Origin of the sequence: Brumimicrobium aurantiacum, assembly GCF_003402975.1 — a bacterium.
GTDB lineage: Bacteria > Bacteroidota > Bacteroidia > Flavobacteriales_D > Crocinitomicaceae > Brumimicrobium > Brumimicrobium aurantiacum.
On record NZ_QURB01000010.1, the window covers coordinates 1 to 57671 of the forward strand.

43 protein-coding genes and 1 riboswitch (1 of these 44 running past the window's edge) are annotated in these 57671 nt (G+C 33.7%); of the genes, 24 read left to right on the forward strand and 19 right to left on the reverse strand.

Annotation, left to right across the window (positions count from 1 at the left end; translation table 11 throughout):
• Window positions 1-629 precede the first annotated feature (629 nt).
• Window positions 630-724, forward strand: a riboswitch (TPP riboswitch).
• 61 nt (window positions 725-785) lie between these two features.
• From DXU93_RS13690 to DXU93_RS13705, 4 genes are read left to right on the forward strand one after another with little or no spacing between them, the layout of a single operon-like run.
• Complete coding sequence (locus tag DXU93_RS13690; RefSeq protein WP_116881871.1) at window positions 786-1511, forward strand: class I SAM-dependent methyltransferase; 726 nt, start codon at window positions 786-788, stop codon at window positions 1509-1511.
• Between the two features lie 2 nt (window positions 1512-1513).
• On the forward strand, window positions 1514-2578 hold the full coding sequence (locus tag DXU93_RS13695) for an AIR synthase family protein (RefSeq protein WP_116881872.1): 1065 nt from the start codon (window positions 1514-1516) through the stop codon (window positions 2576-2578).
• On the forward strand, window positions 2565-3221 hold the full coding sequence (locus DXU93_RS13700; RefSeq protein ID WP_116881873.1) for a thiamine phosphate synthase: 657 nt from the start codon (window positions 2565-2567) through the stop codon (window positions 3219-3221). Before DXU93_RS13695 ends, DXU93_RS13700 begins: the two co-directional genes overlap by 14 nt.
• On the forward strand, window positions 3218-3487 hold the full coding sequence (locus tag DXU93_RS13705; RefSeq protein ID WP_116881874.1) for a Trm112 family protein: 270 nt from the start codon (window positions 3218-3220) through the stop codon (window positions 3485-3487). Before DXU93_RS13700 ends, DXU93_RS13705 begins: the two co-directional genes overlap by 4 nt.
• 313 nt (window positions 3488-3800) lie before the next feature.
• Here DXU93_RS13705 and DXU93_RS13710 read toward each other — a convergent pair whose 3' ends face one another.
• The 4 genes from DXU93_RS13710 to DXU93_RS13725 all read right to left on the reverse strand — a co-directional run bounded on the left by DXU93_RS13710 (window position 3801) and on the right by DXU93_RS13725 (window position 8725).
• Complete coding sequence (locus DXU93_RS13710; RefSeq protein ID WP_116881875.1) at window positions 3801-5966, reverse strand: FG-GAP-like repeat-containing protein; 2166 nt, start codon at window positions 5964-5966, stop codon at window positions 3801-3803.
• A gap of 106 nt (window positions 5967-6072) precedes the next feature.
• Entirely contained in the window at window positions 6073-6951 is an 879-nt protein-coding gene (locus DXU93_RS13715; protein ID WP_165851424.1) for a LysR family transcriptional regulator, read from the reverse strand.
• 105 nt (window positions 6952-7056) lie between these two features.
• The gene (locus DXU93_RS13720; protein ID WP_116881877.1) at window positions 7057-7731 is read right to left on the reverse strand and encodes a DUF2461 domain-containing protein; all 675 of its coding nucleotides are present in this window, start codon (window positions 7729-7731) and stop codon (window positions 7057-7059) included.
• Window positions 7732-7756: 25 nt separating this feature from the next.
• Window positions 7757-8725, reverse strand: a complete 969-nt coding sequence (locus tag DXU93_RS13725) for an App1 family protein (protein WP_116881878.1) — start codon at window positions 8723-8725, stop codon at window positions 7757-7759.
• Window positions 8726-8781: 56 nt separating this feature from the next.
• On the opposite strand from DXU93_RS13725, the gene DXU93_RS13730 reads away from it, so the two are divergent.
• Window positions 8782-9663, forward strand: a complete 882-nt coding sequence (locus tag DXU93_RS13730) for a diacylglycerol/lipid kinase family protein (protein ID WP_165851425.1) — start codon at window positions 8782-8784, stop codon at window positions 9661-9663.
• A 36-nt stretch (window positions 9664-9699) separates the two neighbouring features.
• Here DXU93_RS13730 and DXU93_RS13735 read toward each other — a convergent pair whose 3' ends face one another.
• The 4 genes from DXU93_RS13735 to DXU93_RS13750 form a co-directional block, all read right to left on the reverse strand.
• Complete coding sequence (locus DXU93_RS13735; RefSeq protein ID WP_123776144.1) at window positions 9700-9996, reverse strand: hypothetical protein; 297 nt, start codon at window positions 9994-9996, stop codon at window positions 9700-9702.
• A 10-nt stretch (window positions 9997-10006) separates the two neighbouring features.
• A complete protein-coding gene (cydB, locus tag DXU93_RS13740; RefSeq protein ID WP_116881881.1) occupies window positions 10007-11083 on the reverse strand; it encodes a cytochrome d ubiquinol oxidase subunit II in 1077 nt (358 codons plus the stop codon).
• A 2-nt stretch (window positions 11084-11085) separates the two neighbouring features.
• Window positions 11086-12420: a cytochrome ubiquinol oxidase subunit I gene (locus tag DXU93_RS13745; RefSeq protein WP_116881882.1), complete on the reverse strand. Its 1335-nt coding sequence runs from the start codon at window positions 12418-12420 to the stop codon at window positions 11086-11088.
• 127 nt (window positions 12421-12547) lie between these two features.
• Entirely contained in the window at window positions 12548-14503 is a 1956-nt protein-coding gene (locus DXU93_RS13750) for a T9SS type A sorting domain-containing protein (RefSeq protein ID WP_116881883.1), read from the reverse strand.
• A 173-nt stretch (window positions 14504-14676) separates the two neighbouring features.
• On the opposite strand from DXU93_RS13750, the gene DXU93_RS13755 reads away from it, so the two are divergent.
• Entirely contained in the window at window positions 14677-15141 is a 465-nt protein-coding gene (locus DXU93_RS13755) for a DUF6495 family protein (RefSeq protein ID WP_116881884.1), read from the forward strand.
• On the opposite strand, the gene DXU93_RS13760 is transcribed toward DXU93_RS13755, so the two are convergent.
• Both DXU93_RS13760 and DXU93_RS13765 read right to left on the reverse strand, forming a co-directional pair.
• A complete protein-coding gene (locus DXU93_RS13760) occupies window positions 15138-15722 on the reverse strand; it encodes a leucine-rich repeat domain-containing protein (protein ID WP_165851426.1) in 585 nt (194 codons plus the stop codon). The two genes, DXU93_RS13755 and DXU93_RS13760, sit on opposite strands and share 4 nt — an antisense overlap.
• The gene (locus tag DXU93_RS13765; protein WP_116881934.1) at window positions 15679-16596 is read right to left on the reverse strand and encodes a bifunctional riboflavin kinase/FAD synthetase; all 918 of its coding nucleotides are present in this window, start codon (window positions 16594-16596) and stop codon (window positions 15679-15681) included. The genes DXU93_RS13760 and DXU93_RS13765 overlap by 44 nt, the downstream gene beginning before the upstream one ends.
• A 197-nt stretch (window positions 16597-16793) precedes the next feature.
• Here DXU93_RS13765 and DXU93_RS13770 point away from each other — a divergent pair, with 197 nt between their 5' ends.
• Window positions 16794-18578 (forward strand): acyl-CoA dehydrogenase family protein, encoded by a 1785-nt coding sequence (locus DXU93_RS13770; RefSeq protein ID WP_116881886.1) that lies wholly within the window; start codon window positions 16794-16796, stop codon window positions 18576-18578.
• A 74-nt stretch (window positions 18579-18652) separates the two neighbouring features.
• On the opposite strand, the gene DXU93_RS13775 is transcribed toward DXU93_RS13770, so the two are convergent.
• Complete coding sequence (locus DXU93_RS13775) at window positions 18653-19198, reverse strand: DUF4920 domain-containing protein (protein ID WP_116881887.1); 546 nt, start codon at window positions 19196-19198, stop codon at window positions 18653-18655.
• A gap of 220 nt (window positions 19199-19418) precedes the next feature.
• Here DXU93_RS13775 and DXU93_RS13780 point away from each other — a divergent pair, with 220 nt between their 5' ends.
• From DXU93_RS13780 to DXU93_RS15235, 4 genes are all read left to right on the forward strand, one after another.
• A complete protein-coding gene (locus DXU93_RS13780) occupies window positions 19419-19751 on the forward strand; it encodes a PadR family transcriptional regulator (RefSeq protein ID WP_116881888.1) in 333 nt (110 codons plus the stop codon).
• Window positions 19748-21301, forward strand: coding sequence for a PspC domain-containing protein (locus DXU93_RS13785; protein WP_116881889.1), 1554 nt, complete (start codon window positions 19748-19750; stop codon window positions 21299-21301). The genes DXU93_RS13780 and DXU93_RS13785 overlap by 4 nt, the downstream gene beginning before the upstream one ends.
• A 170-nt stretch (window positions 21302-21471) precedes the next feature.
• Window positions 21472-21873, forward strand: coding sequence for a hypothetical protein (locus DXU93_RS15230; protein WP_240623465.1), 402 nt, complete (start codon window positions 21472-21474; stop codon window positions 21871-21873).
• Between the two features lie 886 nt (window positions 21874-22759).
• Window positions 22760-23602, forward strand: a complete 843-nt coding sequence (locus DXU93_RS15235; protein ID WP_240623466.1) for a T9SS type A sorting domain-containing protein — start codon at window positions 22760-22762, stop codon at window positions 23600-23602.
• A gap of 84 nt (window positions 23603-23686) precedes the next feature.
• On the opposite strand, the gene DXU93_RS13795 is transcribed toward DXU93_RS15235, so the two are convergent.
• The 3 genes from DXU93_RS13795 to DXU93_RS13800 form a co-directional block, all read right to left on the reverse strand.
• Window positions 23687-24442, reverse strand: coding sequence for a hypothetical protein (locus tag DXU93_RS13795; protein ID WP_123776145.1), 756 nt, complete (start codon window positions 24440-24442; stop codon window positions 23687-23689).
• Window positions 24443-24472: 30 nt separating this feature from the next.
• The gene (locus DXU93_RS15085; protein ID WP_165851428.1) at window positions 24473-24631 is read right to left on the reverse strand and encodes a hypothetical protein; all 159 of its coding nucleotides are present in this window, start codon (window positions 24629-24631) and stop codon (window positions 24473-24475) included.
• A 182-nt stretch (window positions 24632-24813) separates the two neighbouring features.
• Entirely contained in the window at window positions 24814-25311 is a 498-nt protein-coding gene (locus DXU93_RS13800; RefSeq protein ID WP_123776146.1) for a transposase, read from the reverse strand.
• Between the two features lie 227 nt (window positions 25312-25538).
• On the opposite strand from DXU93_RS13800, the gene DXU93_RS13805 reads away from it, so the two are divergent.
• The 4 genes from DXU93_RS13805 to DXU93_RS13820 all read left to right on the forward strand — a co-directional run bounded on the left by DXU93_RS13805 (window position 25539) and on the right by DXU93_RS13820 (window position 33793).
• Entirely contained in the window at window positions 25539-28163 is a 2625-nt protein-coding gene (locus DXU93_RS13805; RefSeq protein WP_116881893.1) for a valine--tRNA ligase, read from the forward strand.
• Between the two features lie 173 nt (window positions 28164-28336).
• On the forward strand, window positions 28337-30334 hold the full coding sequence (locus tag DXU93_RS13810) for a urocanate hydratase (RefSeq protein WP_116881894.1): 1998 nt from the start codon (window positions 28337-28339) through the stop codon (window positions 30332-30334).
• 351 nt (window positions 30335-30685) lie between these two features.
• Complete coding sequence (locus DXU93_RS13815) at window positions 30686-32842, forward strand: prolyl oligopeptidase family serine peptidase (RefSeq protein ID WP_116881935.1); 2157 nt, start codon at window positions 30686-30688, stop codon at window positions 32840-32842.
• Between the two features lie 216 nt (window positions 32843-33058).
• Window positions 33059-33793 carry a hypothetical protein gene (locus DXU93_RS13820; protein ID WP_116881895.1) on the forward strand — a complete coding sequence of 245 codons (735 nt, stop codon included), beginning with the start codon at window positions 33059-33061 and terminating at the stop codon, window positions 33791-33793.
• A gap of 13 nt (window positions 33794-33806) precedes the next feature.
• Here the strand turns inward: DXU93_RS13820 and DXU93_RS13825 are convergent, their stop codons facing one another.
• Both DXU93_RS13825 and DXU93_RS13830 read right to left on the reverse strand, forming a co-directional pair.
• Window positions 33807-34520 carry a LytR/AlgR family response regulator transcription factor gene (locus tag DXU93_RS13825; protein ID WP_116881896.1) on the reverse strand — a complete coding sequence of 238 codons (714 nt, stop codon included), beginning with the start codon at window positions 34518-34520 and terminating at the stop codon, window positions 33807-33809.
• Window positions 34513-37308 (reverse strand): sensor histidine kinase, encoded by a 2796-nt coding sequence (locus DXU93_RS13830; protein WP_116881897.1) that lies wholly within the window; start codon window positions 37306-37308, stop codon window positions 34513-34515. The genes DXU93_RS13825 and DXU93_RS13830 overlap by 8 nt, the downstream gene beginning before the upstream one ends.
• A gap of 133 nt (window positions 37309-37441) precedes the next feature.
• On the opposite strand from DXU93_RS13830, the gene DXU93_RS13835 reads away from it, so the two are divergent.
• The 4 genes from DXU93_RS13835 (at window position 37442) to DXU93_RS13850 (ending at window position 45160) form a co-directional block, all read left to right on the forward strand.
• Window positions 37442-38533: a hypothetical protein gene (locus DXU93_RS13835; RefSeq protein ID WP_116881898.1), complete on the forward strand. Its 1092-nt coding sequence runs from the start codon at window positions 37442-37444 to the stop codon at window positions 38531-38533.
• A gap of 21 nt (window positions 38534-38554) precedes the next feature.
• Window positions 38555-40537: a T9SS type A sorting domain-containing protein gene (locus DXU93_RS13840; protein WP_116881899.1), complete on the forward strand. Its 1983-nt coding sequence runs from the start codon at window positions 38555-38557 to the stop codon at window positions 40535-40537.
• A gap of 6 nt (window positions 40538-40543) precedes the next feature.
• Window positions 40544-42103: a T9SS type A sorting domain-containing protein gene (locus DXU93_RS13845; RefSeq protein WP_116881900.1), complete on the forward strand. Its 1560-nt coding sequence runs from the start codon at window positions 40544-40546 to the stop codon at window positions 42101-42103.
• Window positions 42104-42634: 531 nt separating this feature from the next.
• Window positions 42635-45160: a lamin tail domain-containing protein gene (locus DXU93_RS13850; protein ID WP_116881901.1), complete on the forward strand. Its 2526-nt coding sequence runs from the start codon at window positions 42635-42637 to the stop codon at window positions 45158-45160.
• Between the two features lie 168 nt (window positions 45161-45328).
• On the opposite strand, the gene DXU93_RS13855 is transcribed toward DXU93_RS13850, so the two are convergent.
• Window positions 45329-48781, reverse strand: coding sequence for a pyruvate carboxylase (locus DXU93_RS13855; RefSeq protein ID WP_116881902.1), 3453 nt, complete (start codon window positions 48779-48781; stop codon window positions 45329-45331).
• A gap of 215 nt (window positions 48782-48996) precedes the next feature.
• Between DXU93_RS13855 and DXU93_RS13860 the strand changes: the two genes are divergently transcribed.
• The 5 genes from DXU93_RS13860 (at window position 48997) to DXU93_RS13880 (ending at window position 55408) form a co-directional block, all read left to right on the forward strand.
• Entirely contained in the window at window positions 48997-50574 is a 1578-nt protein-coding gene (locus tag DXU93_RS13860) for a S8 family serine peptidase (protein WP_116881903.1), read from the forward strand.
• Between the two features lie 258 nt (window positions 50575-50832).
• On the forward strand, window positions 50833-51357 hold the full coding sequence (locus DXU93_RS13865) for a sigma-70 family RNA polymerase sigma factor (protein WP_116881904.1): 525 nt from the start codon (window positions 50833-50835) through the stop codon (window positions 51355-51357).
• A 112-nt stretch (window positions 51358-51469) separates the two neighbouring features.
• A complete protein-coding gene (locus DXU93_RS13870) occupies window positions 51470-53368 on the forward strand; it encodes a S8 family serine peptidase (protein WP_116881905.1) in 1899 nt (632 codons plus the stop codon).
• A gap of 66 nt (window positions 53369-53434) precedes the next feature.
• Window positions 53435-54019, forward strand: a complete 585-nt coding sequence (locus DXU93_RS13875) for a hypothetical protein (protein ID WP_116881906.1) — start codon at window positions 53435-53437, stop codon at window positions 54017-54019.
• A 93-nt stretch (window positions 54020-54112) separates the two neighbouring features.
• Window positions 54113-55408, forward strand: a complete 1296-nt coding sequence (locus DXU93_RS13880; RefSeq protein WP_116881907.1) for a glycosyltransferase family 4 protein — start codon at window positions 54113-54115, stop codon at window positions 55406-55408.
• A gap of 108 nt (window positions 55409-55516) precedes the next feature.
• Here DXU93_RS13880 and DXU93_RS13885 read toward each other — a convergent pair whose 3' ends face one another.
• Together DXU93_RS13885 and DXU93_RS13890 are read right to left on the reverse strand one after the other, a co-directional pair.
• Complete coding sequence (locus tag DXU93_RS13885; RefSeq protein ID WP_116881908.1) at window positions 55517-56824, reverse strand: TolC family protein; 1308 nt, start codon at window positions 56822-56824, stop codon at window positions 55517-55519.
• Window positions 56824-57671, reverse strand: the final stretch of a protein-coding gene (locus tag DXU93_RS13890) for an efflux RND transporter permease subunit (RefSeq protein WP_116881909.1). 2224 nt of this gene lie beyond the right edge of the window; only the last 848 of its 3072 coding nucleotides appear in the window; its start codon lies off the right edge, out of view; the stop codon is at window positions 56824-56826. The genes DXU93_RS13885 and DXU93_RS13890 overlap by 1 nt, the downstream gene beginning before the upstream one ends.

Below are 57671 nucleotides of genomic sequence, written 5' to 3' on the forward strand. Positions count from 1 at the left end.
GGTACTGCCCTTTTAAGGGTGGGAGAGTAAGTCGACGCCACTTTTTAAAAACCTCATACATTCATTTGTGTGAGGTTTTTTGTTTTATATACTTTTTTTATTTGCGTTGATGATACTGTCCGTCAGCCGACGGATGGGCTAGTATTCCAATAGTGATCGGAACGACTTCACTTTTAACTCAAACATGTATTTGTGTGAGACTTCTCAGTATTGTTTATATATACTTATTGCTATAATTATTTTCTATACCATAAACTTCTTATTTGTGCTTTATTGATACTAGAATTACAATGTTCTTAAATTTAACCCTGGTGTATTCCACCCTGGCGTAGACCGATAGCTTTATGCTGCTATTTTATAGTTAGAATATGTCTTTGAGATAGCGACCTTGTGAAGCTCACTCAAGAAATAATTTCTATATAAAAGAGCAAGTAAACTTAAGGATGTAGACGGATTAGGTGGCCAAATAAAAGTATCTAATTTATTTAGCTTCTGTTTATACGAGTTCTTAATTGTTGACATTAGTTTTTTCATTGTTTCTATAATCTTTAGTTTCAGATAACTGGATTTTTTCTTTACATATTTTTATTGTTTGTTTATTGACCAAAATTATATTTCCTATATTTGGTTCATAATATAAGGGGTGCTTAATTATTTTTAGGCTGAGATTATACCCAATCTGATCTGGATAATGCCAGCGTAGAGAGTATATGACTTTTCAAGTTAATTGAAAGTGTCCCTTTATATTGTTATTTATAAAGTTTTGACATTTTAAACAATTAACAATGATTCCAGAAAAAATTAATGAAGCCAAGTTTGATCTTTTATCCAACGATTTAAGTGTTTGGCAAGGACGTGAAGAATGGTTTTTTAATCGTGAACACACTGATACCTACGAGCAATGGTATGAAGGTCGTTATAAAAGAGCTGAAATTTGGCAAAAGAAAATCCTTGGTCGTTATATTCAAAAAGATACAAGAGTTAAAACCTTATTAGAATTTGGTTGTGGTACAACCCGTTTTACGCGTTGGTGGCATGAAATAGGTATTGAAGCCAGTGGTGGTGATATTTCTCCATTTATGTTAGGACAAGGGGTTCACTTATTTAAAGGAGATTTGGTATTGGCAGATTCTCATTATATGCCTTTTAAAGACAACACCTTCGATTCATTGGCATTTGTTACAACTTTTGAATATTACAAAGACCCTGTTCAAGTGATTCGTGAAGCTGCTAGAGTTGGAAAACATGGAATTGTCTTCGGAATGATGAATAAGAATTCTCCTAAATTTTATAGACGTAGAATACAAGAAGTATTTGGTGCCAATCCTTTTTATTTGACTGCTACTTTTTATTCTCCAAAATCTTTAATAAAAGTTATTGAAAAAGCATTAGAGGGACGTTCTTATGAAATAGAATGGCAAACTACTGGATTACCAAAATGGTTCCCTGTGCAAGAATGGAGTCAACCGTATGGTGACTTTTTTGGTTTGTATGTCAAATTAAAGGATTAGTCATGTTAACACAAAATGACTTAAACGGGAAAATTAATTCTGCTGCATTTAAAGAAGTGTTGTTGCCAAATACTGGGTTTAAGCGTGATGAAGTAATTGTTGGACCACAATTTGGCGTTGACAATGCAGTTGTTGATTTGGGTAACAAATTAGGATTAGTTACTTCAAGCGATCCAACTTCTTTAATTCCCAATTTAGGACCCAAAATTTCTGCATGGATGTCTGTTCATTTATTAGCCAATGACATGGCTACTTCTGGTTTTTCACCTCAATACGCTCAGTTTGTTTTGAATCTTCCAACAACAATCTCACTTTCCTTTTTTAAGGAATATTGGAATTATATTCACCAGTTTTGTAAAGATATAGGCGTTTCAATTACCGGAGGTCATACAGGAAGTATCGAAGGACAAAACTCTACTATTTCTGGTGGTGGAACAATGTTTTTAACTGCTCCTTTAGAACAAATTCTTTCAAGTAAAAATGCGCAACCTGGAGATGTGATTATAGTAACGAAAGAAGCTGCATTAAATTCCTCTTCTATTTTAGCAATGAGCTTTCCTGAAACGATTAAAGAAAAATTGGGTGATGCTATCTATGATAAAGCTTGTGCTAATTTTTATCAAACTTCCTCTTTAAATGAAGCTTTATTGGCCAAGGAAATATTGTTACCAAATGAAGAGTTAACAGCAATGCATGATGTTACGGAAGGTGGCGTTTTAGGTGCTATTTATGAAATGTCACAAGCTTCGAATTGTGGTTTTGAAATATTTGATCAACAGATTCCAAAAGGAAATGTGCAGTCAGAAATTATGGATCTTTTTGAAGTGGATCAACGATTTTGTGTAGGTGCCGGTTCTATGCTCATGTCGGTTAAAAAGAATAAGGTTGATGAGTTAATCGATTTTCTTGCTAAAAATGAAATTAAAGCAACTGCAGTAGGTGAGTTTAAAACTTTAGATTTTGGTCGTAAAATTCATGAAAATGGAAAAACTAAAGAATTTAAATTTGATGGTGTTGATCCGTATTGGGGCGCCTTTTTTAAAGCATTAAATAATGGACTCAAATAAAATAAAACACAATTTAAAGGGACTTTATTTGGTTTTAGATCCTTCTTTGGAGATGAATCAATTAATTCAAAAACTTAAAAGTGCATTGGAAGGTGGAGTTAGTATTGTTCAAATATGGAATAATTGGCCTTCATTAATTACAACTTCTGGAAAAATTGAAATCATAAATGAAATAATTAAGGCCTCCAATATTTATCAGGTTCCTGTTTTAATTAATGAAGAATATGCTTTGTTGAATGAAACAGATTTGGCAGGTGTTCACTTTGATCAAATACCAGATAGTTTTGAGGAAGTTAGATCTGTGATTACTTCGGATAAAATTATAGGCATTACGTGTGGAAATGATTTGGATAGAATCGAATGGGCGAATGAAAATCAAATAGATTATTTGTCATTTTGTTCAATCTTTCCTTCAAAGTCTGCCGGAGAATGTGAAATTGTAAGTAAGGAAACATTAGAAAGAGCAAAATCTATCACGCAAATTCCATTTTTTGTATCAGGAGGAATCACAATAGAAAATTTAACTGAGTTATCAAGCTATGGAATATCAGGAGCAGCTGTGATTTCAGGAGTACTAAGTGCAGCATCTCCAAAAGAAAAAAGTCAAGAATATAATCAAGTATTAAATAAAATTATACAATGAAAACATCATTATTAGAAAAGTTATGCTGTCCACAGGACAAGTCAGATTTACATTTAGAAGTCTTTAATCAAGAAGAAGATGATATTAGAGAAGGTATGTTCACATGTCCTAAATGCAATCGCTATTATCCTATTGTTTATGGTGTACCAATTATGACACCAGATGAATATCGTCAAAAAGCATTGGAAGAACCATTGTTAAAGAAATGGGGATTACAATTAAATGAAAAAGAGGCTAAATTTATGTTATTAGACTCAACGAACTAAGTAAGCCTACAACTCAAATAAAACCTAAGCTGAGTAATATTAACTATAAGTTTTAATGACCAGCTTAGGTTTATCTCCTTTAATTTTTATTCATTCTTCTAGGCTTCAACGAATTTTTCGTTTTTAAAATCATCTCAGGTCATATTTAGAACAAATTGTTCAAAGTATATTATTTTAAATAACTGATGAGATTTCTCCTTTTAGCGTGTTGTTTTCTTTCAGAAAACAAGAATTAATCAATTATTTAGATTCAAATAAAAAGGAGGTCAATAATTGACCTCCGTGATTTAGGTGTTGGTTTGAGGAACTTACATTATTCAACAATTATACTTTGTACAAATGTTCTTTTTTCTCCATTTAATCTTAGGAAATATATTCCAGAATCAAAAGTTTGTAGATTTACCATGAAGGATTTTGAATGTATAATTCCATTTTGAAGTATTTTTCCAAGTGAATTTGTAATTGTATAGCTTTCAATATTTTTTTCAGACTCTATTTTAATATACTCTCTTGCTGGATTTGGGTAAATCACTATATTGGATAAATTTTCATCCGATATGTTTAAGTATTCAATACTAATGGTAGATCTTAAATAATTTGAAACATCAGTACCACAATCTGTTGTTATAATGAAATCATAATCACCTGATGGGAGATTAGAAACAATTGTATAGGTCGTACCCACTGGTTCCGTTCCACTTTGAATAATTGTATTCGCTTCTACGCTATCACCGACATTAACAATATACCAGTTATAAAAATTAAAACCACCGGTGTTAGCAGGTTCATACCAATTAAACTCTACATCATTATTGGTGTGGATATTATATGAAGTTTGAGTAGGCAATGGACAAAATGGTGGTTCTTGAATAAATAGCATATAATCTTCCGTTTGTCCCATTGTTAAATCTTGCTGACATGGATCAATTATAGAATTGTTCGTTTGTCCACTTGTATTTGCAGATTTAATAATTCTCATTCTCATATAACCTAGTTGCGTGGTGTCTTCAAAGTAGATATTTTGTGTTAGTGTGATAGGAGCTGTTGAGTTAGTCATTTGACCAATGTAAAAGGCCTCACCAGGATCTGAATAATCGTTGTTTTTGTTAAAATCTATATATACCATAACATCACTAGGATGATTCGGTGAAGTTCCTGTTACGGAGATTTGATGTGGTTCTCCTCGATTGATAGGAGTTAAAATAGTAGAAAAGTCTTCATATTCTTCATTGTTGGCCGGTGTAGTATTATCAATTTCTCTAAAAGTTATATTTGTTATATCGTAATCAGTAGCTCCACTTGAATATACTGGTACACACCTTTGGTTAGTTTTATTTTCATATACTTTGGTAACATTAAGGTTAGCGTCATTAAAACCACTTATTAAAATATCCTTGTCTCCATCATGATCAAAATCAGAACAATGAACGGAACTTATATATACATTTTCAAATAGATTACTAGTGATATAATCTTCAGTCAATGTCCCATTATTATTGGTATATAATGCACTTATTACATTGCCTCCAGAATCCATTCCTGTTAAAAATACATCTTGTTGTCCATCGAGGTTGAAATCTATAAAATCAGCCGTTCCAAAATATAATTGATCAAGATTTGTATTGTTTAATTCTGTAAAAACCCCTGTTCCATCATTTAAGAATATTGCCGTTGTTGGCGAATATGTATCACTCATTCCATTGATTAGTAAATCTGTATTTCCGTCGTTATTAAAGTCAGCAGCACTGACACCTGAGAAATATACATTTACTAATCCTGTATTAGAATGTTCTGTAAAATTGGCACTACCATCGTTTAAATATAATGTTGTTGTTGGAATGTTAGAACCACTATACCCAGTAATAAGAACATCCAATTTGTTGTCGTTGTTGGCATCGAAAATTTCAATATCACCAAAGATATTTACAAAGAAAGGAGTGGTATGTTCTGTAAATCCACTGTTTCCATTTCCTAAAAATAGTTTAGCAACTTTCCCATTTGAATCTTGTCCGATAATTACAATGTCATCGAAACCATCATCGTTTAAGTCAGCAACTTCAATTGCACCTGTTGTTACTCCTTCAAAAGGCAAGGTAGTTTCTGTGTAAATTCCATTTTGATTTTGAATGTATAAAAGAGCAGACGGTACGGTGGAGGCGGTTGTATCGGCCCCTGCAGTGATAAAGTCCATAATACCATCATTGTTTGCATCGACCTGACAGGCAAGACCATGACCATATCCCATAATTTTTGTTCCTACAGTGTCGTAAGTCAAATAATCATAACTAACCACTGTACCTTGTGGATCAAAATTGTTGTCATAACCCACAATCACAATATCTTGATATGTAGAGTTTTCTTTTTCTACCCAAATTGAAGTACCATAGTAGACTCCTTCATGAGTTGAATGTTCTTCGAATTCTTGAGCATTGATGAATGAACTCAATGCTAAGAATGCCATTAAACTTGTTTTTTTCATGTTGTAATTTTTATTTAGATTAAATCAAAATTACTACTTGTTTGAATTATTCTCTATAACATAATTCGATTGAGACTATCATGAAAATGGATTGAGGAAATTAATTTTATACTGTTGTTTTTAAATTCTCCAAGATATTTTTCCTAATGAGTTTTAATTCTTCTTCTTTTTCAAATGCTCTTGGGCTCAATAGGTTGATTTCTACCGAGTAAGATTGTCTATCATCGGAGTTTTTTTGGGAAAGGCATTTCGGATTTTTAGGAAATATTGAAATTCCTCCATTGTGTTCAAGGATTTTTTTGATGGTTTCTAAAGATCCACATTGATATTGAATTTTGTCAGAGGCTTTTATTAAGATATCAGAACATCCATTTTGAGTGAAAATTTTTTTAAATATTGATTTGAGATCATTTTGAACAACAGCACCATTGTCAATAAATTCTTTTTCCAAATCTTGAATAGAAACAGCAGTGTTCTGTATTCCCTTTTTCAATTCAAAAGGTTGTTTATATAAAGTCCAATTATAATATCCAGAATAATCACGTAGATTAGGAGCGATACAAGCATCCACTTTATTATTTGATAAATATTCCTGGATTTGATCTAAAGAAAGTTCATGAATGAACAGTTTGATATTGTGTTGAGCAAAAGCTTTGATAAAAATAGGAATTGTTGTACTTGCGATACCAGACCAGATTCCTAAAGTAAAACTTGATTTAACAGACCCGTCTTTTGTTTTGGCCATTAATGTGAAGTCTTCAATCTTTTTGGTGATTTTTCTGGCTTGTGCTAATAAATCTAAACCTTTTTTTGTTGGAACAATAGGCGTTCTAGAACGATCAAAAATCATTACATCTAATTCTGTCTCGAGATTCATGATCTCCCTACTCAAAGTAGATTGAGCAATTTCACAACTTTCAGCAGCTCTGGTGAAATTCTTGTGCTCATCAACGGCAACAATATATTTAATCTGTTTTAGATTCAACTTTTGGGAATTAGTCCTTTTATTAATTTCGATTACAAAATTAAATTATTAAGACTGAATCTAAATAACCTGTTTTAGGTATTCTATTATTAAATAGCGTTTTTTTTAGAGTAAAGATTCTCCATTAATATCTGTTGTGAGCACATCTGACATGTAATCAAAGAATGGACGAATGGCAATAAAAGCTTCGTTTACTTTCTCTTTAAAATCTTCACTGTTCACTTCCTTGTCTGAAAATTGCTTCGTGAAAACAAATTGTTTTTTTCTAATTAAGTCAATGTCTGGATGTGCTTTATTAAAGCCTTTTGGAGCTGTTTTTAATTCATCACCTTCTAATTCCCCCCAAATTGTTTTTATTTTTTCATCAGAAAGAATAGCTCTCATTTCTTCAGCATCTGTTTCAAATTCTTTTCGAATCCTCAATAAATCTTCTTTTTCTGGAGCCCAAAAACCTGTAGCGATAAAAGAATTGTCTTTTTGAATGTGTAAATAGTAACTTCCACGTAACTCAGGTTTTGTTCTCATAAAGGCACCACCAAAATTGTTTTTATACGGATCTTTATTTTTAGAGAATCTTACATCTCGATAAATTCTGAATACCTTTAACTTTTCGATACTGTCATGTTGTTGAATATCTTCTAAAAGTGAATTTAAAAATCCTTTTACTTTTTTTTCGACCTCTTTAAATTCAGCTTTATTATCGTTAAACCATTCTCGATTATTATTTTTTTGAAGTTTATCTAAAAAATTAAACGCTTCTTTGGGTATTGTATTTTCCATTTATGATGTATTGCTCTGTTCAATATTAAATAATTCCAATAGTTTCGGAATGAGAAATGGCTTTTGAACTTCCTTTGAAATAGCACGTTTCAACATTGTTTTCTGAAATTTTATTTAAAGTTTCGGCTATTACTGAAGTTTTGGACCTTCCTGTTTGACGAATATACACAGCTTTGACTCTTTCAGGAAACTCTTGTGTGATTTTATGATAAATAAAAGCATCTTTTTGTGAATCATCGCCTAACAAGACATATTGTATATTCGGATAGAACAAAAGTAAGTCTTTGATTTTATCAAATTTGTGATCATGACTTCCTCCACCTGATTTTAGGAAATCTAATAAGCCTGTTTTTACTTTTTTGAGTAACATAATTCCCTTCGGAAGTTTTTGGATTTTCATGAATTCAGCAATAAAATCATATAAATTCCATTCACTACTCGAAACGTAAAAAAAAGAATTGAATGCCGTATCGTCACTTTGACCAAATTTACTTAACGCTTGATAATGCGGTGTAACATCTTTAAAAACCTTCCGTTTATTGACGTTTTTAAATAACATGATATATAGTTTTTTAAAGATGTTGTCACTATGAGAAACTAAAAATGTATCATCAATGTCAGAGATAATTCCGAATTTACTTTCGAAAGGTTTTAGTACCTCTTCCTTATTTATAATTCCAAAGTTATCTAACTTACATTCCACTTCATATTCGTGCCATCCACTGGTCAACATTGAGTCAAATGGAATTTCAAACTTAAAAAAGCCATCAGATCCAGTTAAGGTCGTTGTGCAAAGGTCATAAAACCGAAGAGTAACTTTTTGATTCTTTAAAGGCTTAATCCTGAACATGTGTAAAACAGAAAATGCATGTCGAATTCCATTTCTATCCAACCTAAATTTATCAGGAGCCCAGGACTTAAAAGCATGACCATAAACAATTAATTTATTGTCATTTAGGTAACCTCTGTATAATTTTAAATCGAATTTTGCCATAAAAAGTATTCTCTTGCTATTAAAATATCTAAATTTATTGGAATAATAGGATGAAAATGAAAGAAATCAAGAAAGTGTTATTTGTAGTTAATCCCATTTCTGGAGATGTCGATAAAAATGAATTATTAGAATTTATTGAAAACGAATTAAAACAACAAGATATTGCACTTGAAATTTATAAAACGAATGGTGAAAATGATATATCTAATATCAAATCTATAGTTGAGCAAAGTCAATTTGATCGTGTTTTTGTTGCAGGAGGAGATGGTACAATCAAAATGGTATCTGAAGCTTTATTAAGCACTAACGTTCCAATGGTACTTTTCCCTGCAGGTTCTGCAAACGGTTTCGCTTTAAATTTTGATATTCCAGAAAATAAAGAAGCTCAACTTGATGTGGCTTTATTTGGAAATATTATTGAGGTAGATTTAATCAAAATAAATGAACATTACAGTTTACATTTGGCTGATTTTGGAGTAAATGCCGACCTAATCAAAAACTATGACAATGCTACCTTAAGAGGGAAGGCAGGTTATTTATTACAAACCATTCCAACATTAATGAAGAGTAATCATCCTTATGAATTTGAAATTTCATCGAATGGAGAGCGTTTTGTTCTTGAAGCCAGTGTTCTTTCAATTGCGAATTGCCAGAAATATGGAACCGGAGCTTGTATCAACCCAGAAGGAAAGTCAAATGATGGAAAGTTTGAAATTATAGGATTTAAGAATTTAAACCTCATTGAAATTGTAAAAACTTTTACCAATCAAACAACGCTAAATCCAGAATTTGCAACTTCGACCTCTACAACCTCAGCTAAAGTAAATTGTAAATCACCTGTACCTTTTCAGATAGATGGTGAATACATTGGAGAATTAGAAAATATCGAGGTTTCCATCTTGCACAAAGCCATTCAATTGTGCATTGCGTCGAATTAAGTATTGCTCATGAAAAGAAAAATGAGTTTACTTAATTTATTTCCGCATCTTATTTGTAATTCTTTTCGCAAAAAACAAACCTAGAACACCACCTAAAAAAGACACTAAAAAATTAATCCCGAGCAATAAAAAATTAATTTCACCTGATGCTAATATTGAAACAGGATCAAAACCTAATCGCCCAAAACTTTTTATTAGTAGAATTCCACCAAAAATACCTACGAGTGTATTGCCAGTGAAACCCATCGAATATTCTTTCTTGATGAATGCTAAGAAATGAGCACCAAACAAGCCAACAAATATGCTGATCATCGAAATTAAGGTGTGCGTCATAATCTACTTTTTAGTGTTCGCCATAGCCAACATCATCCATTTTTCCACTGAAAACCCTATATTGAACAAACATATATACTGCAACTAAAATTATAGCAATAATAAACCAATATACTCCAACTGATAATCCATATTCAGCGGTTGATGTATTGTAAATATCTAAAGAAGGAACAACATCGTTTGTTGAAGGCAAAACTTTTGGAAAAATTGAGGCTACAGTTGAGGTTAATCCACCAAATAGAAACAATGATGAAAATAAGAATCCTGTTCCGTCTTTTTTGAATTGCTTTACTTTAAACATTCCGAATAATCCAACCAAACAAATAATAGGGAAAATAAACATCCACGGATTTTCAATAAAATTGTGAAAAGGATCTGGTTCTATTATGTGCCAAACTGAAAGCGAAGTAATGACTAAAATTAAGAGTACGATATTTAAATTAAACACCGTTTTTTTCAATTTAGGATTCAATTCGGAGTTTGTTTTAAAAATAATCCAATTTGCTCCATGAATCATTAATGCAACAACACTTACAATTCCCAAAAACAAAGTAAACCAATCAATAACACCTAAATGTTCGGCTTGAGGACTAAAAGTAGAATTCCAAAGAGGAAGAATAAAATAAGCATCTTCATAGACTGCTACTCCATCGGTAACCATACCAAGGTTTACACCTCTGATTACATTGCCCAGCGCTACACCAAAGAATAAGGCCAAAAGCAAACTCGATATCCCAAAGGCTTTATCCCAAATGGATTCCCATATTTTATTGTGAATTTGTCCACGTAACTCAAGTCCAATTGCTCTAAATATTAAAAGCCACAAAATCATGATTAATGGTAAATAGAAACCACTAAATGAAATAGCGTAAAGTGTCGGAAATGCAAAGAACAAAATTCCACCTCCAGCAATTAACCATACCTCATTGGCATCCCAAAATGGACCAATTGATTTGGTGATTAAAACCTTATCTTTTTCTTTTTTAGCAAAAAACAAATGAATAATTCCTGCACCAAAATCATAACCATCTAGAATAACGTAGACAGTTAGAATAGTCATTAAAACGATGTACCAAAAGATTTCCATAATTAATCAATTTTTGAAGTTTCAGGGCCTTTATTTATGATTTTACCTGCAAGCAATAAGAACAATAATCCGAGTAAAAAGTATAAACCTACAAATCCGAGTAAAGTAAAGAGTGTATTCCCAGAAGAAACAGTAGGAGAAATTCCATCCACTGTTCGTAGTAAATCATAAACTAACCAAGGTTGTCTACCCAATTCGGCAGTGTACCATCCAGCAGTGTTAGCGATGTATGGAAATGGGATCATAAAAAGTAAGGCCCATAAAATCCATTTTGTTTGATAGAGTTTCTTTCTAAATAATTGAATTGTTGCCAAAATCATCAGTCCAATAAAAACAGTTCCCAATCCAACCATAATATGATAAGAGTAATATAAACCTGGAACATTTGTAGGGTGTACACTTTCATCAAATTCATTTAAACCTTTGATTTCAGCATCCCATCTTTGGTAGGTAAGGAAGCTCAATACATTTGGAACAGCAATTTTATTATCGAGTCGTTTATTTTCCATATCAGGTTGACCAATTAAAACAATTTCAGCACCACCTTCTTCTGTTTCGAAAATCCCTTCCATTCCTGCAAAGGCAGCTGGTTGATATTTTGCAACATTCTTCGCGGCCAAATCACCAGTTGGAAAAGCTACAAGAATACTCGAAATTAAACCGAAAATAACGCCTGTTTTAAGGAATAACTTTCCGAATGCTACATTTTTTTTACTCAAAATATAAAAAGCTCCAATTCCCGCTACAATAAAGGATGAAGTAATGACAGACCCCATTTGATTATGAAGAAACGCAGGTATTAACCACGGATTTGAAAACAAATCTCCAAAATTATTTAAAACATATCGACCATTTTCTAAAATTTCATATCCTACAGGATGTTGCATCCATGAATGGGTTGCGATAATTAAATACCCACTGGCCCATGAACCTAAAAACACTAGAAAACCAGTAAGAAAATGTAATTTTTGACCGAGTAGTTTTTCTCCAAAGAGAAATAAACCTAAAAAGGAAGATTCAAGGAAAAAGGAAAACATTCCTTCCATAGCGAGGGTTTGCCCGATAATTCCACCGGTTAGTTCAGAGAATTTTGCCCAATTTGTACCAAATTGAAATTCCATTGGTATTCCAGTAACTACTCCCATAGCAAAATTTAAGGCAAATATTTTCATCCAAAACTTTGCTGCATCATTGAACATACTTTCATTAGTTCGAAGAAATTTCCACTTAAAATATACAATCATAAGGGAGAGTCCCATTGTTAGTTGTGGGAATAAATAATGAAAGGTAATTGTGAATGCAAATTGCAATCTATCATAAAATATCATGTCTTCCATTGGACAATACTTTTAAGTTTATCTTATAAAGTTACGCCTAGAATTGATATTTCAAAGTGACTTTTGTTACTTTTTATCACAATTTATCTAATTTAAAATATGTTTAGATTGCATAGGTGAAATTAGTTTATGTTTTAATTATTTTCTCAATAAACTGTTCATTATTGTAGTTGTATTTTAAAAGGTATATTCCATTTTGATTCGGAAGCTGTAACCATCTTGAACTTGTTACTATCTCTTGCTTGATTGGTTGTCCAAGTAAATTATAAATTTGAACTTCTACATGATTTACATTTGAATTTAACGCTAAGTAAACATCATCACTTGTTGGATTGGGATAAATTTGGATGATTTTCTCATCATTACAGTTGGAAGTTATTGTTTCGAGTACCTTTTTCTTTCCGTCAAAATCAGTTTGCGAAAGTCTATAGTATGTAGTGCCAAAATTCTTAGTTTCATCAACAATACTATAATGGGTTTCTGAACTAGTGTTTCCTTTACCTTCAATTTTCTTAATTACATCATAAGTATTTCCTTCTGTGGATTTCTCAACTGTAAAGTAATCATTATTACTTTCAGAAGCCGTTGTCCACTCAATGATTGTTCTCCCTTTTATACAGTTATAATTAAAATCCGTTAATTTAACAGGTAATGGTGTCATTCCACTTACTGATCCGATTGTGAAATATTTAGTTGCATTGACTGGGATGTGATTGGTATTTATATCTTTTAAGGTAATAATTCCTGCCGAATAATTAATGGTTAATCCGGACGAGCCTCCACTGGCAAAAGATTGTGTACCACCATTTGAGAAATCACCATCATCATCAATAAGGAGCCTTAAATCTAAGGGGTTTATATTTGATAAGTTTGCTGAAGAAGGAAGTTTAATATCAATATGAAATTTGGTTATCATATTCGTATTTTTAATTTTCCAATTACGTTCGATCATTGAATATAATCCTGATCCGGTGGGTAAATTAGATGCTGAATTAATTGTTGCACTTTGTGGATTGTTATTGTGAGCAAGTACAATAAAAGATTTGTCGTTAATAAAGTTTCCCGTATTTGACTTATTGGTTAGTTGAAGCGAATTGAGATAGACCCTAATACTGTCATCCAATGAATGTGATTGTTTCTGAAGCAAATCTGAGTTAGAATCTTTACCAATTCCTATTATATCATTTGGATGTGTAGAACTTCCTTCCCATATAACAGTTCCATTTGAGGATAAGTAATCAAAACTAGAATGCAAGGTAACACCATATTTTATGGCAAGATAAGATTCAACTTTATTTCGTTCATATTTGCTTAAGAATTTTGAAAAAGTGATTACTTCTGCAATAGATCCTTCGAATTTAGCATTATCTGTGATTTCACCAATACTAAAATTACCATCATAATTATAACTACTTGAAATTTGACCTATATTGAGAAGTCTTCCTCCAGTACCATTACCTGACCCATAATAACCGTTCCATCCAGCAATTCCAAAAATATCACCAATTGTACCATAATTATTTCCAGTTTTGGTAGTTTTAAATTGTATTGTTCTAATATCAGGTTTGCTTCCAAGTGAATTGTAGTTACCTGTAAAATAGCTTGTAGCCCCAGATGGAGGATTGTTTAATGTTCCAGAAGAATAGTAATAAGAGTTCTCCTTTGTAAATGCAACATATTCTCGACCTGATGTTCTAATATCTGCGTAATATCCACATAAACCTGAATTGTTTGAAGTTTCAGTTCTAGCAATAACGATCATTGTACCTTCATAATTTCCGAATATTTCTTGGGCGTGATTAACACTTCTCGTGAATCCTCCTGAGCCATCAAAATTAAATGTTGTATTATAATTCCAATTGGAGTTGCTATGACTATAGGTAACATTTGAGGGAGAATATATTCCTAATGCGGTAACACCACCAGATACTGAGTTATACCAAAAAACTTGAGAAGGATTATATGTTCCAGCATTAAACCAATTTTTAAGTCCAGAGACCCCACCAGGAGATTGTGCGTAATGATAAAATGGGAAAGTTAATAAAAGAAAAAAATATAGTACTTTTGCATTTTGTTTTATCATAAATGTAGTTTTGATTAAACATAAGTCAATAAGTGATTATATTGGTTGCTAGTAAGTTAGGTATAAAAATTGTATAGAACAAATAAATCAGCATTTAAGTGACAAAAAACATCAATAGAAATCTTAAGTCCTTAATAATTTAAGATATTTGTATTCTTAAAAAATAGAATAAAATGAAGTATACGCGTCTCCCATTACAAGACTTAAAAGATCTAGAAAAAGAATTTATTGACTTTTTGGCTGTCAATGGAATTCCTGCTGATGAATGGGTTAAACTAAAGGAAAACGATATTGATAAAGTCGAAGGAATTATTGACCAGTTCAGTGATGTAATTTGGGAAGGTGTATTACGTAAAACTGAAATGGTTGAGCACCGAAGAAAGGATAAGTTGACGATTTGTAAAGTGGAGGAAAATCAATTAATTACTTTATTGATTAAAAATATTGATGACTCACTTGACATGACAAATACCAATGACCTTGAAAAGATTCTTTCATCAGAAGATAATTATGAAGTAGTTGCTCAGAAAACAAAAATTGAAACTCCTAAACCGGAACAATTATTTGAATTATTGAAAGTAGGTTTTTATATTGTAAAAGATGAAAGATACGCTAAGCTTTTAGAAAAACATATTTAATCAAGACAACTGCACGGCTTGTCAAAATAGATTTTAGTATTCGGAAAGTTATTGGTCCACTGCTTAACAAATGTAGTTGAGAAAGTTGTTCCTCGAAAATCGATGTGCTCTAATTGTTGTAATTCTGCAAAAGCGTCATCAATTGTTGTAAATCTATTGTCCCAAACATCTAGGTATTTTAATTGCTTTAGGTTTTTTATTCCTGCAGGAATACTTCCTATTTCATTTCTACTCAAATCTAAATACACCAATTCAGATAAATGAAATACTTGTGGTGGAAAAAATGTAAAGCTGTTCTTATTAAGGTATAAAAACTGTAAATCTTTAAAAGAAGTAAAAAATTGTGGCAATTCTTCCAGCTTATTTTTCGTCAATTTCAACCCTTTGAGTGCTGTGAATTTTTGGAGTTCTTGAGGCAATGATTCTAACCCTTCTTTTTCAAGATCAATCGCAAATACAGTATCAGGAGAAGCATTTTTCACTTCTTCCATACTATAGTAATGCAGATTGTCTGTGGGAATTTGTCCGAAGACAGTACTACCAATTAAAATCGTTAATCCAATTGCGAAGACATTTTTCATCATTTTTCATTTCAGTTTTTAATTCTTCAATGGTGTTGAACTTTTTTTCGTCCCTTAAACGTTTTAGCATTTTAAGCTGAAGCTTTGATCCATATAGGTCGCCTTCGAAATCAAGAATGTAAACTTCTATGGTTGTTTTTCCCGAATCATCAACAGTAGGACGTTCTCCAATATTAACCAATCCAAAATGAGAATTACCATTTTCTAGAATTACACGGGTGGCATAAACTCCATTTTTAGGAATCGACTTAATTTCATTTTCAACATCTATATTCGCTGTTGGAAATCCTAATTTCGTTCCCAGCTGCTCTCCACGAACAACTTTACCATTAATTTGAAACTCTTCACCTAAGTAGGTGTTTGCTAATTCTATATCCCCTTCCTTTAAGGCTTTTCTAATTTTCGTAGAACTAACATTAACTTCATCAATATCCTTTGCTCCAATTTCAATAACTTCAAAGTCATAAACTGGGGCAAGGTCCTTTAATAATTCAATGCTTCCTTCTCTGTTTTTTCCGAATTGATGATCGTAACCAATTACAATCGTTTTTATATTCAATTGATTAATAAGGAAGTCACGAACAAATTCTATGGCTGTTAATCTTGAAAATTCTTTTGTAAAAGGATGAACAATAATGTTTTTTAACCCCATTCTTTCCAGTTTATCCAACTTTTCCTCCTGCGTTTGAATCAATTTTAATCCATGTGCATCTGGAAATAAAACCATACGTGGGTGAGGATAGAAGGTAAACAACACTGATTCACCTCCATTTTTGGCAGCAACCTCGTTCAGTTGTTTAATAATTTTCTGGTGACCTAAATGAACTCCATCAAATGTTCCTATAGTAAGCACAGGATGTGGAATTTTAGACATTTTGTTAAATCCTTGAAAAACTTTCACTTATTTAAATCTTTTTTTCAAAGATAAAGAATTCTTAGTGTTGTGTCGTGGTTTTATGAATTTTCAAGATAAAAATTACAAATCTTAGTTTAGTATGCTTGCATAATAAAGATATTCATTTTATATTTACCCTACCTAAAAATTAAATGCAATTATAAAACAAGAATATTATGTCAGAAAAAACAGCAATTAAAGGAGGTGAATTTATCATTCGCGATGTTAAACCAGAAGATATCTTCACACCAGAAGAATGGAATGAAGAACAGGAAATGATCGCTAAAATGTGTGATGATTTCATTGCCCAAGAAGTAGAACCAAATCTAGAGCGAATTGACGAAATGGAAGAGGGCTTAATGCCTTCAATCCTGGAGAAGGCAGGTGAACTTGGACTTTTAAGTTTGTCTGTTCCTGAAGAATTAGGTGGAATGGGGGTAGACTTCAAAACTACACTTTTGGCCACTGAACGTTTAGGTACAGGATATTCATTTTCTGTTGCCTATGGTGCGCATACAGGTATTGGTACATTGCCAATCTTATATTATGGTAACCAAGAGCAAAAGGAAAAATACATTCCTAAATTAGCTTCAGGTGAATGGAAAGCTTCTTATTGTTTAACAGAACCATCTGCAGGATCAGATGCAAACTCTGGAAAAACAAAAGCTGAATTAACAGAAGATGGAAAACATTATGTCATTAATGGTCAGAAAATGTGGATTACCAACGCTGGATTTGCGAAGGTATTAACTGTTTTTGCCAAAATTGGTGATGATAAAAACCTAACAGCATTTATCGTTGATGCAGAATCGGAAGGAATCAGTTTAAATCCAGAAGAAAAGAAAATGGGAATTAAAGGTTCTTCTACACGTCAAGTTTTCTTCAATGATGTAAAAGTTCCTGTTGAGAACATGTTGTCTGAAAGAGGTAACGGATTTAAAATCGCATTGAATATTCTAAACATCGGTCGTATTAAATTGGCTGGTGCTGTATTAGGGGGAGCTAAGTCTGGTATTGACTACTCTATTAAATATGCCAATGAACGTCAACAGTTTGGACGTCCAATTTCAAAATATGGAGCGATTCGTCACAAGATTGCAGAACAAGTAATTAAGTGTTTTGTAACTGAGTCAGCTACTTATAGAGCTGGACAAAATATTGATGATGCTATTCAAGCATTTATTGATGAAGGAATGGACAAAGAACAAGCAACATTAAAAGGAATTGAGCAATTCGCTCCGGAATGTGCAATTTTGAAAGTAGCAGGTTCTGAAGCCTTAGATTATGTTGTAGATGAAGCTGTTCAAATTTATGGAGGTATGGGGTATTCTGCTGAATCTCCAGTAGAAAGAGCTTATCGTGATGCACGAATCAATAGAATCTTTGAAGGTACAAACGAGATCAATAGAATGTTAACTGTTGACTTAGTATTGAAAAGAGCGATGAAAGGTGAACTGGATTTGATGGGGCCTGCACAAGAAGTTGCTAATGAATTAATGAGTATTCCAGATTTCGGTGACGCTCCTGAAGGTGTTTTTGCAAATGAGTATAAAGCATTAAAAGGATTTAAGAAAACAATTTTGATGGTTGCAGGATCAGCTGTTCAGAAATTAATGCAAACTTTAGCCAAAGAGCAAGAAGTATTAATGAATATCGCTGATTTATCAATTGATACGTACATGGCTGAATCTGTTTTATTACGTGTAGATAAAATGATCGCCAATAAAGGAGAAGAAGCGTGTAAAGATGAAATCGCAATAGTGAAAACGTATTTCTATGATATTGCTGATAAAATCAATAAATCAGGAAAAGATGCAATCAACGCATTTGCTGGTGGAGACGAAGCAAAAATGATGTTGATGGGATTAAAACGATTTACAAAAATTGATGGTTACAATTCTAAAGAAGCGCGTCAACAAATTGCACAACGTGTAATTGAAGCCGGAAAATATAACTTCTAATTTTTAAAGGGATAGAAGATAACAAAACAAGGGCGCAAAATTGCGCCCTTGTTTTGTATTCAGTAATTTGAAATTTATTTTACTAACTCAATTCCATCAGCGATGAAAGTCATTGTATATTTTGGTTCTGTAATTGCATCAATTTCTTCTTGAGGTGCATTTGCATCTTCTAAGAAATGTTTTTGCATATCAACAGATACTGTGTCTTGTATTGCTTTTCCTGAAAGATACGCCATTGTTCCTGGTTCAGTTTCAACAGGAATTGTAAAGTGATCTTTAAATCTTACCATAAACGTTTCTCCATCATCTTGCGCGATATTCACCCAACATCCCATTTTAGAACATGTTTCGTTAATTTCACCTTTAAAAGTAGCTTCAAGTTCAGTTTTTCCTTCAAATTTCTCTAATAATTCTGCAGTTGTAATTGCTATAGAAGTATCAACTTTATTAGGTCCGAATGAAGTTTTTGTGGTGTCAACAACATCTTGAGCAACTGGTCCAACATCTACTTTTACAGTATCTTTAACTTCAGCTGCCACTTCTTCTGTTTCCGCTGGTGCACCACAACTAGTTAACATTCCAGCTGCAAGCAATCCGATCAATAAGTATTTTTTATTCATGTGTTTAAAATTTTTTACTAAAGTACAATTTTTTGTGATGTCTTAAAAATGTATAGATATTGCATAATGAATTACGAATCTCATACCCCACCATGTGCGTACTGTTGATCTACACTTTTCTTATTGGGTCTCCCTATAATTTAAATATTATAAAATATATAGTACCTTGTATTGCATAGTACTATATTATTTGTATATTTGTCGAAATAATTGTTTCAAAATGAAAGTAGAGAATACAAAAGCACAAATGAGAAAAGGTATCTTAGAATACTGTGTAATGTCGATTCTTTCAAATAAGGAATGTTATCCATCCGAAATTATTGAACATTTAAAAGATGCAGAACTAATTGTCGTTGAAGGAACATTGTACCCTTTGTTAACGCGATTAAAGAATGCGAAATTACTTGATTATCGTTGGGAAGAATCGAATGCAGGACCTCCAAGAAAATATTATGAATTAACTCCGGAAGGGGTTGCATTTTTAACAGAATTAAAATCAACCTGGCGAGTATTAAACAAAGCAGTTAACCAACTTGAAAATAAAAACTTATGAAAAGGACAACAACAATAAATTTGGCAGGAATGGTGTATCACATCGAAGAGGATGCCTTCCAGATTTTACAAAAATACCTACTCGATATTAAACGTGTTTTTTCATACCAAGAAGGCGTTGATGAAATGGTATATGATATTGAGGTAAGAATTGCTGAACTATTTCAAGAAAGACTCAACAAAAACAAGGAGGTTATTACATCATCTGATGTTAATGAAGTCGTTCAAATCATGGGATCACCAAATCAATATGATGAAAATTATGAAGGTGACACGGATGAACAATTCTATGAAGAGCATTATGAAAGTCCAAAACGATTATACCGCGATACAGATGAAGGAATGTTAGGTGGTGTTTCTGCTGGATTGGCGCATTTTTTCGGGATTGATCCTGTATTAATTCGTGTGTTTTGGATTATTTTAGTGCTTGTTGGTGGTTCTGGAGTTTTAATTTACATCATTGCTTGGATAGCCATTCCTGAGGCAAAAACGACTGCACAGAAACTCCAAATGCGTGGACAATCGCCGAACCTTGACAATATAAAGGACTTCGCCGATTCGGTAACTAGAGAAGCAAAAACAGGATTTAAACGAGCTTCTCGTTCAGTAAAAAGAACCTTTAAAAAAAAAGATAGTACCTTAGTTAATATCACCAAAGGTATTGGTCGAGTACTTGGTTTTGGAATGTTTATCATCGGACTACTCGGCTTAATCTCTGTTGTCTTATTTTTTGTGGCTGATGTTGCTTTCTTCTTTGTCAACGACGGATTTTTTAGCGCCGACATTAGTGATTTAGCAGATTCATTCTTTCTTCATTCTACCCTCGCTTTTTGGTTAATTTTCACTATATCTGTTATTCCTTTGCTTTTAATGATTTTAGCTGGAGGAATCTTATTGTTCAACTTAAAAAGTAAATCAAGGGCATTAATAATTTCTTTATTGGTGATATGGATAGCTTCTATAATTGGACTTTCAATTATAGGTACAAAAACAGGAGTTGAGTTTAAGAAATCCTATAAAATCAACGATGAAAAGGTGTTTGTGTTGAAGAACGACTGGATTAATAAAAATCAAATTCAGGTGAATTTAATCGAAGATGGTTTACCTATTCCCAGCGCCAATAACTACAATTTTGACAACTATATCACTATTACAGACGAGCAAGTGAAGTTAGGATATGCAAAAATCGAAATTACCTCAACAAAAGATTCACTTTTCAGTTATTCGGTAGAAAGACAAAGTAACGGACCGAGCCTCAAAAAAGCCAAATTAAATGCTGAAGAGATCATTTACTCACTTCAACAAGTCGGAAATTCACTAAACCTTCCTTCTCAATACGAGTTTCCTAGAGAAACAAAATTTAGAGGGCAACGAGTAAAACTTAAAATTTTCGTTCCTGTGGGTAAAGAAATCATTTTGAACGGAAACCTCGAAGATTATCCAATTCGAGTGAGAACCATAAATCGTTTTTCGGATGACTATTTAGAACGTTCATCAGTTTGGAAATCCAGCATTGATGGGATGGAATTTGTGCGATTTTTGGAGCGGTGAAGATAGATTTACTTCTTAATCGCAAGCGATTAAGCCTAAGCACATCCGCAAGGGAAATTTCATAAATGAAATTTAGGGAAAAGCAAATACTCCAAAGTGATCTATACTTCCAGTAACCAACCATAAGTTTTATTTCTGCGTAATTATTACAAAGAAATAAAACCAACATTATGAAAAATTGCATTCTAATATTATTTGTATTTACTTTTATTACGATAAATGGACAAACCGGAAACTGGGCTAGTTTCACCAACAATAGTGAGGTTTATGATTTAGCAAGTAATAATGATAAACTATGGATAGCAACAAATGGAGGAGCTGCCACAATCGATCAATCGTCAGGTGATGTGATGCATTACCTAAGTGCTAATACAGAAGTTACTGGGGTAAGGTTAACTGGTTTAAGTGCTACTACCAATGGAAGTCTTTGGTTTAATGTTTATGAAAAAGGAGTTTCCAAATTTGACGGCAATCATTGGACAAATTACACCAAATCAAACTCACCAATTCCTGATTCAAATATTAGCTACATTAAAGGTGATGCAAATGGTGATGTCTGGATGCTTTCATGATTTAATAAAGTTTGATGGTGTAAATTGGACTGTTTATAATTCTTCAAACACTAATTTACCTCAAGTTTTAGGGAGATTCTCTATTGATAGTAACGGAGTACTCTGGATGACTTCTAGCAACTTAGGTTTAATTCGTTTTGATGAAAACAATACTGAATATTTTGTAACGAGTAATTCCTCCATTATAAGTAATGAGGTAATTGACGTTATAATAGATATCAACGATATCATTTGGCTGTCAACAGACCATGGTATATCTAAATTTGATGGACAAACTTGGGAAAACTATACGACCTACAATTCTGCATTACCCAATAGCAATGTCATAAGTTTAGCAATCTCTAATGGTGAAGTTTGGGGTTTATGGAGTGAAGGTGAGAACCTAGGAAGTGGTTTATTTATGTTTGATGGAACAGACTTTACAGAATTTAACGATACAAATTCTAGTTTGCCCAGCAACTTACATGGCAACTTACAAATTACCTCTAATGGAGATAAATGGTTATTATCGGGTGATTTGCTAAAACCAGAAATCATTCAGTTTAATGATGTTGAAACTATTTATCACGATATTAAAAACTCACCTCTACAATCAAACCGTATTGAAGATATTGATGTTGATAACAGTGGGAAATTATGGATCCCTGGATTGAATATTAGTTCAATCCAAAGTCAACTTCTTACATATAAAAATCATAATTGGGAAAGTTATAACATAAATTCTAGTAATGGATGGGTAGCCATTCAAAATGACTCCAATATTTGGGTAGGAATATCTGATGGTGTAGTAAAACTCGAAAATGGTAACACCACAATTTACAACTCTACAAATTCTGGACTACCTTCAGATTTTGTAAGTGATGGAACTGTAGATTCATTAGGAAATATGTGGTTTACAACATGGGAAGGTGTGGTAAAATACGATGGCAGTAACTGGACAGTATATGATTCAACCAACTCAACAATTCCTCATTTTTACTCTTTAGACATTGCTGTAGATGCTTCAAATAATATTTGGATAGGTACAAATAACGATGGTATCTTTAAATATGACGGTACAGATTGGACTGTATATAATGATAGTAATACAGGATTTGTAACAAGCTATATTGATGCTATAGAAACCGATATTCAAGGAAACTTATGGGCAGGAACAAGATTTAATGGATTATTAAAATTTGATGGCTCTAGCTGGACAAATTACAATTCAAGCAATTCAAGTTTGCCATCTGATTATATTTCCGCATTAGGTATGGACAAGCAGAACCGTCTTTGGGTTGGGACATGGGCTGGAGTTGCCTACCCGAGCGGTTCTTCATGGGAAGTTTTCACAACTGAAAACTCACAAATACCTCATAACTTTGTACTGGATTTTGAATTTGATGACCTAGGTAATGTTTGGATGTCCACTTCTCAGGCTGGTTTAGGTGTATACAACCCAAACGGTGTTGACCTAAGCACATACAAAGAAAGTTTTCCAAAAAACAAATTTGATTTTAACATTTATCCAGTACCATTCAATAATGAATTTAATGTTGATATTGAAAAACCACTCGTGGGTGCTAAATTGATTTTATACGATATAAGTGGAAGAAAATTGAATGCATTCAATTTAAATGAAACTCAAAATAAAATTCAACCAAACTTCTTAAATGATGGTGTATATTTTTACAGTATTATTAAAAACAGTTCGGTCGTTGGAAAAGGGAAACTAGTAAAAGGGAAATAGAATTGAAAAGGTTTCTCCTCTTAATCGCTTGTAGCTTAATCTTAATACAGAACGGATGAATTGCGATTCATCCGTTTTCTTAATTCACTCCTTCCACTTTTTTATCACCGACCAATAATATTCGTCAAAAGGCTCCTTCATCATTCTACCTGGTGTGATATAAAAATAAAAAGATGGACGTCGATAATATGTGCTTAATCCGATCTCTTCACGTTTTTCTTTGATTTTGTTAAGTGGAGTGCTAACTTTTGTTTTAGAATATGGACTTACAAAGTAAATAGAACAGTCCTCTTCGGTATAATAAGCTCTATCTTTTGCTCTGGCAAAAGTCCACGGATCTAAAACCCCACCTTTAACTAATTCTAAAAGTTGATTTTCAATTGAAGCAAAATTCTCGTAGTTCATGTGTTTTAGAATTCTAGACAAATAAAAATCACCCATTCTTAGCGTTTTTATTTGAGGTAAAAAATCGACCAGCTGAATAAAATTTAGGGAATCCACTTCTAACATCTTTTCAAACCGATTAACATAAACAGAGTCCGTTTCATTTCCCCACCAAATCGAATCCATTCCTCTATCTTTCATTCTAACTAATCGATCTAAATCACTTAATTTTTCGAGCTGATTTGAAAGCTCTAATTCAGCTAAGTATTCAGCTGAAGTTGTATCTACATATGAATCTAGTTTGTTGAGTTGTTTTTCAGTCAGCTCAATGTCAAACCTTTCAATTTCATTTGAAATAGGAACGTGTGTACCCCCAATCTCTTCTAAATGATTTTTAAGCAATTTATAAATCTTTTTCTGTTCATTCTGTTGGGAAAGAATCATACTATAAACCATTAAGTCTTTGTATTTTATCTTTTCAACTAGCTAAAACGCTTCTTCAAAAGTCCATTTAGCTTCCAAGTACTTCCCTTGATCATATAAATATTCGGCTTTATTGGTGAGGTTCAAATAAGGGATATTGTTGTCTGCAGAACAAGGATTTATTTTAAATAAAAAGATTAAAAGTAGGAGTATGTATTTCATAAGTTTCTAAATTGATTTCTTTAGCAATAAATATACAAATTCTATTATAATTCTTCTTTTCCACTCTTAATCGCTTGCGATTAAGCTATTGCCCAGTACGGACGAATTGCAATTCGTCCGTACTAAACGCAAGAAAAATTTCATTTATGAAATTTAGGGAAAAAGCAATTTCCCAAAAATCATCAGTATTTCCAGTCTCTCACATTATTCAAAATATAATTCTTCACATTCATTAATTCTCTTTCATCACGAATAATTCGATCATGGAATCTTCCATGCCAAACTTGATTTTTCTTTTCTAATTTCAATTCATTGCTACTTCTAGTTACAGAACTCTTATAGCTTCGAATAATAGCAGGCAAGGTTTGTTTCGGTGATACAAACTTTCCTGGTATATTGTTTTTATTCAAAGAATAGCAAATCTCCACAATAGCATGAAAATGATTGGGCATGACCACGTATTCATGGAGCTTTATATTTTTCCTGATTTCACCTGTTTTTTTCCACTCTTTATCTAAAGTCACTCCAAGCTTACTTGGGTACATTACTTTATCTTTGATTTCACCAAAGATATGCTTATGATCTATCGCATTTATTGTAATAAAATACCATCCAATTGATGCGTAATCATAGCCTTTTAACCGAATACTTTTCCTTGTTAGATTGTTTTGTTTTTTCATATCACTTGATTTAGGTCTAATTAAAATAATGAAAAACATGAATTTTAAAAAGGGATTAGTGAAATTATTATGAAAAGCGGCTTTCTCCCTCTTAATCGCTTGCGGTTAAGCCTGAGCATGGTACGTACGAATTGCAATTCGTACGTACCATTCATAATTAATATTCCACCCAACCCTCCTCGATTTCCTACGCTTTAATTATCTTTGTATCAAACAAGAAAATAAGCATGGAAATTCCAACAAAATACGAACCGAAAAAAGCAGAAGACAAGTGGTATAAGCACTGGATGGAGAAGAATTACTTCCACAGTGAGCCAGATGAAAGAGAACCTTATACGATTGTAATTCCACCGCCAAATGTGACTGGAGTTTTACACATGGGACACATGTTGAATAATACCATTCAAGATGTCTTGATTCGTCGTGCGCGTATGCAAGGAAAAAATGCTTGTTGGGTTCCTGGTACAGATCATGCCTCAATTGCTACAGAAGCGAAAGTGGTAAATAAATTGCGTGGAGAAGGGATTAAAAAATCAGACCTTTCTCGTGATGAATTCATGGAACACGCTTGGGAATGGAAAGAAAAACATGGGGGAATTATTCTTGACCAATTGAAAAAATTGGGTGCTTCATGTGACTGGGAAAGAACTTCTTTCACAATGGATGAAAGTTATGCCGAATCTGTTGAAGATATTTTCATTGATCTATACAAAAAAGGAAAGATTTACCGTGGCGTAAGAATGGTGAATTGGGATCCTTCTGCGAAAACTGCCCTTTCAGATGAAGAGGTAATCCACAAAGAGGTAAATTCAAAATTATATAATGTTCGTTACCAAATCGAAGGAACGGATGAATGGTTAACAATTGCCACAACACGACCAGAAACAATTTTGGGTGATACTGCAATTTGTGTTAATCCAAACGATGTGCGTTATGTGAACTTGGTGGGTAAAAAAGCCATTGTGCCTATCGCTAACCGTGCTATTCCAATTATTCAAGATGAATATGTAGATATGGAATTTGGAACGGGATGTTTGAAAATTACGCCTGCGCATGATGTAAATGACCATGAAATGGGAGAGCGTCATGACTTGGAAGTAATTGATATTCTAAATGCAGATGGAACTTTGAATGAAAAAGGAATGCATTACGAAGGAATGGATCGTTTCGAAGCGCGTAAAGCCATTGCAAAAGAATTGGAAGAAAAAGAGTTCATGGTTAAAATTGAAGACCATGTGAACAAACTAGGTTTTTCTGAAAGAACTGATGCGGTAATCGAACCTCGTCTTTCTTTACAATGGTTTGTGGATATGAAAAACATTTCTGAACCAGCCTTGGAGAATGTAATGAATGGAAACATCAACTTTTTCCCTGACAATATGAAAAACACCTACCGTCACTGGATGGAAAACATCAAAGATTGGTGTATTTCTAGGCAATTGTGGTGGGGACATAGAATTCCAGCGTGGTATTTCGGAGAAGGTGAAGATGATTTTGTTGTGGCAAAAACAATGGATGAAGCTTTAAAATTAGCCAATGAAAAATCGGGTAAAACAATTACGGAGTCTGAGCTTAAACAAGATGAAGATGTATTAGATACATGGTTCTCTAGTTGGTTATGGCCAATCTCTGTTTTTGATGGGTTAACAAATCCAGATAACGAAGAAATTAAATATTACTATCCAACAAACGATATCGTAACTGCGCCAGAAATTATGTTCTTCTGGGTAGCGAGAATGATTATCGCTGGATATGAGTGGATGGGAGAAAAACCATTCAAAAATGTTTACTATACAGGAATTGTTCGTGATAAATTAGGCCGTAAAATGTCTAAATCACTGGGGAATTCACCAGATCCAATTAAATTAATTGAAGATTACGGTGCTGATGGAGTGAGAATCGGTATGTTGGTTTCATCGCCAGCAGGGAATGATTTACCTTTCGACACAAGTCAATGTGAACAAGGAAGAAACTTTACCAATAAAATTTGGAATGCCTTCCGTTTGGTTAGCGCTTGGGAAGTAGCAGATATTGAACAACCCCAATCTTCAAAAATTGCAATTAATTGGTTCCAAAGTAAACTAAACGACACTTTGGTTCACATTAATGATCAATTCGAAAAGTTCAGAATATCAGATGCACTAATGGCGTCATACAAATTGGTTTGGGATGATTTCTGTTCTTGGTATTTGGAAATGATTAAACCAGGATATCAACAACCTATTGATGCAAAAACAAAAGCACAAACAGTTGAATTCTTTGAGCAATTAATGAAGATTATTCATCCATTTACGCCATTCATTTCTGAGGAAATCTGGCATTTGTTGGGTGACAGAAAAGAAGGAGATGATATTATTGTTGCTTCATGGCCAGAAGCAGGTGAGGTTAATCAAGAATTGATTGAGCAATTTAAAACAACTGCTGAAGTTATTTCAAACATTAGAAATATCCGTAAGCAAAATAACATTGCAAATAAGATTGAGATTGAGCTAGGGATTGTGAAAAGTAACAATCACGCAGAAGCAATGGATCCTGTTTTAATAAAAATGGGGAATATAAGTTCACTTTCTTATATCGATGAGAAAATGGAGAATGCTTTCTCTTTTATCGTCAAAAACACTTCCTTCTATATTCCTTTTGGTGAAACAGTTGATGTTGAAGCTGAAATAGAGAAAGTAAAGAAAGAGTTAGAATATACACAAGGGTTTATGAAATCTGTTCAAAAGAAATTAGGAAACGAAAGATTCGTGAATAACGCTCCTGAACAAGTTGTGGCCGTCGAAAAGAAAAAACTAGCCGATGCGCAAGAAAAGATTAAAATCTTGGAAGAAAAACTGAATGGCTTAGGGTAAGGTATTCACTCCTTCTCCATTAAAATATAAATCCTGAAAGAATGATATGACTAAAGCCAAGGGTGAAAATCCTTGGTTTTAGAATAAAAAAGGAAATAAAAAACCCTGAAAGGGTGACATAAAAAGAACTATCTTATTCAAATAATTCGTAATAGAAATAAAACTTTTTTAACATGACATTACAAGATATACAAAAAGACATTCAAGAAGGAATTCCTTCAACACTTCCACCTGTAAAACCGTATGATTCATCTGTTAATCATGCACCAAAAAGGAAGCAAATTCTTACGAAAGAAGAAGAGAGGCTGGCGTTGAAAAACGCATTACGTTATTTCCCTTCCGAACAACATGCAGAATTGTTACCCGAATTTAAAGAAGAATTGAAGACTTACGGTCGTATTTATATGTACCGTTTACGTCCAGACTATAAATTGCACGCCAGAGATATTGCGGAATATCCTGGACAATGTGACCAAGCGAAAGCGATCATGTTGATGATCCATAACAACTTGGATTATGCAGTAGCGCAACATCCACATGAGTTAATCACTTACGGAGGAAATGGTGCAGTTTTTCAAAATTGGGCGCAATACCGTTTAACAATGAAGTATTTATCTGAAATGACAGATGAACAAACTTTGGTCATGTATTCAGGGCACCCGATGGGACTTTTTCCTTCGCATAAAGATGCACCAAGAGTTGTGGTAACCAATGGAATGATGATTCCGAATTATTCAAAACCTGATGATTGGGAAAAATACAATGCACTTGGGGTAACCCAATACGGCCAAATGACTGCAGGTTCTTTTATGTATATCGGACCACAAGGAATTGTACACGGTACAACAATTACTGTACTCAATGCAGGAAGAAAGATTTCTGTTAATGGTGAAGGTTTAGCAGGAAAAGTATTCCTAACAGCCGGACTTGGAGGAATGTCTGGAGCACAACCAAAAGCAGGAAATATCGCAGGATGTATCACTGTTTGTGCTGAAATCAATGAAAAAGCTACAGAAACACGTCATTCTCAAGGTTGGGTAGATGAGGTGATTTCGGATTTAGATGAATTGGTTACACGTGTAAATACAGCCAAAGCCAATAAAGAAGTTGTATCCATTGCCTACCAAGGAAATATCGTTGATGTGTGGGAGAAATTTGATGAAGAAAACGTAAAAGTGGACTTAGGATCAGACCAAACATCATTGCATAATCCTTGGGCTGGAGGTTATTATCCAGTTGGTTTTTCTTTGGAAGAATCCAATCAAATGATGGCTGAAAACCCTGAGCAATTTAAGAAAGAAGTTCAGAAAACGTTAGTACGTCACGCCAATGCAATCAATAACCATACAGCTAAAGGAACTTATTTCTTTGATTATGGAAATGCATTTTTATTGGAAGCTTCTCGTGCTGGAGCAGATATCATGGCAGAAAATGGAATTGATTTTAAATATCCTTCGTATGTTCAAGACATCATGGGGCCAATGTGTTTCGATTTTGGATTTGGACCTTTCCGTTGGGTGTGTGCATCAAACGATCCAGCAGATTTATTGAAAACTGACGAAATTGCTTGTCAAGTTTTAGAAGAATTGCAGAAAGAAAGTCCAGCAGAGATTCAACAGCAGATGGCCGACAACATCCAATGGATAAAGGGCGCACAAGAAAATAAATTAGTGGTTGGTTCACAAGCGAGAATCTTGTATGCTGACGCTATTGGTCGAATGAAAATCGCTGAAGCCTTCAATAAAGCAATTGAAAAAGGCGAAATTGGACCTGTAGTATTAGGAAGAGACCACCACGATGTTTCAGGAACAGATTCACCGTTTAGAGAAACCTCAAACATTTATGACGGTTCACAATTCACTGCCGACATGGCCATCCAAAATGTTATCGGAGATTCTTTCCGAGGAGCAACTTGGGTTTCTATCCACAATGGTGGTGGAGTAGGTTGGGGAGAAGTCATCAACGGTGGTTTTGGAATGTTACTCGATGGAACAGCAGATGCTGATAGAAGATTAAAATCAATGTTGCACTGGGATGTGAACAATGGAATCGCAAGACGAAATTGGGCAAGAAACGAAGGTGCGATGTTTGCCATCAAACGCGCCATGGAAATGGAACCAAAATTAAAAGTTACAATACCGAATTTGGTTGATGAAAATCTTTTTAATTAGGAATTTGAAATTACGAATTACGTAATTGGCTTAAGCTTTTAATCAAAAGCATTAGGCATTTTAAAAATAAATCTTAAATATTGAAGGGTTAATCGAAAGGTTGACCCTTTTTTGTTGCCTTCAACAAAATCTTCCAACTTTCTCTCGGCCGAAAAAAATGAAATTATGTAGATATGGTTTGTAACCCCTCCTTTTCCATTTGTTTTAAATTATTGAGTTTAATCCGCCTAAATATGCGCTGCTTGCATCCGTGTCATCTGTGTTCCATCATTCCTATTTCACCCTAATCAAATCGAGGTATTCAAATACTTATTTTTCCTTATATTTAACCAATTCAAAATGCAAAAAACTATGTATAAAAAGTTATTAGTCATTCCTTTACTTGGAAGTATCCTCATTGGATGTAACCAGGCAGAACAAGGAAATCAAGAATCAAAAGAAATGAAAACAGCATTGGAATATCCCAAAACAGATGAACGCAATGATGCAGATACGCTTTTTGGAAAAGTGATTCCAGATCCATATCGTTGGTTGGAAGATGATATGAGTGATGAAACAGCAGAATGGGTAAAAGCTCAAAACGAAGTAACCTTCGATTATTTAGATAAAATTCCTTACCGTGATGAACTAAAATCTAGATTGTCGGAATTATGGAATTATGAACGTATTTCTGCGCCGAGTAAAAAGGGAGATTACGTTTACTATTCTAAAAACGATGGTCTTCAAAATCAATCGGTTATTTATAGAAAAGATCAAGATGGTAATGAGGAGGTTTTCCTTGATCCTAATACTTTTTCTGAAGATGGAACAACATCATTGGGTCAACTTTCTTTTACAGAAGACGGAACTTTGGCAGCGTATGCAATCTCTGAGGGAGGAAGCGACTGGAGAAAAGTGATTGTGATGGATGCTGTAAACAAAGAAATTATTGAAGATACTTTAATAGATATTAAATTCTCAGGACTTTCTTGGAAAAACAACGAAGGTTTCTTCTACAGTAGTTATGACAAGCCTGAAGGAAGTGAGTTGTCAGCAAAGACAGACCAACATAAATTGTATTACCATAAATTAGGAACAGCTCAAGCAGATGATCCTGTAATTTATGGAGCTACAGAGGAGCAAAAAAGAAGATATGTTGGAGGTTCAGTTTCTAAAGATGGAAAATATTTGTTTATCTCTGGTTCTGTTTCTACTTCTGGAAATGAATTGAGTGTTCTTGATTTGACAAAAGAAAATGCTGAAATCAAACCATTAATTACAGGATATGACCAAGACGCAGGTGTTGTTACTACGAAGGGTGAAACTTTCTACATCAGCACAAATTTAGATGCACCAAATAAACGCTTGGTAAAAACAACTTTTAACAATCCAACAGCAGAAAATTGGGAAGATGTTATTCCAGAAACTGAAAATGTATTGTCTATTTCTAAAGGAGCTGGTTACTTCTTTGCACAATATATGGTAGATGCAACTACCGAAGTAAAGCAATATGATTTTGATGGAAAATTAATTCGTTCGATTGAACTTCCAGGAATAGGTTCTGCAGGAGGATTCGGTGGTAAAGAAGATGATGAAGTTCTTTACTATTCTTTCATGAATTATGTTACTCCAAATAGTGTTTTTGAATTTAATCCAGAAAATGGAGAATCCAAAAAATACTGGGAACCTTCAATTGATTTTAATTCAGATGATTTTGTTTCCAAACAAGTGTTTTATGAATCTAAAGATGGAACAAAAGTTCCGATGATTATCACCCATAAAAAAGGAGTTGAAATGAATGGAAACAATCCAACAATTTTATATGGTTATGGTGGATTTAATGTAAGTCTAACACCATCTTTCTCAACAGCAAATGCTGTATGGATGGAAAATGGTGGAATTTATGCTGTTCCTAACCTTCGTGGTGGAGGAGAATACGGAAAAGAATGGCACAATGCTGGAACAAAAATGCAAAAGCAAAACGTGTTTGATGATTTTATAAGTGCAGCTCATTATTTAATTGAAAATAATTACACTTCATCAGATTACTTAGCAATTCGCGGTGGATCAAATGGAGGATTGTTGGTAGGTGCGTGCATGACACAAGAGCCAGATTTATTCAAAGTTGCATTACCAGCAGTTGGAGTATTAGACATGATTCGTTACCATACATTTACTGCCGGAGCAGGTTGGGCTTATGATTATGGAACAGCTGAAGATTCTCTAGAAATGTTGAATTATTTACTTGGATATTCTCCAGTTCACAACGTGAAAGAGGGAGTTACTTATCCAGCTACAATGATTACAACAGGAGATCATGATGATAGAGTAGTGCCTGCGCATTCATTTAAATTTGCTGCAGAACTACAAAAGAAAAATGCGGGTAATAATCCAATGTTGATTCGTATTGAGGTAAATGCAGGTCATGGTGCTGGAACACCAATCAGTAAAACCATTCAGCAATATGCCGATATTTATGGATTTACATTGTATAATATGGGGGTGACTGAATTAGGAAATACAAAGTAGAGAAATACGAATTCTAAGTTGGTTCTAAACCTCAAGCTTAATTTGAAATTAGCCAGTTGTGAAGTTTACTTAGCAACTGGCTTTTTTATTTAGGGGAAATAAACCTTATTGTACTAATTAATTAACAAAAAGGAAATTTTGAATTAACATATAACTGCAATATTTTTTTTATTTTTACTGTAAACCAATAAATTGACAGAAAGCTTATACCATAAAATGAAGATTCATTACACCGCTATTACTTTAATAACTTCTTTAATTCTATTAATATTATTGGTTTGGATTGAAAAGTTGTCTTTTGGTAGCGGGGTAAATGTTCTGGCATTCTTGGGGTTCTACTTATTGATAGGAATTGGCGGATATATTACTGTTTTTGTAAACAAGAATAGTTATGTCAATTTGTTGGTTATAGTTGTGTTTATTGCTGCCAATGGAATCGTAATTGAGCAAGTTGCTTTTGGAAATGAATCAGAATCTTGGAGCGATGAATCCTTTTCGTTTGAATCAGAAAAACCTCCAGTATTGAGTTCGTCTGGAAAAGATGATAAATCATCGCTTTATCATTCATCAACTCCAAGGAAAGACCAAGTTAATGCTGTTGATTCTGAACTAGACAGTTTGATCCGCGTATGGACCTGGGATGAACAAATAGAAGAGCCGACGAAAAGTCTAATATCTAATTTTTCCTTTGATAAAAAATACTTGTTTCAAGCATGGGGGAATAAAGAAGATAAAACCTCTATTTTATTCGAATTCGATGCTATAGCCTTTTGTTCGAATGAGCTAAAATACAAATACACTTTACATCATGATTCCTTAAGAATTTTCACCAAGCAAGACATTCTTGATGGTGTTGAAAGAGGGATTGTTAAGTTTTTAAATAAAGATAGCTTGATAATTCAGTGGAGCAACACTGAAAAAACAAGTGCTTTTTATTCCATTGCAAAATGATTAAAATTAGACGCTAGCTCTTTTTCAAAATCCTTACTAAATCTGTTTTGTAATTTCGGGAAACCGGATATTGTTGCTGGTCATTGAGAACAACATTTTGACCTTCTAATTTTTCAATGTGATCGAGATTGATAATATGTGATCGATGACAACGGAATAATTTATCGTGAATTTCTTCATAAACTTTTAATGGTTTTGAGGAGAGAATAACTTTGTCTGTTAATTGAAATTTACTGTACATTCCATCTGCAGTTATAGAAATAATTTCATGAATATTGATAAAATATGTTCCTTCATGTGATTTGATCACAATGACATTTTGATTCTCAATTGTCTTCAATTGCTGATAGGTGTTTTCTGTTTTCCTTTCGTTTAATATACGTTCCAAACATGCAGAAAGTTCAGTGTGTTCTATTGGTTTTAGTAAATAATCGAAAGCAGAAAGTCTTATCGCTTGTATGGTATATTGATCATATGCGGTGACAAAAATCAATTTGAAATTGAATTCTTCTTCATTTAAAAATGATTTGATTTTTAATCCAATATGTTCAGGCATTTGAATATCTAGAAATACAACATCAGGTTTTTCTTTTCGTATTAAATCAACGCCTTCCATTAAATTTTTGGCTTCTCCTACCAATTGGAAAGGAAGTCCGAGTGATTCTATTGAAAAAATCAATAATTCTCTTGGGTTAGGCTCGTCATCGACTACAATGTATTTAATCATATTCTTTAACTTTTATGGTGGTTTTCGTTCCTTCTTCATTGGAAGCTATTTCTAAATCTACACTAATTTCATTGAGGGAATTAATATATGAAATACGTTTTTTAATGGCTTTCATCGCAAATGAATCTGGCTTTTTATTCTCAGCGTTAATTTGATTTGCTTTTTCTATTCCAATACCATTATCGATGATTTCTAAGGAATAAGACAAGTCGTCAATTTTATGAAGAATGATGCTAATTTTCTTTTCGCCATGCTTATGTTTTAATCCGTGATGAATTGAATTTTCAGCAATTGGTTGTGTGATTAATGATGGAATTCTAAAGTCTTCTAAATCCATTTCTTCATTAATGTTCATCTCAATGATTAATTCATCTTCAAAACGGTTTCTCTCTAATTCTAAATAGTTATTGAGAATATCTAACTCTTGTTTTAGAGAAATCAATTCTGTTTGTGAATAGTTTAAAATTCCTCGCATTAATGAAGAAAATTTCTGAACCATTTTGAAGGCTGCACCTGTTTCTTTTTTTGCAATTTTCAATTGAATAGACGAAAGGGTATTGAAGACAAAATGTGGATTCATTTGTGAACGAATTGCCGTTAGTTCTGATTTAAACAATCTTGTTTTTAATCGTTCTTCCTGAATTCGTTTTAGATTTTCTTTTTTCATCAAATTCAACCTTCTTTTTTGAATGACGATCAATAAAAAGGTAATGGAAATAAAAATAATAAGAATGAACCAAAAAGATTTGTAAAATGGAGCGTTAACATAGGTGTTTACAGAATGTTTTAGTGTGTTATCATTGGTTTCTAAGATAAATTGTAATACAGAATTCCCTTCAGGAACAAAGGCCAAATTAAACTGAAAAGCATTTTGTTGATTTGGTTCTATCTTTGTCCATTCTCCTTCTTGATCTCCAATGGTATAGTATAAATCGTAATAGGTAAAGAAGGACAGGTCTTTATTTGATTTAAGATACAACTCTAATCCATTGTTTTTATGTGATAAATTAATGGTTTTAGTAATAATTTCCCCATTCTTTTTGCTAACAATCAATGATATGTCGTGTGGAGGAGTTTTGTATAAGAATTGAGCATAGTTTTGAATAATGTAAACATCACTCAATGTGGTGATGTATAGATTATTGTTGCTTGTTGAAATAGAGACAATGTTTTTCCCTTTTGTAATAGCCGAAATAAAATTGATCTTTCTCCCTTTATTAAATGCAGCATTGAATAATACAACTTCACTTTTGTTATAACAAAGCACTTCATTATCATTTATTTTAACAACCTTACGAATGTTGGCTATAGGTAATTTAGTTGTTTTTCCTGAATGGTATCCAACAGCTTCTCCATTGAAATCAAACATGAATAAATCACTGTTGAGTTCAAGTACTTCAGTGATGTTTCGTTTTTTTTCAACTGTACTTACAACCGAAAAATCATTGCGATTGACAATTTTTAAACCCGTTTTTGTACCTAAATAAAATAGTTCATCTTTTGGATTATAATATATTGAATTATGCCACTTTCCTTTGTCAATTTTAATCCCTTGTGTCAAATTTTGAAAATCTTCAGATGTAGCCACAAAAACATCACTATCTACATAAATATCTTTGGTGGAGTGAACCTTTTCTGTTTCAATTACAGTATATGTGTTTAAATCAATCACAAATAATTGATCACAATAAACATATAAAAGGTCGTCTTTGTGTGCTATAGATTGTACTTCTCCATTTTTAGCCAAATGGATTACTTTCTTGATGTCTTGTTCGATGTTCCACGAAATAAGTGAACCGAGATTAGTTCCCAAAAATAAATTCCCATTCGTCAAATAAGAAGCTACAATTTTTTCCTTTCTTTGAAGTATAGAGCTAATGTCATTTTTTAAAATGTTAATAGATGGAATTTGAAGAACTCCTTCATATTTTGTGCCCAACCAAATATTCTCAAATTGATCGGAAGACACTGCGTGGATCGGTGTTCCTCTAAAATAATGATTCCATTTTTTTTGATTAGGCATCCAAATAGATAAACCATCATTATGTCCAATGGAAATCAATCCATTTTCTTGAATTTTGATGTCGTATAGTTTTACATTTAAAAGCCGAATTGGCAAATCAAAGCGCATATTAATTTGACTAGAATTTTGATCAAATTCATATACAATGTTTTCAGAAACGAGGTAATTGTTTTCTTTAGATGTGAAGACCTTGCGAACTGACTTTTTAAATTGTGTTGGGGTTTTACATTGTTTTTGTAGGTTATATAAGTCAATTGTATTTTTGCTTTGTCGGATTAAGAAATTACCCTTTTTCGTTTTTATAAATCCATGATGATAATGGTCAATTCCAAAATCTATTTTCATAAAATCAGCTGTTTGACCAACAAAAAGTGATTTCGGAGTAGTAACAAAAATGGAATCTTTGATAACTATTAAGTCTTTGATGTTTTCTTCAAAATGTTGGATAAATAAAAGACTATCATTTTTTAGACGATAAATGCTATTATTGAAGCTTAAAGCATAGACTTTTTCTTTTTGTAAATATATTTTATGAAAAGTTTCTTCTGTTTCACTATGAAGTGGTGATAGCACTTTTCCTGTATATCTGAATAGCCCTTTTTCTGAGGCAATCAATATTTCATTCTTGGCTTTATATTCGACAATATCATATACAGTTCCGAAATTTTCATAGTCAATAGGAATAGTCATTGGTTCATTTTCCTGACTAAATAGAGGGAAACAAAGTAAAAATGTGATGAATGCTATTATGTAATGTTTAAACATATTCAAAATTAATATAAAAAAAATCGATGGTTTTGTCGTTTAGCAATTATATCTGTTGTTCAGCAATTGCTTACAGATAATTTGACCTCTTCTTGTTTAATTTGCTCTGAATTTAAATTAAAATCAAAGAAAAATGAACAAGTTAATCCTGTTTTTCGCATTACTGTGCCTTGGTAACTACACTGCTGCTCAATTAGGTGCGTTAAATAAAATGAAAAACAAAATCGAGAGTACTAAATCGAGTGTAAAGTCTGCATCAATGCCTGTTATTGGTGAAAAAGAATTGAATGAGCAAACTTATGCGGACCATGATCGATTGTTTGTGGCTGAAAATGGTCAAATGATTATTAAAGGAGTACACACTGCGGATTATACAGATGATATTGATTTCTCAGGCAATTATTATATCAACACTTTTGCCATTGAAGCTCCTGCCAATCAATTCAGTAAAGATACTACAAAAGCCTATTTAGGATTCGCCATTGAATATGATCAAGAAAAACACACGATGCAAATTCATTGGGATGAAGGAAACTCAAATTATGCAATGGTACCAGATCGATATAAAAGTTCCGCTGATAAAGGAAATGTAATGTTCCAAATGGGAATGACAGGTGGTCCTTCTTCTTGGTATAATGGTGAATGCTTGCTTTTAGAACCAGGTGTAATTCTAATTGGTGCAAATGTTTATCACAAAAATGATGAGATTGGGCATCAGTGGATGAACAATATTACACCAGAATCTTTCATCATCGCTGCCAAAGACACTACAAAGTTTAAAGAGTATCAAAAAAATGTAGAGTACACTTCTAAAGTTGTATTTGAAAAATTTGATGCTTTACGTGCCATGTGGAAAAACGATGAAATTAAAGATGCGAAGCCATTGCCTGCAGAAGGAATGAAAGACGCGGCTTTGAAATCTGACGCTTTGGCTTTGATTCAAAGAACTGCAAAAGGGTACAAATGGAAAGAAGAAGTAATCTATGCTTATGTGACTTCAACAGATTGGGAAATTAAAAAACATCCTTTTACAGGGGCAACATTAAAACGAGTAGCCAAAGCTATTGTGGTAATGAAAACACCTCAAGGAAATTATAAACGCGAAGGTTTTTACATCGCTCAAGATTATGTTGGAGGAGGAGACTTTGGAAAAACGTACATGTTGTATAACGACCAAAGAATCTACTATGTGAATCCAAATGATGCAATGAAATACAAAAACTAATCAAAATAAATTAATTTAAAAATGAAAAAAACAATTCTGATATTATCGGCTGTTGGGCTTTCTCTTTTAGGGAAGGAGTTAAATGCCCAACAAATACCAACTCAAGATTTAGTTGTAGAATATAAATTTGATACGGGTAATTTCATAGAAACGAGCGGGAGTTCCTATAATGCAGGAGGTATAACTCCATCCCATACTGCTTCCTTTGTTCCTGGAATTGAACAAGGGACTAGCGCTATTTCGCCTGACGGAGCATCACTTAGTAACGTAGGAAATATTACTTTTTCTGGAAATGTAAAAGAATATGTAGTTAGTTTTTGGTTTAAAGCAAATCAAGGAACTGGTGATTTTCAATTATTAGAATTAAAAGATCCAGGTAGTAGTAATGGTTTAACAATTGATGTATTAAACTTCAGTAATAACACTTCAGCTTTAACGGTTAGTCAAGCATCTATTGGAGTAAGCCCTACGGGTACTTATAATACGTTTGCAAGTTATTTAGATAATGAATGGCATCATTTAGTTGTAAAAATGGTGTATTGGACGAGTGGAGGAAAGTATTATTTACGTACTTATCTTGATGATGTTGAAGTTTTGGATAAGCAATATACAGTTAGTTTAAGCAATGTTTGGGTTTTTGGAGGTTTAGATATTTATCTACCTTCACAGAACATTGGAAATGGTACATCTCAAGGTTTAAAAATTGACAATTTCCGTTTTTATGAGTTCCCAATTACTCAAACGGATATAACTACATTATTTAACGAGAAAAACGCTTCTTCGAACTGTGCAAACATTGTAAACATCCCCGATGCTAATTTTAAAACTGCGTTATTAGAGCATGGTACAACAATTACAGGCAATGGAATTAGCACTATAGATACAGACGGAGATGGTGAAATTTGCGAAACAGAAGCGCAAGCCTATACAGGAAAGATATATGTACTAGGTCAAGGGGTAAACGACCTTACAGGAATTGAAGCTTTTACTGCTTTAACACATTTAGATTGTTCTCAAAATAATTTAACTAATTTAGATGTTTCAGCAAATACAGCTTTATTAACATTAAATTGTAGTTTTAACCAATTAACGAGTTTAAATGTTGCAAATGGCAACAATAATTATCTGTCAATGATGACTGCGTTTAATAATCCTAACTTAACTTGTATTCAACACGATACAGGGTATACACCTACTCCTTGGGTTCAAGGCCAAGGTTGGTTAAAAGATGCTACTGCAAGTTGGAGTACAAATTGTAATTCGAGCTGTGCAAACATTGTAAACATCCCCGATGCCAACTTTAAAGCCGCTTTATTAGCTCAGGGTACAACAATTACAGGTAATGGAATTAGCCCGATAGATACAGACGGAGATGGTGAAATTTGCGAAACAGAAGCGCAAGCCTACACAGGAAATATACAAATACCAAGTCAAGGGATAAGCGACCTTACAGGAATTGAAGCTTTTACTGCTTTAACAGTATTAAACTGTTCTTCAAATCAATTAACTAATTTAGATGTTTCAGCAAATACAGCTTTATTAACATTAAATTGTACTTTTAACCAATTAACCAGTTTAAATGTCGCCAATGGCAACAACAATAATATGTCAATGATGACTGCGTTTAATAATCCTAACTTAACTTGTATTCAACACGATACAGGGTATACACCTACCCCTTGGGTTCAAGGCGAAGGCTGGTTAAAAGACGCTACTGCATCTTGGAGTGAAAATTGTGGTACAGCTGGGATTGAAGATTTTGATTCTGCTTTGAATATTTCTATTTATCCTAATCCTACAAATGGTGACTTCACAATAAACTTGGGAGAAACGATTGAATCTTTAACCGTTTACATTACGGATATTACAGGGAAAGAAGTGTATTCCAATGGTTTTAAATCTACAGAAAAAGTAAATCTCAACTTGAACGATGCTCCTGGAGTTTATTTTGTAACAATTTTAGCGAATGGATCACAGTTGAAATATAAACTAATCAAAAAATAACTGAAAATGAAAAGATTGTACATAACATTTTTGGCTATAGCAATAAGCTTGTCGGCTTCAGCGTTAAATAGATTTTATGTAGATGATGATGCTACCGGTAACAATGATGGAAGTTCATGGGTAGATGCCTATACAGATTTAAACGATGCGCTTTTGCACGTTGCAAGTTCGAGTAATTATATTGGAGCAGAAATATGGATTGCAGAAGGTTTTTACACACGACTATCTCAAAATCAAAGCTTCTTGGTGACTAATGATGCACTTTTATATGGTGGATTTTCCGGTAATGAAACAGATCTTAATGAAAGAGATATACAAAATCATCCGACTATTATAAGCGGAGATGTAGATTGGAATGATACTGGGGCACCAAGTAGTTCTAATTCAAGTATGTTGCTAAATGCAGCAAATGTATTTAAAGTTTCAAGTCCTAATCGTGCTTTGTTTGACGGATTAATTATAGAACGTGCATATAGTACAACTGAATCGGGTGGTGGTATTAATGTTATTAGTACTTCTCTTGAGAATCTGCAAATATCTAATTGTATTATCAGAGAAAATGTTGCTAAGAACAGAGCAGGTGTACTCTATTATTCTGATTTAAATGGTAGTGGCTTCTATCTATTTAACAATAGAATTGAAGATAACGTAAACACAGACGGTTCTTCATCATATACCATTGAATTTAGGGCTTCGAGTAGCAACTGGACGTATTCGGATGTTCATTTTGTAAACAACTTATTTAAAAACAATAGTTCAGAATCTTCATTTCAAATGGGTACGTGCGCTAAGTTTACAGCTTTCGGCGGAAGCGACATTGATTTGTATTTAACAAACAACACATTCGTGGGCAACCCACAAACTGGTACTAATACAAATAACGTTTCTTCACTTATTGTCTATCAACACGGAGGTGGGGGCAGTGCTCTTCACGCATTTGTGAACAATAATATTTTTTATAATAATCCTGGAGCAAACGCTATTTTTGGAGAGAGTTTACAAGGTAGTAGCGTAACTGGTGAATTGAATATTTCCAATACAAGTTCTAATCAAAACGTACAGGATTTTGCAGATAACTTAAACTTGCTAAATACGCATGAAGTAACTTCTTCTCCTTTTGTTGATGCAGCGAATGAAGACTATACGCCAATAGCGGCATATCAAACAATTGGAGATTTAGCTTACTACGATAACCAGTTTTTAAACAACTCTTATCCGGGACAAGAATATCCAACAAGAGATCTGGCTGGCAATCCACGATTTGATGGACAGGGAAATCTTTCAATAGGGGCTTATCAATATGATGAAACTGCAAGTTTAGAGCATGTTGCAGAAGTTAATTTTAACGTGTTTCCTAATCCTTTTATAGAAGAAGTACACATTCAATCGAATTCTACAATTGAAAGTGTTGTAATTAGAAACACGATGGGTCAAGTGGTTTATGAATCACATGAGGTGAATTCGAAGAGTTATACCACTGACTTATCAGCGCTAGATGCAGGAGTATACTTCGTTAATGTTGAATATGTTGACCAGAAAGGCCAATCTAGTAAAATTGTTAAATGATTTTTAACTGAATACAACCAACAATCTAGATCTAAACTTTTTTGTATTTGGAATGAAAATACGATTAAGGTTGAATAATGAGTTCATTTTTACATGGGTTCTCCTAGTAATTAATGAAAATAACCAGTTACGTAGTTATGCGTAACTGGTTTTTTTAGTCTAAAACTCCATACTTTTATCGAATTCTTGCAGTACTTAATTGATGAAGAGTTTGCATGGAAATAATTCGAACTTGAATTGCTATTCAATCGTCCCGCTTCAAAAAGGTTTGGATATTCCAAGCTGAATCCCATTTCATGAGTTAAGCGTCTTAATTATTAAATTTTACGATTATTGGATGGTTTTGCTATTCTCTTGTTCTTAGTGCTTTATAAAATCAAGAATATTATCAACTCTAAATTCTATCGGACATCACAATTTGGTAACATTCAAATCATCGGTCTTCTAACTTTTCATTCTATCTTCGCGGCTCGAAAAAAATATTAATTAAATTTTCGCACGATTGCGATTAAAAAACAACCTCTATTTAAAATGAAGAAATTTTACATTTTTATGCTTACAGTGGTAATGCTTATTTTATCAAGTGCACTAAAAGCACAAGATATTGTTATTACTGAAATAATGTATAATCCACCAGAATCTGGACAAGACTCTTTAGAGTTTATTGAACTTTACAATAATGATAATATAAGTGTTGATCTCAACGGATGGTCATTTAGTCAAGGTGTGTCACACACCTTTGGAACTGTCACAATGAATCCAGGAGAATACCTCGTGGTTGCCGTTGACGCAGCAGCAATACAAAATGTATTCGGTTATTCAACTGCAATTGAATGGACCTCAGGAGGTCTATCTAATGGAGGTGAGGATATTATTCTTGTAGATGGTGGAGGCGCTACTATTGATGTCGTTGATTTCGATGATGGTGGAGTGTGGCCTAGCGGATCATCTGCAGGTAACCCAGATGGAGGAGGTGCTTCCCTAGTTTTGTGTGATCCAAATTCTGACAATGATAATGGAATAAATTGGATTGCTTCAACATCTAGTACCAATGTTATTACTAATGGAAAAGAAGTTTTAGGAAGTCCTGGAGCTGCAGATAATGGTTGTTTATCACTATGTAACACTGTATCATCATTTACGGAGGTAGCATGTGCTAGCTATACTGTGCCAAGTGGTGATGAGGTTTATACAACAAGTGGAACATATATGGATACTATTCCAAACGCAGCAGGATGCGATTCTGTAATGACAATCGATTTGACAATAAACCCAGTGGCAGCAGGAACAGATGTTCAAGTAGCTTGTGGAAGTTACACATGGATTGATGGAATAACTTATACAGCATCAAATACAACAGCAACACATACAATTGTTGGAGGAGCTACAAATGGATGTGACTCTATTGTTACATTAGATTTGACAATAAACCCAGTGGCAGTAGGAACAGATGTTCAAGTAGCTTGTGGAAGTTACACATGGATTGATGGAATGACTTACACAGCATCAAATACAACAGCAACACATACAATTGTTGGCGGAGCTGCAAATGGATGTGACTCTATTGTTACATTAGATTTGACAATAAACCTAGTGGCAACAGGAACAGATGTTCAAGTGGCTTGCGGAAGTTTCACATGGATTGATGGAATGACTTACACAGCATCAAACACAACAGCAACACATACAATTGTTGGCGGAGCTGTAAATGGATGTGACTCTATTGTTACATTAGATTTGACAATAAACAATTCCGTTACAGGAACAGATGTTCAAGTAGCTTGTGGAAGTTACACATGGATTGATGGAATAACTTACACAGCATCAAACACAACAGCAACACATACAATTGTTGGAGGAGCTGCAAATGGATGTGACTCTATTGTTATATTAGATTTGACAATAAACCTAGTGGCAACAGGAACAGATGTTCAAGTAGCTTGTGGAAGTTACACATGGATTGATGGAATAACTTACACAGCATCAAATACAACAGCAACACATACAATTGTTGGAGGAGCTGCAAATGGATGTGACTCTATTGTTACATTAGATTTGACAATAAACAATTTCGTTACTGGAACAGATGTTCAAGTAGCTTGCGGAAGTTTCACATGGATTGATGGAATGACTTACACAGCATCAAACACAACAGCAACACATACAATTGTTGGCGGAGCTGTAAATGGATGTGACTCTATTGTTACATTAGATTTGACAATAAACAATTCCGTTACAGGAACAGATGTTCAAGTAGCTTGTGGAAGTTACACATGGATTGATGGAATAACTTACACAGCATCAAATACAACAGCAACACATACAATTGTTGGAGGAGCTGCAAATGGATGTGACTCTATTGTTACATTAGATTTGACAATAAACAATTTCGTTACTGGAACAGATGTTCAAGTTGCTTGCGGAAGTTTCACATGGATTGATGGAATGACTTACACAGCATCAAACACAACAGCAACACATACAATTGTTGGGGGAGCTGTAAATGGCTGTGACTCTATTGTTACATTAGATTTGACAATAAACCCAACAAATGAAGCTGGTGTAGATGTAGTTATATTTGTGTGTATGAATGAACCAATAGATCTTGATACATTAAGTGCATTAGGCAACGTAGGAAGCTGGTTAGATGAATCAAATAATTCGGTAATGGGAGTTGTTACATTCGCCGCAACAGGGTCTTACGACTATAAATATATTGTTGCAACATCAGGAAATTGTCCTGCGGATACTGCAATCTATACAATTGACGTAGATGGTACTTGTGATTATTTGAGTTTAGAAAAGGAGGCTAAGATTGAAGTCTCGGTTTACCCAAATCCAGTTTCAAGTGTCTTAACAATCACCAATTATTCAGGTGCAAAAACCTTGAAAATGGAGCTTGTAGATATGAATGGAAGAGTAGTACTAGTTGAAAATAATCTGTTTAATAGTACAGATAAAGAAACAATTTCAATGGAAAGTTTACAAGAAGGATTTTATACATTACGTATATACAATGGTAGCATCCAAAAATCATTTAAAGTTGTAAAGCAATAGAAGCAACTGATAAAAATAAGTTTTAAAAAAAGCGTTTTTCGAAAGAAAAACGCTTTTTTTATTTATGACATTGACACATGTTTTAGCAATATGGTTGAAGGCCTTAATTTGAACTTTTTTCCACATATTTATTAGAAAAGGCGTCGACATGTGAAGAGGGAAACCGATTTATTCCATTTCCACTACCAAGTCATCAGCATGAACCATCACACCTTCTTTTAAGTGGATTTTCTTTATTTTCCCATCGGTATTGGCACAAATTGTTGTTCCCATTTTCATTGCTTCGATTACAAATAAGCCTTGATTTTTCTCAACAATATCTCCTTCTTTTACCATGATAGAAGCCAAAGAACCTTGTAAAGGTGCACCTACCTCATTCGGATTATCTTTGTCCGCTTTTTGGTGGTTTATTTTCTCTACAGCAATTGAGTTGTCTTTTATATCTGTACTTCTTGTTTGACCATTTACCTTGAAGAATACAGTTTTTTCTCCGTCTTCATTGGCCTCCGTAACAGAAATTAACTCTATCAATAAAGTTTTTCCTTTATCTAGTTCCACAATGATTTCCTCTCCTTGTTGTAATCCATAGAAAAAGTTAAGGGATGGAATGTGCATCACCTTACCGAATTTAACATAGTGGTCATATAAATCCGTGAATACCTTAGGGTAAAGTTTGTATGATAAGAAATCTGTAATTTCCAATTCTCTATCTATTCCTTTATTAAATGTTTTCTTGAATTCTGCAAATTCTTTATCAAAATCAATAGGCTCTAAATGTGCATTTGGTCTATTGGTATAAGGTTTTTCATCACGAAGTACTATTTTTTGTACGTCTTTAGGAAAACCTCCTACAGGTTGACCTAAATCTCCTTTAAAGAAGTTTTTAACTGATTCAGGGAAAGAAAGGGATTCACCTTTTTCCATAAACTCCTCAATTGTAATATTATTACTTACAAGATATTGGGCCATGTCTCCAACAACTTTCGAACTTGGAGTAACTTTAATGATATTACCAAACAAGTCATTTACCTTGGCGTACATGTCTGTAATTTCTGTAAATCGATCTCTCAATCCTAAAGATTCTGCTTGAGGTATTAAGTTCGAATATTGACCTCCTGGAATTTCATGTTTGTATACTTCTCCTGTTCCAGATTTTAATCCTGACTCAAATGGAGAATAATGTTCACGAACATCAGACCAATAATTTGAATATTCATTCAGTTTCTGGAAGTCCATTTTATTTTCTCTCTCTTGGAAACGCATGGTTTCAACCAATGAATTAAAGTTCGGCTGTGATATTAATCCACTTAATCCACCCAAGGCAACATCAACAACATCTACACCAGCTTCAATTGCTTTTAAGTACGTAGCAGACTGAATAGACGAAGTGTCATGTGTATGTAAATGAATAGGAATTGAAATTTCAGATTTAAGTGCCGTAACCAATTCTTTTGCTGCATAAGGCTTAAGTAGTCCAGCCATATCTTTTATAGCTAAAATGTGAGCTCCTGCATTTTCAATTTCCTTGGCAAGGTTTAAATAATATTTTAAAGTGTATTTATCTGCTTTTGGGTCCAAAATATCTCCAGTGTAACACATTGAACCTTCAGCTAAACCATTGGTGTGTTTTCGAACATGTTCAATTGTAGGACCAATTGATTTCATCCAGTTTTGTGAATCGAAAATACGGAAGATATCAATTCCGTTTTCCCATGATTCTTTTACAAAACGTTCAATTAAATTATCAGGATACGCAGTATAACCTACACCGTTAGATCCTCTTAAAAGCATTTGAAGTAATATATTAGGCATAGCTTCCCTCAAAATACGTAATCTTTCCCAAGGATTTTCTTTCAAAAATCGCATACAAACATCAAACGTAGCTCCTCCCCATACTTCCATACTGAAAACTTCAGGATGATTCATTGCAAATCCTTTGGCTACTTTTTCTAAGTCATAAGTTCGCATACGCGTGGCCAATAAACTTTGATGTGCATCACGCATTGTAGTGTCCGTAAAATGAATTTTCTTTTCGTCACTCAACCATTTTGAAAATTTCTCAGGACCTAATTCCGTTAAGATGTCTTTTGTTCCTTTCGGGTAGGCTGCATGCTGATCAAACTTTGGAATTTGAGGTTTAACATGTTTTTTATACGGATCGAATGATTTTATATCAGGATTTCCATTTACGACAATATCACCTAAGAAATTAAGCATTTTTTCTGCTCTGTTTCTTGGTTCTTGAATATTGAAAAGCTCAGGAGTATTTGCAATATAATTAACAGTCACTTTTCCTTCTCTAAATGTCGGATCTTGTAGAATGTTGTCGAGAAATGCCATGTTTGTTTTTACTCCTCTAACTCTAAATTCAGCCAATGCTCGTCTCATTTTACGACATGCTCCATCTAATGTTCTGCTGTTGGCAGTTATTTTGGTCAACATGGAATCAAAAAATGGCGAAATGGTTACCCCTTGATAAACACTTCCAGAGTCTAATCGAATTCCAAATCCTCCACCGCTTCTGTAGGTAGTAATCGTTCCATAATCTGGTTTGAAATCATTCTGAGGGTCTTCAGTTGTAATTCTACATTGTACAGCAAATCCTTTTGTTGAAATAGTTTCTTGACTGAAAATTTTAATTTGTTCGTCTGCTAATTTATAACCTCCTGCAATGAAAATTTGAGATTTCACAATGTCTATACCAGTCACAACTTCTGTCACCGTATGCTCAACTTGAATTCGTGGATTTACCTCAATAAAGTAAATGCTTTGGTCTTCATCTACTAAAAACTCAACTGTTCCTGCATTGCTATAATTTACAGCTTTCCCTATATCAAGGGCGTATTGGTATAGTTTTTCTTTGACTTCTTCTTTCAAGTCAACTGATGGAGCAATCTCAATTACTTTTTGATAACGGCGCTGTACAGAACAATCTCTTTCATACATGTGTACCAGATTTCCATGTTGGTCTCCTAATATTTGGACCTCGATGTGTTTAGGATTCTGTACAAACTTTTCTACGAAAACAGTATCATCTCCAAAAGCTGCTTTAGCTTCTCTTTTCGATTCTGGATATGCTTGTTTTAGCTGTTCTTGGTTCTGAATTACGCGCATTCCTCGACCACCTCCTCCTGATGCTGCTTTCAACATTACAGGATATCCAATTCTTTCCGCTTCTTCAATGGCAATTTCGACAGTGGTCAAATCGTTTTGATTACTCTCAATAATTGGAACATTGTTGTCAATAGCAACGCGCTTAGCCATGACTTTATCACCTAATGATTTTAAAACAGAAACATCTGGTCCAATAAAAATAATTCCATTGTCCTTACATGCTTGGGCAAAATCAGCATTTTCTGATAAAAAACCATACCCCGGATGTATGGCATCAATGTTGTTTTCCTTGGCTACTTGAATGATTTTGTCAATATTCAAGTAGGGTTTGATTGGATCATCATCTTCACCTATCTGATAAGCTTCATCAGCTTTGTAACGGTGTAGTGAATAACGGTCTTCGAAGGTGTAAATACCTACAGTTCTTAATCCTATTTCCGTGCATGAACGGAAGATGCGGATTGCGATTTCACCTCTGTTAGCGACGAGAACTTTTTTAATTTTCATTTTAATTGTTTTATGTTTTGGGCAATCGTTTTAAGCTTAGTCCTAAATATCCTGATTTTCAGTCGAAATATTGTTGTTTTTCGCAACTTTTACTTTTTTTAAGATAAAATCAATCATATTTGAGGTTTTAGAAAGTCTAATTTGATTCGAGATTATTTTTTTACTTTCGTACAAGGTAATCACATTGTTTTCATTTATTTTAATCTTCAATTGTTATGAATCATCCAGGCATTTGTTCACTTTTTTGTCTACTTGTTTTTGGAGTGTTATCTGTGCAGGGACAATCTGATCACTGGCACCATTTAGATCCTGAAACCAACGGTGTTTTAGGAGTGAGTAAGTATAGAGCTTATGAATTATTAAAAGACAAAACTCCAGACACTGTAATTGTAGCTGTGGTAGATAATGGAGTAGAATTATCCCATGATGATTTACAAGGTGTGATTTGGGTAAATCCAAATGAAATTCCCGATAATGGAATCGATGATGATCAAAACGGTTATGTTGATGATATTCATGGTTGGAATTTTTTAGGAAACGAAAAAGGGGAAAACCTTAAAAATGAAACAACAGGACTAACTCGTCTTTATGCTCAACTTCATCAAAAATATAAGAATACTGCTAAAGAAGAGCTCCCTAAGAATCAACATCAGGAATATGAATTGTATTTAAAGGTAAAGACAGATTACTTGTCAAAAGTCAAAGAAAGGGAACAAAGTATAGTCAATTTAAAACAGCTTTTAATTGAGTTTAACTATGCAGATCAAACCATTAAAGAAAATCTTGGCAATGAAAAATACACCAGAACGGAGCTTGAGAAAAGTAAAATTAGAAATACTGATTTTACCGCTTCACGAAACTTTATGCTTTACATGTTTGATAATAATATTTCTAAATCGATGATAGAGAAGGAATTGAAAACCAATGTAAATGCCTTAAAAACAAGGTTAAATCCTGATTTTAAGAATAGGGAGAATATCGTAGGAGACAATCCAGATGATCTAGAAGATACTGATTATGGTAACAATATGCTTGATGTTCGAGGTCCATATCACGGAACGGGTGTAGCAAGTATTATCGGCGCTTTGAATAATGATTTTGGTGTTGATGGTCTTGCTAAACATGTCAAATTAATGATTTTAAGGGTTGTTCCTAATGGAGACGAACGTGATAAGGACATTGCTTTGGCATTCAGATATGCAGTTCAGAATGGAGCAGACATAATAAGTTGTAGCTTTGCCAAAAAGTATGCGCTACATCATGATTTTGTTCAGTTGGCAATTGAAGAAGCTGAAAAAGAAGGCGTGTTAATTGTCAATGCATCAGGAAATTCTTCTGAAAATATAGATGAGGTTATAAGTTATCCCACAGGTTATAAACTAAATGGGGAAAAAGCCCAAAATTATATGGTTGTCGGAGCTTCTAGAGCACAGGATGACACAAATTTAGTAGCTTCTTTTTCTAATTATGGACGAGAAAATGTTGATGTCTTTGCCCCAGGATTTAACATCGCTACATGCGTTTTAAAGAACGGATATGGTATGTCAAGTGGTACAAGTGATGCTTCTCCAATTGTAGCGGGAATAGCAGCAGTTTTAAAATCCTATTATTCTCATTTAACAGCCAGTCAATTGAAGGAAATCATCATTAGATCGGTGTATATTCCAAAAACAGAAAAGGTTGTTCAACCTGGAGGAGAAGTGTTGGTTGATTTTAATTCGTTGAGTGTATCGGGTGGAATTGCTAATTTGTATCGCGCTGTTCAATTGGTTGAGAAAGAGTATCTAAAATAGGTTTGAGGGTTTTTGAATTGGAATTTTCTAAAAAATAATGTATCTTTTTCTCTATTTCTAGGTCTACTAAATGAACCATAAAATATAGAGAAATGAATAATTGTAAGTGTATCAATTGCGAATGTAAAAAATGTAATTGCGGAAATTGCCTCGAAAATCAATGTCCTTGTACTAAATGCGAGTGTTCTAAATGTGATTGCTGTTAAATATTAATAAGGAGGTCGATTGATAAAATCGGCCTCTTTTTGATGAAGGATTATGGAAACACAAAAGGTATGGATCGATTTAAATGAAGAGTTGTATTTTTTCATCTTGAAAAAGGTGAAGAACAAATCTATAGCAAACGACGTACTTCAAAATACTTTTTATAAAATACATAAAAGTATTGCTCAATTGAAGGATGAAAAGAAATTAAGAAGTTGGGCCTTTCAAATAGCGCGTAATGAAATAATCAATTTCTTTAACCAGGAAAAGGTTTACGAAATGAAGACCGATTGGAATAGAGTAGAAGATGAAGCTTTCTTTACTGATGTATGCTGTTTCGATAAATTTATTGAAGAATTACCAAAGAAGTACCGGGATAGCATTGAATTGATTTATGTTAAAGGCAAGAAACAACAAGAGGCTGCGGATGAATTAGAGATTAGTTTAACCAATGTTAAAGCACGTGTCAGAAGAGCCAAAGAAATGCTCAAATCGAAACTCAATGAATGTTGTAAATACGAGTATGATGAGCAAGGAAACTTAACTGGTGAATCTAATTGTGCTGCGTGTAATCAATGATGGAGTAATTTAAAATACTTGGCATAAGCTATTATTTAATATATTGTTCTCTGTTTTGGCGCTAATTATGATTGAAATTTTGCGCCTTATTATAGTATAAACACAAACTACAATGAAGAAACTTTTATTGATATCATTGGTTTTGCCGCTTGTTCATGCAAATGTTATAGCACAAAGTCCTGAAGATAGAGCCCGAATAATCGCGTTAACAGATACAGTATCCTTAAATAAAAAAGCAAAGGAATGGAATGCTAGATTTGAAAATGGATTGACAATTTCAAAAAAACTTGATATTCCAAAACAAATAATTTCAACCAATAACCAGAGGGCTTATCTAGCAGGATTTGATTTTGAAGGTAGACCTGTTTACGATACTGATGATAATTTAGACTTGGCTTTTTCAAGTCGTATTGATAGAATTTGGTCAGGTGGTTCAAGTGGCCTCAATCTAGATGGATCAGGCATAGAAATTGGTCATTGGGAAGCAGGTGGTCTAGCTTTAATTTCACATCAAGAATACAATGGTCGTGTAACACATGCTGAAAACGAAACAGTGACGAGTCATGCTACACATACCGCAGGAACGATGATAGGAACAGGAATAGAATCTGATGCAAGAGGAATTGCTTCAAGTGCGACAATTATTTCTCGAAGAAGTAACAATGACGAGGCTGAAATGGCTGCTTTTGGGGCTGCAGGAGGAATCGTTTCAAATCATTCATATAGTTCTGGAAATCCTAATGGAGACCTAACAAAATATGGACTTTACAATTACCACTCCGAAGATTGGGATGAAATAGCCTACGATGCTCCATATTTAACCATTTGTAAATCGGCAGGAAATAATAGAAATGATGGCGTAAATTCAGGGGATAACGGATATGACTTGATGTACACAACAGCAGCTTCTAAAAATGTTATTACAATTGGAGCAGTTAATGATGTGCCGAATTATATAAACCCTCAATCTGTTATACAATCTTCTTTTACAAATTGGGGACCGACAGATGATTGGAGAATAAAACCAGATATAACTGCCAATGGAGTTTCAGTTTATTCAGCGGATAATGCCAATGACACAGATTATTCAACAAAAAGTGGTACCTCAATGTCTGCTCCCGCAGTTACTGGTGCTGTTACATTGTTACAAGAACATTATTATAACAATCAAGGATTTTACATGAAATCAGCAACAGTTAGAGCATTGTTGCAAGGAACTACCGATGAGGCAGGAGCAAATGATGGCCCGGATTTTCAAAGTGGTTGGGGATTAATGAATGCAGAAAGAGCTGCTGAAGTAATTACCAATATGGGCATTTCATCAGAACTGAATGAACTTTCATTAGCCGATAATGAATCATACTCAACATTGATTATCACTGAAGGTGGAGAGCCATTAACAGCAACAATTGCTTGGACAGACCCTGCGGGAACTCCGGTTACAAGTGGAGGAGTTGATGATCAAACTCTAATTCTTGTCAATGATTTAGATATTAGAATTACCAATGCAGCGGGTACAGAGATTTATGAACCTTGGGTGTTAACGCCTAACTCAACTTCTGATAACTTTACTGATGCAGCAACAAAAGGTGATAATTACAGAGATAATTTTGAAAGAATTGATGTAGATTTTATGCCACAAGGAATCTACACTGTTTCAGTAACGCATAAAAATAACCTTGTCAACGGTTTTCAGGATTTTTCATTAATGATTAATGGAGCCAGAATAAGTTCTTTATCAACGGATGATTTTCCTCAGAAGGATTTAGCATTTGTAGTTTATCCTAATCCTTCAAGTAATGGATTGTTTAATGTTAATATTCCGAATGAAGTAAAAGGAACTGAGTTTAAAGTAGAAGTCATAGATTTATTAGGAAGAACGAATAAAAGTGAAGTCTTTAACGAGAATCAATTTAGTCTTGATCTTACTAATATGAATGGAGGTATATTTATTTTAAAAATTCAAGGGAATGGGAAAATGCACCAAGAACTCATTCGAATTAAAAAGTAAGCGCTGGTTGACGAGGAAATTTTGAGTCGGTCGGACCTATATGTTGTTTAACCTTAATTTTAAATTATGAAATTGAATATTTTTACATCTCTTTTATTCATGCTTGTGACAGTTTTTTCTTTCGCACAATTCACAACTAAAACCTGTGTACTTTTTAAGAACAAGGATGATTTTTCAGTAGTTGATCATCATGGTGATTCTACTTTAGTTTTAAAAGTTAAGTGGAATAAATATAATATAGAGAATCAAGGTGTTTTTGAAATTGCCAATGGAAAAGGTTTAAAAAAAGACACGGATGGTATTCGTGAATGGAATAAGAAATACCTTGTGAAAAATGAAATGGACACTTTGTTGACCTTGCATAAACATGAAGACAGACTCATCATGAATGATGAAATTTCACTTCATATTGAAGAGACGGATGATGGATGGAAGTTTCTAAATGAACAAAATGAAGTCGTTTATGAACTTGAGTTGCTGTGGAACCACAAAAAATATGTGTTTACCATTCAAGAACATGAATCCTCTCCTGAGATGAAACACCTCAACCAATTTATCTTAACATCACTTCCGCATCTTGCAGAAAAACGCAGCACATCCGAAGACGAAGTGTTTGATATTTGGTTTATCATGTGGTTGACGATGTTATAAAAAAGAACGAAATTATAACATAGCAACAATTCAAGGCTTCTCAAACTATAATTTCATTTCATTTCTTATTTTTACCTTCAATCAGGTGAAATAATGAATCAGAAGAAAAAAGTACTTGTTATTGCATATTATTGGCCACCAAGTGGAGGGGCAGGAGTTCAACGTTGGTTAAAGTTGACTAAATATTTATGCAAATTAGGTCATGAAGTACATGTTTTAACGGTTGATCCCAAACAAGCAAGTTATTTTGCGGTTGATGAAAGTTTGAGACAAGATATTCATCCTGATGTTAAAGTTCACCTTTCGGATTCATTTGAACCCATTAACATTTACAGTAAATTCGTTGGTAAGAAGAATGTGCCAACTGCTGGCTACTCTAATGTGGACGAACAACATTGGAAGCAAAAATTAGTAAGTGGAATTCGAAGTCATCTTTTTATTCCAGATCCTCGAGTGGGATGGAAAAATCATGCTGTTAAGAAAGCTTTGGATATTATTAATAACGAAAATATTCATAATGTAATTACAACTTCACCACCTCATTCAACACAATTGATTGGGTTGAAACTGAAGAAAAAGTTAAAAGAGAAATTAAATTGGATTGTTGATTTTAGAGATCCTTGGACAGATATTTATTATTATCCATTATTACAACATTCTAAAATTTCACATCAAATAAACCTTAGTCTAGAAAGAAAGGTCATAGAGCAATCAGATCACATCATTACTGTTGGTGAAGGGTTTAAATCATCATTTTTGTCTAAAACCAACAAAGTAAAACCCACTAAGTTTGAAATCATCTCGAATGCTTTCGATCCTGATGATTTTCGCATGAAGGATGAGGTTAAACCTGAGAAAGATGTTTTTCTTGCTTCATATATTGGAACTGTTTCTGATACTTATGAACCTGAAATATTTTTTGAAGCTTTAGGTCAATTGGCAAACGATTTTCCTGATGCACCAATTCGATTCAAAGCGACAGGCGTGGTCTCAGACAGATTACAACATTTCATTAAAGATAAACTAGGAAATAAAGCTTCATTTCACGACCCTGTACCTCATGAAGAGGCGGTACATGCGATGCTTAAATCGCATGTGCTATTATTGATTACTCCAGGAATTGAAGGTACAATCCCAGGAAAAACATTTGAGTATTTAGCTTCAGGTAGACGAATTGTAAGTGTTGGAAAAGGAGATAGTGCGAAGGCAATCGAAAAATGTAAAGCAGGAAAGGCTTTTGATCGTACAGAGACAAAAGAGCTTTATACTTATTTGAAGGAAGCCCTAATGGATTTCAAAGCAAAAAAAGAATTCACAACAAATTACGAAGAATTGAAGAAAATGTCATGGGACTACAATGCTACTCAAGTCGCCAAACTTCTCAAGTAAAACTAAATTAGTTTACGCGTATAAAAAATCAATCTCACAGCAAAATAAATATTTCGCTGCCGCGCGCTTTCAATTCGTGGTCGAAATACCTATTGGTCAATTGTGGCGTTAAAACAATCTTTGAAAATCTCCACTTAACAAAGCAATGTTTAATCTTGCAGTTTGGTATTCAATTTGGGATTGAAGCAATCTTCCTTCTGCCTGAATTGCACTGTACTGAATTTCTCTTAATTCCAAAGGTGTTATACTTCCTGCATTTAACGCTTTCTGTGAAATTTCAATAATTGATTGTGTTTGTGAAATATTACGCTGTTCAAACAATAATTTCTCCTTAGAGAATTGTAAAACTTGATAGTAATTGTTTAAATCCGCTAAAGCAGAAATTGAATCATTTTTTAAAGTCAATTGCGCACGTTCCTCGTTCAAACGACTATTCCTTAATTCAGTAGCACGAGATAAATGATTTAAGATACTCCATGAAGCTGTAATTCCAACACTTGGTCCGTAGCTTCGATTGGAAGCTAAAAATCCAACTTCATTTACAGAGCTTCCGAAATTATATGCAGCATAAAAACTCAATTGAGGATAAAATCTACTTTTTGCTTCTTTGGTGGTTAATTCAGTTACTGCAATGTTTGATTTTGCTTGCATGATTGAAGTATTTTGTTCACTAAATTGTTTGGCTATTTCATCCCAATTTGGTGTTTCTTCATTCACATTTAAATCTCCTTTAACCCTTATTTCCTCGTTTACAGGTAGCTGAAGTATCTTGATTAGATCAGCTTTAATTTGAGCTTGAGCTTGTTGATTGGCAATATATGCAGCGCTATCTGCTGTAAGATCAAGTTCTGCTTGCATCAATTGAATTCTATTTGCAGCACCGCTATTGAAACGGTTTTGTGTATAATCCTTACGCATCTTCGATAATTCAATTGCACCAGTGTAGACTTCTTCCATTTCCTGAAGAGATAAAAGGGTGTAGTAATTCACAACTGCCTCATAAATTTTCATTTCCATCGCTGCACGAAGATTTAACTCACTATAACGCTCTAGTTCGTCTAGTTTTTTGTCTGTTATAAACATTTTAAATCCATCAAAAAATGTCCAGTTTAAAACAGCACCAGCGCTAAAAGCTGTGTTTTTAGCATTTGTAGCTTCCGTAATGTCACCACTTAAAAATTCCTGTCGAGCTGTATTTAAAGTTAAGTCCTGAGTTGCTTCAATGTTTAAGGTAGGTAAATATCCTGCATTTCCCGGGTTGTTGCTGTTTTTGGCTATTTCTGCATCAATTTTTGAAATTTGAATACCAAAGTTTTGTGTTAACACACGGTCAACAACTTGCTGTAAACTTAGCTCCTTTTGTCCAATTGCAATTGAACTGAAAATTAGTAAACTACTTATGATAAGTGCTTTCATTATGTAAGTTCTTTTGTTTCTGTTTTACCTTTGTACTTCGAAGAAATATAAATGTATATTCCTGGAATTATGTAGAGGGTTAACACCAATGAGAAGGTTAAACCTCCAATAATTGAAAGTCCCATTGGTATTCTACTTGTTGCAGCATCTCCAAGTGCAAGAGCAATTGGAAGCGCACCTAAAATAGTTGCTAAAGAAGTCATTAAAATTGGTCTAAATCGTTCAGATGATGCGTCAATAATTGCAGATTTTAATGTTAGACCAGCTTTCTTTCGCTGATTAGCAAATTCAACAATTAGAATTCCGTTTTTGGTAACTAATCCGACCAAAACAATAATACCAATTTGACTAAAAATATTTAATGTTTGATCAAATAACCACAAGGTTAAAACTGCCCCTGCAAGTGCTAATGGAACAGTTAACATAATCGTAAATGGATCTCTGAAGCTCTCAAATTGAGCTGATAATACAAGGTAAACCAGTACAAGTGCCAGTCCAAAGGCAAAGATTAAACTTCCTCCACTTTCTGCAAACTCTTTTGATGTTCCAGCTAAAGAAGTTGAGAATGATGGATCCAATATTTCCTCTGCGATTTTATCCATTTCTGCAATCCCATCTCCAATTGTTTTTCCAGGAACTGGAGCAGCAGATACGGTTGCCGAAACATATCTATTGTATCTAAATAATTGGGGCGGACTGGATTCGTCTTTGATGTCAACTAAATTGCTCAACGGAATTAATTCCCCACTTTTGCTTCTCACGTTGATTTCCTGTAAATCTTTTGGTTCATTTCTGAATTCTTTCATGGCTTGTCCAATCACCTCATACTGTTTTCCATCTTTAATGA

Coding starts and splice junctions, on each gene's coding strand:
- DXU93_RS13690 (WP_116881871.1), top strand. CDS start 786: ATGATTCCAGAAAAAATTAATGAAGCCAAGTTTGATCTTTTATCCAAC.
- DXU93_RS13695 (WP_116881872.1), top strand. CDS start 1,514: ATGTTAACACAAAATGACTTAAACGGGAAAATTAATTCTGCTGCATTT.
- DXU93_RS13700 (WP_116881873.1), top strand. CDS start 2,565: ATGGACTCAAATAAAATAAAACACAATTTAAAGGGACTTTATTTGGTT.
- DXU93_RS13705 (WP_116881874.1), top strand. CDS start 3,218: ATGAAAACATCATTATTAGAAAAGTTATGCTGTCCACAGGACAAGTCA.
- DXU93_RS13710 (WP_116881875.1), bottom strand. CDS start 5,966: ATGAAAAAAACAAGTTTAATGGCATTCTTAGCATTGAGTTCATTCATC.
- DXU93_RS13720 (WP_116881877.1), bottom strand. CDS start 7,731: ATGGAAAATACAATACCCAAAGAAGCGTTTAATTTTTTAGATAAACTT.
- DXU93_RS13725 (WP_116881878.1), bottom strand. CDS start 8,725: ATGGCAAAATTCGATTTAAAATTATACAGAGGTTACCTAAATGACAAT.
- DXU93_RS13730 (WP_165851425.1), top strand. CDS start 8,782: ATGAAAGAAATCAAGAAAGTGTTATTTGTAGTTAATCCCATTTCTGGA.
- DXU93_RS13735 (WP_123776144.1), bottom strand. CDS start 9,996: ATGACGCACACCTTAATTTCGATGATCAGCATATTTGTTGGCTTGTTT.
- cydB (WP_116881881.1), bottom strand. CDS start 11,083: ATGGAAATCTTTTGGTACATCGTTTTAATGACTATTCTAACTGTCTAC.
- DXU93_RS13745 (WP_116881882.1), bottom strand. CDS start 12,420: ATGGAAGACATGATATTTTATGATAGATTGCAATTTGCATTCACAATT.
- DXU93_RS13750 (WP_116881883.1), bottom strand. CDS start 14,503: ATGATAAAACAAAATGCAAAAGTACTATATTTTTTTCTTTTATTAACT.
- DXU93_RS13755 (WP_116881884.1), top strand. CDS start 14,677: ATGAAGTATACGCGTCTCCCATTACAAGACTTAAAAGATCTAGAAAAA.
- DXU93_RS13760 (WP_165851426.1), bottom strand. CDS start 15,722: ATGAAAAATGTCTTCGCAATTGGATTAACGATTTTAATTGGTAGTACT.
- DXU93_RS13765 (WP_116881934.1), bottom strand. CDS start 16,596: ATGTCTAAAATTCCACATCCTGTGCTTACTATAGGAACATTTGATGGA.
- DXU93_RS13770 (WP_116881886.1), top strand. CDS start 16,794: ATGTCAGAAAAAACAGCAATTAAAGGAGGTGAATTTATCATTCGCGAT.
- DXU93_RS13775 (WP_116881887.1), bottom strand. CDS start 19,198: ATGAATAAAAAATACTTATTGATCGGATTGCTTGCAGCTGGAATGTTA.
- DXU93_RS13780 (WP_116881888.1), top strand. CDS start 19,419: ATGAAAGTAGAGAATACAAAAGCACAAATGAGAAAAGGTATCTTAGAA.
- DXU93_RS13785 (WP_116881889.1), top strand. CDS start 19,748: ATGAAAAGGACAACAACAATAAATTTGGCAGGAATGGTGTATCACATC.
- DXU93_RS15230 (WP_240623465.1), top strand. CDS start 21,472: ATGAAAAATTGCATTCTAATATTATTTGTATTTACTTTTATTACGATA.
- DXU93_RS15235 (WP_240623466.1), top strand. CDS start 22,760: ATGTGGTTTACAACATGGGAAGGTGTGGTAAAATACGATGGCAGTAAC.
- DXU93_RS13795 (WP_123776145.1), bottom strand. CDS start 24,442: ATGGTTTATAGTATGATTCTTTCCCAACAGAATGAACAGAAAAAGATT.
- DXU93_RS15085 (WP_165851428.1), bottom strand. CDS start 24,631: ATGAAATACATACTCCTACTTTTAATCTTTTTATTTAAAATAAATCCT.
- DXU93_RS13800 (WP_123776146.1), bottom strand. CDS start 25,311: ATGAAAAAACAAAACAATCTAACAAGGAAAAGTATTCGGTTAAAAGGC.
- DXU93_RS13805 (WP_116881893.1), top strand. CDS start 25,539: ATGGAAATTCCAACAAAATACGAACCGAAAAAAGCAGAAGACAAGTGG.
- DXU93_RS13810 (WP_116881894.1), top strand. CDS start 28,337: ATGACATTACAAGATATACAAAAAGACATTCAAGAAGGAATTCCTTCA.
- DXU93_RS13815 (WP_116881935.1), top strand. CDS start 30,686: ATGTATAAAAAGTTATTAGTCATTCCTTTACTTGGAAGTATCCTCATT.
- DXU93_RS13820 (WP_116881895.1), top strand. CDS start 33,059: ATGAAGATTCATTACACCGCTATTACTTTAATAACTTCTTTAATTCTA.
- DXU93_RS13825 (WP_116881896.1), bottom strand. CDS start 34,520: ATGATTAAATACATTGTAGTCGATGACGAGCCTAACCCAAGAGAATTA.
- DXU93_RS13830 (WP_116881897.1), bottom strand. CDS start 37,308: ATGTTTAAACATTACATAATAGCATTCATCACATTTTTACTTTGTTTC.
- DXU93_RS13835 (WP_116881898.1), top strand. CDS start 37,442: ATGAACAAGTTAATCCTGTTTTTCGCATTACTGTGCCTTGGTAACTAC.
- DXU93_RS13840 (WP_116881899.1), top strand. CDS start 38,555: ATGAAAAAAACAATTCTGATATTATCGGCTGTTGGGCTTTCTCTTTTA.
- DXU93_RS13845 (WP_116881900.1), top strand. CDS start 40,544: ATGAAAAGATTGTACATAACATTTTTGGCTATAGCAATAAGCTTGTCG.
- DXU93_RS13850 (WP_116881901.1), top strand. CDS start 42,635: ATGAAGAAATTTTACATTTTTATGCTTACAGTGGTAATGCTTATTTTA.
- DXU93_RS13855 (WP_116881902.1), bottom strand. CDS start 48,781: ATGAAAATTAAAAAAGTTCTCGTCGCTAACAGAGGTGAAATCGCAATC.
- DXU93_RS13860 (WP_116881903.1), top strand. CDS start 48,997: ATGAATCATCCAGGCATTTGTTCACTTTTTTGTCTACTTGTTTTTGGA.
- DXU93_RS13865 (WP_116881904.1), top strand. CDS start 50,833: ATGGAAACACAAAAGGTATGGATCGATTTAAATGAAGAGTTGTATTTT.
- DXU93_RS13870 (WP_116881905.1), top strand. CDS start 51,470: ATGAAGAAACTTTTATTGATATCATTGGTTTTGCCGCTTGTTCATGCA.
- DXU93_RS13875 (WP_116881906.1), top strand. CDS start 53,435: ATGAAATTGAATATTTTTACATCTCTTTTATTCATGCTTGTGACAGTT.
- DXU93_RS13880 (WP_116881907.1), top strand. CDS start 54,113: ATGAATCAGAAGAAAAAAGTACTTGTTATTGCATATTATTGGCCACCA.
- DXU93_RS13885 (WP_116881908.1), bottom strand. CDS start 56,824: ATGAAAGCACTTATCATAAGTAGTTTACTAATTTTCAGTTCAATTGCA.